At 64.1% G+C, this 56533-nt stretch carries 55 protein-coding genes (2 of these 55 running past the window's edge); 26 read left to right on the top strand and 29 right to left on the bottom strand.

The window, feature by feature from the left end; translation table 11 throughout:
- From boxB to E1N52_RS03720, 3 genes are all read right to left on the bottom strand, one after another.
- Positions 1-1059 carry the 5' portion of a benzoyl-CoA 2,3-epoxidase subunit BoxB gene (gene boxB, locus E1N52_RS03710; protein WP_133180281.1) on the bottom strand. The gene continues 369 nt to the left of window position 1, outside the view, so the window shows 1059 of its 1428 coding nt (coding positions 1-1059); the start codon lies at positions 1057-1059; its stop codon lies beyond the left edge, outside the window.
- A gap of 39 nt (positions 1060-1098) precedes the next feature.
- Positions 1099-2775, bottom strand: a complete 1677-nt coding sequence (gene boxC / locus E1N52_RS03715; RefSeq protein ID WP_133180283.1) for a 2,3-epoxybenzoyl-CoA dihydrolase — start codon at positions 2773-2775, stop codon at positions 1099-1101.
- 126 nt (positions 2776-2901) lie between these two features.
- Positions 2902-3858, bottom strand: a complete 957-nt coding sequence (locus tag E1N52_RS03720) for a helix-turn-helix transcriptional regulator (protein ID WP_133180285.1) — start codon at positions 3856-3858, stop codon at positions 2902-2904.
- A gap of 129 nt (positions 3859-3987) precedes the next feature.
- On the opposite strand from E1N52_RS03720, the gene E1N52_RS03725 reads away from it, so the two are divergent.
- From E1N52_RS03725 to E1N52_RS03740, 4 genes are all read left to right on the top strand, one after another.
- Complete coding sequence (locus E1N52_RS03725) at positions 3988-5589, top strand: benzoate-CoA ligase family protein (RefSeq protein ID WP_133180287.1); 1602 nt, start codon at positions 3988-3990, stop codon at positions 5587-5589.
- A 14-nt stretch (positions 5590-5603) separates the two neighbouring features.
- Entirely contained in the window at positions 5604-6425 is an 822-nt protein-coding gene (locus E1N52_RS03730) for an alpha/beta fold hydrolase (protein ID WP_133180289.1), read from the top strand.
- A gap of 283 nt (positions 6426-6708) precedes the next feature.
- Positions 6709-8070, top strand: a complete 1362-nt coding sequence (locus tag E1N52_RS03735) for a sensor histidine kinase (RefSeq protein ID WP_246088940.1) — start codon at positions 6709-6711, stop codon at positions 8068-8070.
- Positions 8067-9089: a response regulator gene (locus E1N52_RS03740; RefSeq protein ID WP_133180291.1), complete on the top strand. Its 1023-nt coding sequence runs from the start codon at positions 8067-8069 to the stop codon at positions 9087-9089. The genes E1N52_RS03735 and E1N52_RS03740 overlap by 4 nt, the downstream gene beginning before the upstream one ends.
- 99 nt (positions 9090-9188) lie before the next feature.
- On the opposite strand, the gene cqsA is transcribed toward E1N52_RS03740, so the two are convergent.
- Both cqsA and E1N52_RS03750 read right to left on the bottom strand, forming a co-directional pair.
- Positions 9189-10490, bottom strand: coding sequence for an alpha-hydroxyketone-type quorum-sensing autoinducer synthase (gene cqsA / locus E1N52_RS03745; RefSeq protein ID WP_133180293.1), 1302 nt, complete (start codon positions 10488-10490; stop codon positions 9189-9191).
- Between the two features lie 589 nt (positions 10491-11079).
- Entirely contained in the window at positions 11080-12249 is a 1170-nt protein-coding gene (locus E1N52_RS03750; RefSeq protein ID WP_133180295.1) for a GGDEF domain-containing protein, read from the bottom strand.
- 291 nt (positions 12250-12540) lie between these two features.
- On the opposite strand from E1N52_RS03750, the gene E1N52_RS03755 reads away from it, so the two are divergent.
- The 6 genes from E1N52_RS03755 to E1N52_RS03780 all read left to right on the top strand — a co-directional run bounded on the left by E1N52_RS03755 (position 12541) and on the right by E1N52_RS03780 (position 17833).
- Complete coding sequence (locus tag E1N52_RS03755) at positions 12541-12843, top strand: putative quinol monooxygenase (RefSeq protein ID WP_133180297.1); 303 nt, start codon at positions 12541-12543, stop codon at positions 12841-12843.
- 353 nt (positions 12844-13196) lie between these two features.
- Positions 13197-13547 carry a response regulator gene (locus E1N52_RS03760; RefSeq protein ID WP_133180299.1) on the top strand — a complete coding sequence of 117 codons (351 nt, stop codon included), beginning with the start codon at positions 13197-13199 and terminating at the stop codon, positions 13545-13547.
- A 264-nt stretch (positions 13548-13811) separates the two neighbouring features.
- On the top strand, positions 13812-14018 hold the full coding sequence (locus E1N52_RS03765; protein ID WP_133180301.1) for a hypothetical protein: 207 nt from the start codon (positions 13812-13814) through the stop codon (positions 14016-14018).
- 133 nt (positions 14019-14151) lie between these two features.
- A complete protein-coding gene (locus E1N52_RS03770; RefSeq protein WP_133180303.1) occupies positions 14152-14658 on the top strand; it encodes a PRC-barrel domain-containing protein in 507 nt (168 codons plus the stop codon).
- Positions 14659-14760: 102 nt separating this feature from the next.
- Positions 14761-16893: a phosphocholine-specific phospholipase C gene (locus tag E1N52_RS03775; protein WP_133180305.1), complete on the top strand. Its 2133-nt coding sequence runs from the start codon at positions 14761-14763 to the stop codon at positions 16891-16893.
- Positions 16894-17038: 145 nt separating this feature from the next.
- Positions 17039-17833, top strand: coding sequence for an SDR family NAD(P)-dependent oxidoreductase (locus E1N52_RS03780; RefSeq protein ID WP_133180307.1), 795 nt, complete (start codon positions 17039-17041; stop codon positions 17831-17833).
- A gap of 124 nt (positions 17834-17957) precedes the next feature.
- Here the strand turns inward: E1N52_RS03780 and E1N52_RS03785 are convergent, their stop codons facing one another.
- The 3 genes from E1N52_RS03785 to E1N52_RS03795 all read right to left on the bottom strand — a co-directional run bounded on the left by E1N52_RS03785 (position 17958) and on the right by E1N52_RS03795 (position 19737).
- Positions 17958-18122, bottom strand: a complete 165-nt coding sequence (locus E1N52_RS03785; protein ID WP_028203076.1) for a DUF1328 family protein — start codon at positions 18120-18122, stop codon at positions 17958-17960.
- A gap of 247 nt (positions 18123-18369) precedes the next feature.
- Positions 18370-19215: an alpha/beta hydrolase gene (locus tag E1N52_RS03790; RefSeq protein ID WP_133180309.1), complete on the bottom strand. Its 846-nt coding sequence runs from the start codon at positions 19213-19215 to the stop codon at positions 18370-18372.
- 195 nt (positions 19216-19410) lie between these two features.
- Positions 19411-19737, bottom strand: coding sequence for a hypothetical protein (locus E1N52_RS03795; protein WP_133180311.1), 327 nt, complete (start codon positions 19735-19737; stop codon positions 19411-19413).
- Between the two features lie 79 nt (positions 19738-19816).
- Here E1N52_RS03795 and E1N52_RS03800 point away from each other — a divergent pair, with 79 nt between their 5' ends.
- Positions 19817-20494, top strand: coding sequence for an SOS response-associated peptidase (locus E1N52_RS03800; RefSeq protein ID WP_133180312.1), 678 nt, complete (start codon positions 19817-19819; stop codon positions 20492-20494).
- A gap of 61 nt (positions 20495-20555) precedes the next feature.
- Here the strand turns inward: E1N52_RS03800 and rhaS are convergent, their stop codons facing one another.
- The 6 genes from rhaS to rhaM all read right to left on the bottom strand — a co-directional run bounded on the left by rhaS (position 20556) and on the right by rhaM (position 26518).
- Complete coding sequence (gene rhaS / locus E1N52_RS03805; RefSeq protein ID WP_133180314.1) at positions 20556-21563, bottom strand: rhamnose ABC transporter substrate-binding protein; 1008 nt, start codon at positions 21561-21563, stop codon at positions 20556-20558.
- A gap of 81 nt (positions 21564-21644) precedes the next feature.
- A complete protein-coding gene (locus tag E1N52_RS03810; protein WP_133180316.1) occupies positions 21645-22664 on the bottom strand; it encodes an ABC transporter permease in 1020 nt (339 codons plus the stop codon).
- Positions 22657-23712 (bottom strand): ABC transporter permease, encoded by a 1056-nt coding sequence (locus E1N52_RS03815; RefSeq protein WP_133180318.1) that lies wholly within the window; start codon positions 23710-23712, stop codon positions 22657-22659. Before E1N52_RS03815 ends, E1N52_RS03810 begins: the two co-directional genes overlap by 8 nt.
- Complete coding sequence (locus E1N52_RS03820; protein ID WP_425467997.1) at positions 23709-25250, bottom strand: sugar ABC transporter ATP-binding protein; 1542 nt, start codon at positions 25248-25250, stop codon at positions 23709-23711. The genes E1N52_RS03815 and E1N52_RS03820 overlap by 4 nt, the downstream gene beginning before the upstream one ends.
- A gap of 27 nt (positions 25251-25277) precedes the next feature.
- Complete coding sequence (locus E1N52_RS03825; RefSeq protein ID WP_133180322.1) at positions 25278-26183, bottom strand: amidohydrolase family protein; 906 nt, start codon at positions 26181-26183, stop codon at positions 25278-25280.
- Between the two features lie 20 nt (positions 26184-26203).
- Positions 26204-26518, bottom strand: coding sequence for an L-rhamnose mutarotase (gene rhaM / locus E1N52_RS03830; RefSeq protein ID WP_133180324.1), 315 nt, complete (start codon positions 26516-26518; stop codon positions 26204-26206).
- Between the two features lie 221 nt (positions 26519-26739).
- On the opposite strand from rhaM, the gene E1N52_RS03835 reads away from it, so the two are divergent.
- Positions 26740-27732 carry a LysR family transcriptional regulator gene (locus tag E1N52_RS03835; RefSeq protein ID WP_133180326.1) on the top strand — a complete coding sequence of 331 codons (993 nt, stop codon included), beginning with the start codon at positions 26740-26742 and terminating at the stop codon, positions 27730-27732.
- Between the two features lie 18 nt (positions 27733-27750).
- On the opposite strand, the gene lra1 is transcribed toward E1N52_RS03835, so the two are convergent.
- From lra1 to E1N52_RS03880, 9 genes are all read right to left on the bottom strand, one after another.
- Positions 27751-28533 carry an L-rhamnose 1-dehydrogenase Lra1 gene (gene lra1, locus E1N52_RS03840; RefSeq protein WP_133180328.1) on the bottom strand — a complete coding sequence of 261 codons (783 nt, stop codon included), beginning with the start codon at positions 28531-28533 and terminating at the stop codon, positions 27751-27753.
- 53 nt (positions 28534-28586) lie between these two features.
- Entirely contained in the window at positions 28587-29765 is a 1179-nt protein-coding gene (gene rhmD, locus E1N52_RS03845) for an L-rhamnonate dehydratase (RefSeq protein WP_133180329.1), read from the bottom strand.
- A 24-nt stretch (positions 29766-29789) separates the two neighbouring features.
- Positions 29790-31160 (bottom strand): MFS transporter, encoded by a 1371-nt coding sequence (locus E1N52_RS03850; protein ID WP_425467998.1) that lies wholly within the window; start codon positions 31158-31160, stop codon positions 29790-29792.
- A 94-nt stretch (positions 31161-31254) separates the two neighbouring features.
- On the bottom strand, positions 31255-32007 hold the full coding sequence (locus tag E1N52_RS03855; RefSeq protein ID WP_133180331.1) for an SDR family NAD(P)-dependent oxidoreductase: 753 nt from the start codon (positions 32005-32007) through the stop codon (positions 31255-31257).
- Complete coding sequence (locus E1N52_RS03860) at positions 32004-32867, bottom strand: fumarylacetoacetate hydrolase family protein (protein ID WP_133180333.1); 864 nt, start codon at positions 32865-32867, stop codon at positions 32004-32006. The genes E1N52_RS03855 and E1N52_RS03860 overlap by 4 nt, the downstream gene beginning before the upstream one ends.
- Positions 32868-33104: 237 nt before the next feature.
- Positions 33105-33821, bottom strand: coding sequence for an MIP/aquaporin family protein (locus E1N52_RS03865; RefSeq protein ID WP_028203061.1), 717 nt, complete (start codon positions 33819-33821; stop codon positions 33105-33107).
- A gap of 113 nt (positions 33822-33934) precedes the next feature.
- Complete coding sequence (gene glpK / locus E1N52_RS03870; RefSeq protein WP_165979328.1) at positions 33935-35437, bottom strand: glycerol kinase GlpK; 1503 nt, start codon at positions 35435-35437, stop codon at positions 33935-33937.
- 92 nt (positions 35438-35529) lie between these two features.
- Complete coding sequence (gene glpD / locus E1N52_RS03875) at positions 35530-37080, bottom strand: glycerol-3-phosphate dehydrogenase (protein ID WP_133180336.1); 1551 nt, start codon at positions 37078-37080, stop codon at positions 35530-35532.
- Positions 37081-37374: 294 nt separating this feature from the next.
- Positions 37375-38154 carry a DeoR/GlpR family DNA-binding transcription regulator gene (locus E1N52_RS03880; protein ID WP_133180338.1) on the bottom strand — a complete coding sequence of 260 codons (780 nt, stop codon included), beginning with the start codon at positions 38152-38154 and terminating at the stop codon, positions 37375-37377.
- A gap of 71 nt (positions 38155-38225) precedes the next feature.
- Between E1N52_RS03880 and E1N52_RS03885 the strand changes: the two genes are divergently transcribed.
- The 4 genes from E1N52_RS03885 (at position 38226) to E1N52_RS03900 (ending at position 41485) form a co-directional block, all read left to right on the top strand.
- Positions 38226-38687 carry a hypothetical protein gene (locus E1N52_RS03885; protein WP_133180339.1) on the top strand — a complete coding sequence of 154 codons (462 nt, stop codon included), beginning with the start codon at positions 38226-38228 and terminating at the stop codon, positions 38685-38687.
- A 107-nt stretch (positions 38688-38794) separates the two neighbouring features.
- Positions 38795-40186, top strand: coding sequence for a uracil-xanthine permease family protein (locus E1N52_RS03890; RefSeq protein WP_133180341.1), 1392 nt, complete (start codon positions 38795-38797; stop codon positions 40184-40186).
- A gap of 106 nt (positions 40187-40292) precedes the next feature.
- Positions 40293-40883 carry a helix-turn-helix domain-containing protein gene (locus E1N52_RS03895; RefSeq protein ID WP_133180343.1) on the top strand — a complete coding sequence of 197 codons (591 nt, stop codon included), beginning with the start codon at positions 40293-40295 and terminating at the stop codon, positions 40881-40883.
- Positions 40884-40936: 53 nt separating this feature from the next.
- Positions 40937-41485, top strand: a complete 549-nt coding sequence (locus E1N52_RS03900; protein WP_133180345.1) for a GNAT family N-acetyltransferase — start codon at positions 40937-40939, stop codon at positions 41483-41485.
- A gap of 21 nt (positions 41486-41506) precedes the next feature.
- Here the strand turns inward: E1N52_RS03900 and E1N52_RS03905 are convergent, their stop codons facing one another.
- Entirely contained in the window at positions 41507-41860 is a 354-nt protein-coding gene (locus E1N52_RS03905; RefSeq protein ID WP_133180347.1) for a hypothetical protein, read from the bottom strand.
- 353 nt (positions 41861-42213) lie between these two features.
- Between E1N52_RS03905 and E1N52_RS03910 the strand changes: the two genes are divergently transcribed.
- Complete coding sequence (locus E1N52_RS03910; RefSeq protein WP_133180349.1) at positions 42214-42483, top strand: hypothetical protein; 270 nt, start codon at positions 42214-42216, stop codon at positions 42481-42483.
- 84 nt (positions 42484-42567) lie between these two features.
- Here E1N52_RS03910 and E1N52_RS03915 read toward each other — a convergent pair whose 3' ends face one another.
- Positions 42568-44853, bottom strand: coding sequence for an NADP-dependent malic enzyme (locus E1N52_RS03915; RefSeq protein WP_133180350.1), 2286 nt, complete (start codon positions 44851-44853; stop codon positions 42568-42570).
- A 162-nt stretch (positions 44854-45015) separates the two neighbouring features.
- On the opposite strand from E1N52_RS03915, the gene E1N52_RS03920 reads away from it, so the two are divergent.
- Positions 45016-45981: a LysR family transcriptional regulator gene (locus tag E1N52_RS03920; protein ID WP_110385878.1), complete on the top strand. Its 966-nt coding sequence runs from the start codon at positions 45016-45018 to the stop codon at positions 45979-45981.
- Positions 45982-46061: 80 nt separating this feature from the next.
- On the opposite strand, the gene E1N52_RS03925 is transcribed toward E1N52_RS03920, so the two are convergent.
- Positions 46062-47384 carry an MFS transporter gene (locus tag E1N52_RS03925; protein ID WP_205965560.1) on the bottom strand — a complete coding sequence of 441 codons (1323 nt, stop codon included), beginning with the start codon at positions 47382-47384 and terminating at the stop codon, positions 46062-46064.
- A 289-nt stretch (positions 47385-47673) separates the two neighbouring features.
- On the opposite strand from E1N52_RS03925, the gene E1N52_RS03930 reads away from it, so the two are divergent.
- From E1N52_RS03930 to E1N52_RS03965, 8 genes are all read left to right on the top strand, one after another.
- Complete coding sequence (locus tag E1N52_RS03930; RefSeq protein WP_069266121.1) at positions 47674-48417, top strand: IclR family transcriptional regulator; 744 nt, start codon at positions 47674-47676, stop codon at positions 48415-48417.
- Positions 48418-48490: 73 nt separating this feature from the next.
- On the top strand, positions 48491-49543 hold the full coding sequence (locus E1N52_RS03935) for a cyclase family protein (protein WP_133180354.1): 1053 nt from the start codon (positions 48491-48493) through the stop codon (positions 49541-49543).
- A 45-nt stretch (positions 49544-49588) separates the two neighbouring features.
- Complete coding sequence (locus E1N52_RS03940) at positions 49589-50290, top strand: SDR family oxidoreductase (protein ID WP_133180356.1); 702 nt, start codon at positions 49589-49591, stop codon at positions 50288-50290.
- Positions 50291-50292: 2 nt separating this feature from the next.
- Positions 50293-51273 carry a 3-hydroxyacyl-CoA dehydrogenase gene (locus tag E1N52_RS03945; protein ID WP_133180358.1) on the top strand — a complete coding sequence of 327 codons (981 nt, stop codon included), beginning with the start codon at positions 50293-50295 and terminating at the stop codon, positions 51271-51273.
- 68 nt (positions 51274-51341) lie between these two features.
- A complete protein-coding gene (locus tag E1N52_RS03950) occupies positions 51342-52673 on the top strand; it encodes a short-chain fatty acid transporter (protein WP_133180359.1) in 1332 nt (443 codons plus the stop codon).
- Between the two features lie 56 nt (positions 52674-52729).
- Positions 52730-53014, top strand: a complete 285-nt coding sequence (catC, locus tag E1N52_RS03955) for a muconolactone Delta-isomerase (protein ID WP_069266126.1) — start codon at positions 52730-52732, stop codon at positions 53012-53014.
- Between the two features lie 12 nt (positions 53015-53026).
- Positions 53027-53323: a YciI family protein gene (locus tag E1N52_RS03960; protein WP_133180361.1), complete on the top strand. Its 297-nt coding sequence runs from the start codon at positions 53027-53029 to the stop codon at positions 53321-53323.
- 238 nt (positions 53324-53561) lie between these two features.
- The gene (locus E1N52_RS03965; RefSeq protein WP_028203043.1) at positions 53562-53738 is read left to right on the top strand and encodes a DUF1328 family protein; all 177 of its coding nucleotides are present in this window, start codon (positions 53562-53564) and stop codon (positions 53736-53738) included.
- Positions 53739-53785: 47 nt separating this feature from the next.
- On the opposite strand, the gene E1N52_RS03970 is transcribed toward E1N52_RS03965, so the two are convergent.
- The 3 genes in view from E1N52_RS03970 to E1N52_RS03980 are tightly spaced (at most 13 nt apart) and all read right to left on the bottom strand, a layout consistent with a single transcriptional unit that may run on beyond the window.
- The gene (locus E1N52_RS03970) at positions 53786-54736 is read right to left on the bottom strand and encodes a dimethyl sulfoxide reductase anchor subunit family protein (RefSeq protein WP_133180363.1); all 951 of its coding nucleotides are present in this window, start codon (positions 54734-54736) and stop codon (positions 53786-53788) included.
- Positions 54737-55603, bottom strand: a complete 867-nt coding sequence (locus E1N52_RS03975; protein WP_133180365.1) for a 4Fe-4S dicluster domain-containing protein — start codon at positions 55601-55603, stop codon at positions 54737-54739. It abuts the gene before it with no gap.
- A gap of 13 nt (positions 55604-55616) precedes the next feature.
- Positions 55617-56533 carry the end of a molybdopterin oxidoreductase family protein gene (locus E1N52_RS03980; protein WP_133180562.1) on the bottom strand. Its footprint extends 1936 nt past the window's final position, so only the last 917 of its 2853 coding nucleotides appear in the window; its start codon lies off the right edge, out of view; its stop codon occupies positions 55617-55619.

Raw genomic sequence — 56533 nt, forward strand, 5'->3', positions numbered from 1 at the left:
CGGCACTTCGCGCTCCACGAGCTTGCCGTCCTGCACGTCGAGCAAACGGTATTGCTGGCCTTCGAGCTGGTGGTCGTCGTCGCGTTTGGTCTCTTCGTAGCGGCCCTTCAGGCCCGAGCTGTAGAAGGTCGCGGCATTCGACGAGTGATCGGCGCCGAACAGGTCGATCGTCACCGAGTAGTGGAAGTTCAGGTAACGCTGGATCGTTTCGAGGTCGATCACGCCCGCGGCGCGCAAGCGGTTCACGTCGTCGGTCTTCAGCTCGTTCATGACCTGCGCGGTGCGTTGCACGACGCGCGAGATGCCCGACTCGCCGACGAACATGTGATGCGCCTCTTCGGTCAGCATGAATTTCGTCGTACGCGCGAGCGGGTCGAAGCCAGATTCGGACAGCGCCGAAAGCTGGAACTTGCCGTCGCGGTCGGTGAAGTACGTGAACATGAAAAACGCGAGCCAGTCGGGTGTCTTCTCGTTGAACGCGCCGAGAATGCGCGGGTTGTCGTCGTCGCCCGAGCGGCGCCCCAGCAATGCTTCGGCTTCCTCACGGCCATCGCGACCGAAGTAGCGATGCAGCAGATACACCATCGCCCATAGGTGCCGACCTTCCTCCACATTCACCTGGAACAGGTTGCGCAGGTCGTACATGGAGGGCGCGGTGAGGCCGAGATGGCGCTGCTGCTCGACCGAGGCGGGCTCCGTGTCGCCCTGCGTGACGATGATGCGGCGCAGGTTCGCGCGGTGTTCGCCCGGCACGTCCTGCCACGCGGCCTCGCCCTTGTGCGCGCCGAAATGGATCTTGCGATCCGCGTCGCCCGGCGTGAGGAAGATGCCCCAGCGATAGTCAGGCATCTTCACGTGATCGAAGTGCGCCCAGCCGCCCGCGTCGACGCTCACCGCCGTGCGCAGATAGACGTCGTAGCCGTGCGAACCGTCGGGGCCCATGTCGCCCCACCACGAGAGGAAGTTCGGCTGCCACTGTTCGAGCGCGCGCTGCAGCGCGCGGTCGTCGGCGAGGTTGACGTTGTTCGGGATCTTTTCGCTGTAGTTGATCGTGGACATTGCGGTTCCTTGTGGCAAACGCCTTGGCGGATACAGCTATCAAACGCGGGCAACGTCGAACTGCGCCTTGCTGCCTTTGCCGTAGACCTTGAGCGCGCCTTTCTCGCCCACGGCGTTGGGCCGGTTGAAGATCCAGTTCTGCCACGCGGAGAGCCGCCCGAAGATGCGCGTTTCCATGGTCTCCGGCCCGTTGAAGCGCAGATTCGCCTCCAGGCCCGTGAGCGCGTCGGGCGACATGACCGCGCGCTCTTCCAGCGCGAGGCGGATTTCGTCGGACCAGTCGATGTCGTCGGGCGAGGCCGTCACGAGGCCCAGGCGCTCCGCCTCGACCGGCTTGACCGCTTCGCCGATCTTCGCGCGCACGGCATCGAGTGGTTCGGTTTCCTCATAGAAGCGCCGCGCGAGACGCGATTGATGCGTGACCATCGGGTAGAGGCCGAAATTCGCTTCCGAGAGCGTGATGGCCGGTTCTTCGTCTTCGTTCGCGGGCAGCGCGGCCATGTACGTTCGGTCCGCAGCGAACGCGAGTTCGGCGAAGGTGCCGGCGAAGCATGAGCCCGGCTCGATTAGCGCAAACAGCGAACGCGAAGAGACATCGATGCGCGCCAGCGTGCGGCGCAGCATGCCGATGGTCTCGCGCACGAACCAGTGGTCGCGGTGCGCGAGCAGCGCGGCGTCGGCAGCGAGTACGGTGCGTGCGTCGCCTGCGGTCTTCAGAATCCACGTGCCTATGTCGAGCTCGTTGGTGCGCATGGAGAGGATGGCGTCATCCAGCTCGCGCGCGAACTGCAGCGGCCACCACGACGCACCGGCGGCGACGATTGATTCGATATCCGAAACAGGTGCCGCGGCGGGTGCTTTCGCCGTGAACGTCGCGGTGCGCTTCGTGCGGTCGATCGTGACATCGACAGTGGCGTAGCTCAGACCACCGTCGTGCTCCACGCGTTCGATGCGCGGGAGCGCAATGCCCTGCGCGTCTGCGGGACGATCGCTCGCGGCGGCCAGTTCGAGCGCGCGCGCCTGCACGGCCTGGCCGAACTGGTTCGGCTTCACGACTTCATCCACGAGGCGCCAGGCTTTCGCGCGCTCGCCGCGAATGCCTTCCACCACGGTGCAGAAGATATCGGCGCGGTCGTGGCGCACCTTGCGCTTGTCGGTGAGACGCGTGAGGCCACCCGTGCCGGGCAGCACGCCGAGCAGCGGCACTTCCGGCAGCGCCACCGACGACGACCGGTCGTCCACGAGCATGATTTCGTCACAGGCGAGCGCGAGTTCGTAACCGCCTCCGGCACACGCGCCGTTCACGGCCGCAATGAATTTCAGGCCCGAATGGCGCGACGAATCTTCCATACCGTTGCGCGTTTCGTTGGTGAACTTGCAGAAGTTGACCTTCCAGGCATGAGTGGAGAGGCCGAGCATGAAGATGTTGGCGCCCGAGCAGAACACGCGGTCCTTCAGGCTGGTCAGGACGACCGTGCGGACTTCCGGATGCTCGAAGCGGATGCGCTGGAGGGCATCGTGCAGTTCGATATCGACGCCGAGGTCGTACGAGTTCAGCTTCAGCTTGTAGCCGTCGCGAATGCCGCCGTCTTCGGCGATATCGATGCCGAGTGTCGCCACCGCGCCGTTGAACGTGAGCTTCCAGTGCCGGTACTGCGAGGGATCGGTGCGGTAATCGACCCGCTGCGGGGCGACGGCGGTTTCGGCTGCGGCCATGAGCGTCTCCTGTCTACACATCGTTTCAATGAACGATAGTGCAATGGAATGCTCATGTAAAGCACATTAGTGCATTTTAATGCATGAAAGGGGTAAACCCGCGATGCCGCAGCCCTCGCCCGCCACTTACTCGATGCGGGGCGCCTCCGCGGCCAGCCGGGCGGCAAGCCGATCGCGCAGTTGCAGGTACGCGTCGGCGAGCGTCTTTTCGCTGGTGTCGAAGGTCATGTCGGCGCGGCCATACAGTTCGCTGCGGCCGGCCAGGATGCGTTTGAGGTCGTCCATCGCCTCGCTGTTGCCCGAGTTGCCCGACATGGGCCGCAGGTCGCCCTGCGCCACGACGCGGCGCATGTGCTCTTCAGGCGCGGCCTGCAGCCAGACCGTGAAGCAATGCGCGAGCAGCACGTTGAACGTGGCGGGCTCGGAAACGAGGCCGCCCGGGGAGGCGATCACGGCGCGAGGATGCTCCGCGATCACGGCCTCCAGCGCCCGGTGCTCGTAGCGGCGATAAGCGCTCGCGCCATACAGCGAATGGATCTCCGAAGGGGGACAGCCCGCCAGCTGTTCGATCACCCGCGTCAGCTCGACGAACGGCACCTTCAGCTCCTGCGCGAGCATGCGCCCGAGCGTGGACTTGCCCGCGCCGCGCAGGCCGATGAGCGCGATGCGCTCGTTGCGGTGCGGGTCGGCGCTAGTGTGCGAGAACATCTCGGCGAGCGCCACGCGCGCGCGCTGCAAGGCAGCCGGATCGCGCCCCTGCAGCAACTCGCGGATCAGGAGCCATTCCGCCGACGAGGTCGTGACGTCGCCGATCACCTCGGCGAGCGGGCAGTTCAGCGTGGTCGCGATCTGCCGCAACACCAGCACGGAGGCATTCCCCACCCCGGACTCCAGATTCGCCAGATGCCGCTCCGAGAGCCCGGTTTCCGCCGCCAGCGTCTTGCGCGTCATGCCGCGCCGCGCGCGCAACATGCGAACGCGCTCGCCCATGGCGGTCAGGAACGGATCGCGTTCGGTGCGCTCGCCGCGCGAGGCGTCGTCGGCGGCTTCCGCTGGCGGCTCGGCAATGTAAGTTTGCTTCATCTTAGGGAATCCCTGAACCCGTGTTTGTGTACTATAGTGCTTGACATGCATTTTGCTAACGGCTAATTTTCCGCGAAAAGGTTGATCGACGACAAATCCGATCGAATCAGACTGAGCGGAGACAACACCGTGCCAATCCCAGCAGCGTCGCCGGAATACACCGCGGCCGTGCCGCCGCCCGCGCAATTCAACTTCGCCGCGCACCTGTTCTCGCTCAACGCCGCGCGCGCCGCGAAGACCGCTTATATCGACGACACGCTCGCGCTGAACTACGGCGAACTCGAAACGCAGGCCCGCCGCTTCGCGGCCGCCATGCGCGCGGTGGGCGTCCACACGGAAGAACGCGTTCTGCTCGTGATGCTCGACACCGTCGAGCTGCCGATTGCGTTTCTCGGCGCGCTCTATGCCGGTATCGTGCCGGTGGTCGTCAACACGCTGCTCACACCGGCCGACTATGTGTATATGCTCACGCACAGCCGCGCGCGCGTGGTGATCGCGTCGGGCGCGGTGCTGCCCGCCGTGAGCGCCGCGCTGGCCGAAGCGCAATGTGAGGACTGCCAGTTAATCGTTTCGCAGCCTGCTTCCCGGTCGGTTCCGCATGAACCACAAAGCGTCCTCGCCGATCTGATCGCGCGCGCCGAACCCGCCCCGCGCGCGGCGCAAACGGGCGGCGACGACATCGCGTTCTGGCTCTACTCATCGGGATCGACGGGCAAGCCCAAAGGCACGGTGCATACGCACGCCAATCTCTACTGGACCGTCGAGACCTACGCGAAGCCCATTCTCGGCATACGCGAAAACGACATCGTCTTTTCGGCGGCCAAGCTGTTCTTCGCCTATGGCCTCGGCAACGGCCTTTCGTTTCCGCTCTCGGTAGGCGCCACCACGATCCTGATGGCCGAACGCCCCACTGCCAACGCCGTATTCGCGCGCCTCGTGCAGCACCGGCCTACGGTGTTCTACGGTGTGCCCACGCTCTACGCGAGCATGATGGCTTCGCCCAGCCTGCCCGCACGCGCCGACGTCGCGCTGCGAGTGTGCACGTCCGCGGGCGAAGCGCTGCCGCGTGAAGTGGGCGAGCGCTTTAGGGAGCATTTCGGCAGCGACATTCTCGACGGCCTCGGCTCCACGGAAATGCTGCACATCTTTCTCTCGAACCGGCCAGGCGCGGTCGAATACGGCACCACGGGCCGCCCCGTGCCCGGCTACGAAATCGAACTGCGCGACGAGACCGGCGCGCTCGTGCCCGACGGCGAGATCGGCGACCTCTTCATCCGCGGACCGAGCGCGGCCGTGATGTACTGGTGCAATCGCGAGAAGTCGCGCGCGACCTTCCTCGGCGACTGGGTGAAAAGCGGCGACAAGTACCGGCGCCTGCCGGGCGGCGCCTATGTCTATGCGGGCCGCAGCGACGACATGCTCAAGGTGAGCGGCCAGTATGTCTCGCCCATCGAAGTGGAAATGGTCCTCATGCAGCACGACGCGGTGCTCGAAGCGGCCGTGATCGGCGTCGATCAGGGCGGCCTCGTGAAGACCTGTGCGTTCGTCGTCCTCAAGCAAACGGCAGTGGAAACTTCGCACAACGCGTTGGCCGAGCAGTTGAAGGCGTTCGTGAAAACACGGCTCGCGCCGCACAAGTATCCGCGCGACATTCTGTTCGTCGACGATCTGCCGAAAACGGCGACCGGTAAAATCCAGCGTTTCCGTCTGCGTCAGCAGTTTCAGTCGTGACAGCGACAAGCGCCATGAACGAAAGCGAATTCGCCGATCTGCCCGCCACGTCTGGGCGCGATGCGCTGCGCATCGAATATCGCTGGATCGGCGCGGCCGCCAGCGATGCGCCGCTCGCCGTGTTCCTGCACGAGGGTCTCGGCTCGATTGCGATGTGGAAGGACTGGCCCGCTGCGCTTTGCGAGCGCCTCGGCATGCGCGGGCTCGTCTATTCGCGCCCGGGTTATGGGGGTTCCACACCGCGCGCGCAAGGCGTGAAATGGCCGGTCGATTTCATGTCGGCGCAGGCGCGCGATGTTTTACCTGCGCTGCTCGACGCACTCGGCGTAAGCGCTGGCGAACGCAAACGCATGTGGCTGATCGGTCATAGCGACGGCGCATCGATCGCCCTGCTCTACGCCGCCGCTTTCCCCGAAGCGCTCGCGGGCGCGGTGGCGATTGCGCCGCACGTGTTCGTCGAAGACATTTCGGTCGAAAGCATCGGCGAGGCGAAGGTTGCGTACGAAACGACCCGCCTGCGCGAAAAACTCGCGCGCTATCACGACGATGTCGATTCCGCGTTCTACGGCTGGAACGATATCTGGCTCGATCCCGCCTTCCGGTCCTGGAACATCGTCGGCGAACTGGCGTCGATTCGCGCGCCGTTGCTCGCCGTACAGGCGCTCGACGACCACTACGGCACCATGGCGCAAATCGAGGCGATTGGCGCGGCCGTGCCGCACGCGCGCGTCCACGCGCTCGCGCAGGGCGGCCATTCCCCGCATCGCGACGCGCCGCAGACGCTGGACGACGTCATCGAGCAATTCATCTGGGCACAGTGGAAGCCCGCGGCCTGAACACACCTCATCGTCCCCGCAACACCCTCCAGCGCGCGTCGAATGCCTCCAATCAGGGGCAAATCGATGCACCACGCATAACACACCCCTCCAGCACGGTACCGAAGCCCATCCAAGGCCAAACTAAGGGCCAAACCCGCCTCATCGTTGCAATCCTTTGGTGATATTGTCTTTCTTTGCGGGGTGGAGACGGGGTCCGACCACGCGAACCCAACGGCAAAACGGGGCACCAAAAAAGCGAGACGCAAGAAGACCGGCCGGAACACGCGCGCCGGCCAGAACGATGAGCGATTCCATCCTGATGAACGTTTCAAGAACCTCGGTGCGACTGAGGCGAGCCTGGGCGTCGATGCGTCCGCGCTTCGTGCGCGCCTTCGCGCCCGCGCTGCGCAACCTGCAATACGTGAAGCGCCGCATGCGCCCGCTTGCCGTCGTGGCGAGCGTCGGCTTCCCGCTTTACTACTACGTCTGGAAAGACCTCTTTCCTCAGCCGTATGAAAATCTCACGCTGCGCCTGATCGGCTCGCTTCTGTTCGTGCCGATTCTGGCGTTCGAGCGCTGGCCCGCCGCGCTGAAAAAGCTGCTGCCGTGGTACTGGTACTTCTGCACGCTCTACGCACTGCCGTTCTTTTTCACGTTCATGCTGCTCAAGAACAACGGCAATGAAGTGTGGGTGGAGAGCGCGCTGATCGCGGCGTTCGTGATGGTCCTGCTGCTCGACTGGCTCATGCTCGTGCTGCAGTTTCTCGTGGGCATCAGCCTCGCGGTGATCGCGTATTGCCTCACCACGTACCCCATCGTGCTCGGGCCGAACTACCTCACGCATCTGGCGATCTTTTCGTTTGCGGTGGCGATCGGCGCGGTGGCCAATTACGATCAGGACCGCATTCAGATCGAACAGGAGCGCGCGATGCTGGCCACGGCGGGCAGCGTGGCGCACGAACTGCGCACACCGCTCGTGGCGATACGCGTGGGCGCTGCAGGCCTCATGCGCTATTTGCCCGCGCTGCTCGACACCTATCAACTCGCCCAGCGCAGCCGCTTGCCCGTGCCTAAAATACGCGTGGCGCATCTGCATTCCCTGCAAGGCGTGGTAGGCCGCATTGAGCAAGAAGCACTGCATTCGAATGCGATCATCGACATGCTGCTCGCCACGGCGCGCTTCACGGGCGGCAACATGCAAAACGCAACGACGTGTTCGATCGTGCATTGCGTGGAAACCGCGCTCGCGCGTTTTCCGTTTCGCGAAGGCGACCGGCGTCGGGTAATCTGCAATCTGCGCCCCGATTTCGAATTCCACGGATCCGAGATGCTTACCGTTCACGTGCTCTTCAATCTGCTCAAAAATGCCTTCCGGCATATGGGCAGCATCGAAGGCGCGCAGATTTCGATTCGTCTTGAATCAGGGCAACGGTCCAATCGTTTGATTTTCAGCGATACGGGCACCGGTATTTCCCCTGAGGTATTGCCGCACATCTTCACGCGCTTTTATACTTCGACAACCGCCACCGATGACGTGTCGCTCGGAGCAGGAATCGGGCTGGCATTCTGCCGCGATGTCATGCAAGCGATGGGTGGAGCAATTAGCTGCTCTTCCGTAAAAGGCGAATATACCGAGTTCGTTTTGACATTCCCTGCGCCATGACGAAAGCCATTCAGCCGTTCTCCTATCCGACCACCGTCGCCTTCGTCGACGACAGCGCCGCGTTCCTTTCGAACCTGAGCCTGCAACTCGACCCCGACCTGGCCTTCCGCCTGTTCAGTTCGCCCTCTGAGGCGCTGAAGTTCCTCAACGGCCGTACGCACGACCGTGCGGCGGAGCCTATCTTCAGCCCTTATCTCGACCGTACTGAAGAAAACGATGCGCACCAGGTCATCGCCATGCGCGTCGATGCGATACGTAGCCTCGTACATAACGCTTCGCGCTTCGAGTCGGTTTCGGTCGTGGTGGTCGATTACGACATGCCCGAACTCAACGGCATGGAGTTTTGCCGCCGCATTACCGATCCGTCGATCAGGAAAATCGTGCTGACCGGGAAAGCCGACGAGCACGTGGCCGTGAAGAGCTTCAACGAAGGGCTGATCGATCGCTTCATCCGCAAGCATGAAGTCGATGCCGTGGAAACGCTGAATCAGGCGATCGACGATATGCAGCGCGCTTATTTCGACCGCTGTTGCAGCACGGTGCTCGACGCGCTCGCCGTTTCCGAATATGCCTTCCTCAAGGATCATGCGCTCGCTGCGCACGTGAAGGGCATCGCCGATTCATTGGGCATCGTCGAGCACTATCTCTCGTACCAACCGCACGGACTCCTGATGTTCGACGGTGTCGGCACCGCCTACCTGCTCGTCATTCACACCGACGAATCGCTGCGCGGCGTGCGCGAAATCGCCGTCGAACAAGGTGCGCCCATCAGCTTCCTCGCCGAACTGGACAGCCGTCGCAGCCTGCCTTATTTCTGGCGCACGGAAGGCTATTACCCGTCACAGTGCATGGAATGGCAGCCGTATATGCACCCCGCATCGGAGTTTCACGGCGACCGCCGTTATCTCTACGCGGTGGTAAAGAAGCCGGCGGGGCTCGCGCTCGACAACGTGCTGCCCTACGACCGGCATCTCGACCAACTGGACCGCGAGATCCAGGCGGCGTGGGACTCGCCCTGATTTACGGCACTGATTGATGGTACGTATTCCTCAAGCTGTCAATCAGGCGCACCCCACGCTACCGCTGTCTCGCTCCACGCCGGCTCAATCGCGCACGGCTCAAGCCGCCACGGCCACCATCGGCATGTTCACCACAGCCTGCGGCATACGCACCCGCGCACGGCCCGCGTTGCGTTCGTTGCGGCGCGTGGACGGCCAGTTCCACATCTGCACCTCGTCACGAATCTCCGCGCACACTTCCACGAGCCGCTCCAGTTCCTCTTCGCACAGCGCCGCGTTGAGCGAGAGCCGCACGAGCGAGCGGTTCTGCGCCGTGGCAGGGGCACAGAACACCGAACCAAAAATGCCGCGCGCTTCGAGCGCGTCGCGCAGGATGATCGTCTGCGGCTCCGGCCCGGCTTCGAGCGCGATGATCTGCGTTTCGCTGCCGTTCAGGTTGTAGCCAAGCTCGGCAAGCCGTGAACGCACATAGCGCGCGTTGGCAGCGACGCGCGCGCGCCGCCAGTCTTCGCGTTCGATCACGTCGAGCGTCGCCGCGAGACCCGCCGTTTCATGCGGCAGCAGCGTCGAGCTGAAAATGGCAGGCAGCGCCTCGCACTTGAAATACTCCTGGAAGCGGCGCGAACAGCTGATGATGCCCGCGCGCCCGGCAAACGCCTTCGCGAGACTCGCGGTGCGGAAATGCACGCGGTCGATGAGCCCGAGTTCGGCCACCATCCCCGCGCCGTGCGGGCCATGCGTGCCGAGCGAATGCGACTCGTCGACGACCAGCACGCAGTCGTGCTCGGCGCACACCTCGGCGATGGCCGCGAGCGGCGCCACGCTGCCGTTGGTGCTGTACACCGAATCGACGATCACGATCCCGGCCCCGTAGCGCTGGATGCGCTGCTCGAGGTGATCGACATCGTTGTGGAAGAAACTAATCGCGCGTGCGCCGGCGCTGCGGATGCCTTCCCACAGCGACATATGCGCCATCATGTCGACGTACACCGGTGTCTGAGCATTGGCGATCGATTGAATCAGCCCCGTATTCGCGGCAAACCCCGACTGGCACAACACACTCGCTTCGGCCCCCATGTACGACGCGAAGCGGTCTTCGAGCACGAGTTGCGGGCAGTCGTCGCCGTGCAGGAACACCCCCGACATCAAGAGCCCGTTACCCTCCGAGCGGATGCTCATGCACATTGCATCGAGAATCTCAGGATGACGTGCAATCGAAAGGTAATCATTACTTGAAAGATGCAAGGCATCAGCATTGGCAACGCGGCCCTTCATGATGTGGCCCCCGGCCCAGCTTTCCTGCACGCGCTCGGTGTAGTACCGATCGACACGTGCTGCGAGGAATGCGGGCAATGCCGCGTCGTTGTTGTGTGCGCTACGCCAATTGCTACCAACTTTCATCTCAGGCTCCTTGTGGTTAAAGGCCGCCCCCGGAGGCGACTTGTCTGGTCAGGATGGATACCGGGAGGCTGGCCCGTAATGTGCCCGCAGCGAATCGACACGCGTGTTGAGGCACGACGTGCGCGTTCCGGCAGCGGACTTTTGAATGTGGGTGATGCAATGACTGGCGAGCGCGTGAGTCGCGGCGCGCGGCGGGGAGTGGTCACGGCCGGCGGCGCCAGAGCGCGCTTGAGAGAAAACCAATGCGGGCGCTGGGCGCCGGGAGCAGGCGCCTTCATATCCGCACGAATCCCGCTTCGCGTGATCGTCACTGGTTACAAGGGAAGAAACGCCCGCCCGAAAATATTTGAGGCGCGCCACGCAGGCCATCTGGACCATGCACGTCATGCAGCGAAAGCACCTTCACGCTGCATGCAATATCAGTCGCGCCATTGATAATTATCGTTTAAAAACAGCGCTGTTAAGAACTTCGCAGTGCGCAACTATGCGTAGCGCATGGAGTTTCGACAAGGTTTTCCCATCGCGCCGCGAAAGGGCGCGAGCGTTGATTCACAATGCATAGATTGCGCGAAGGAGACCGACAGGACCGTCAGATGGAGACGACGCGGTCGCGCCCGCGTGACTTGGCGACATAGAGCGCGGCGTCGGCGCGCGCCATCAACGTGGTGAGCGAGTCTTGCGGCTGGAATTCATCCACGCCCGCACTGAATGTCAGGCCGTCATGGACATCCTGTGCGGACTCGCGAGCTTGAACGTCGGCGCTGCGGCGCACCGAGAGCGTCAACACGCGCAATTCATCGAGACGCCTCACGGCGTCGTCGCGTGTCATGTCCACGAAGAGCAACGCGAATTCCTCGCCGCCCAGGCGGCCGAATACATCCTCTACCCGCACACCGCTCTTCACGACGCGGCAGAACTGCGCGAGCACGCGGTCACCTGTGGCGTGTCCGTAGCGGTCGTTGATCGACTTGAAGTGATCGATGTCGAGAATCGCGAGCGTGATCCGCTGGCCCTTGTCGCGTGCGGCTTCGAGCAACGTGTTCGCCTGCGCGAGAAAGGCGCGGCGCGTGAGCGCGCCGGTCAACTCGTCCTGGTTCGCGAGACGTTCGAGCCGCTCGGCCATGCGGTCGTGCGCGAGCAGAACCATGCCGACCGAAAGCGCGGGCAGCACGAGGATGCCGAGCGCGAGCCATGCCACATTGAGCGGCGTGAAGTCGAGCAGCCCATACTGCTTCACGAAACCGCTGCCGTACATCGCGCCGCGCAGCGCGTGCGCGAACGCGCCCAGCCAGGCCGCGAGGGTCACGAACCGGTAGCTGTATACCGGGCGCTCAGGCGGGCGGCAACGCAGCGCGAGCCAGCCGAGCGACGCGTAAATGGCCGCATGAAATGCGGAGACGACCGCCACGCGCGCGCCGAGACTGGGCGTCACCCAATACCACCAGACAATGCCCGTTGCCAGCGCAACGGTTCCCGCGTAGGCGAGCGGCACGCGCGGCTTGAGCCCGAAGAACTGGCGGCAGCCCTCGAGCATGCGCACCACGGCGAGCGCCAGCAACGTATTCGAAACGAACACGGTGAGGATAGGCATGCCAAGCCGTTGCAGGCCCGCAAGCAGGAGCGCCACGCTCGCCATCGCATAGGCGCCGATCCACCGCCCGACGCCGGGAATACCCGCAGGCCGCAGCGAGCCGAGAATGGCCAGGCTCATGATGCTCGAAAGCACCGTGACGAGAAGGATATTGACCGGATCTAACATGTACGGCGTGGTCTGAAGATATGCCTGAGTTTACGGCATCATTTTGAAAAACATTCGCCCTGGCCCCGTATAGAGGGTTTATTCGAAACCGGGTGGCTGGCCGGGTGACGCGCGGCTGTGACCCGGCGTAGTGTGAACAAACCATGAATCTTCGCGATTCTATTTGGACTACGAATCGTAATCTTCACGCGGGCAAGCCGGAGAAACCCGCTCCACTCTCCCGGCGCTTGACGAACGCCCCGAATGACCGCGACCATGCCTGAGACGCCACGACGTAACAGGAGCCATGTCATGACCCAACATGCGTTGTACGTCGAGCTGCACGCGCAGCCCGGCAAGGAAGAGGAACTGGCGGCATTTCTCGCGAGCGCGAAGCCGCTGGTCGATGCGGAGCCCGCCACGCTGGCCTGGTTCGGCGTGCGCTTCGACGCAACGACGTTTGCGATCTTCGACGCATTCGACGATGAAGCCGGCCGCGACGCGCATCTGAACGGCCAGGTGGCCGCGGCATTGATGGCGCACGCGGGCGAACTGCTGGCCGCGCCGCCACAGATCCGCCGCGCCGACGTGCTCGCCGACAAGCTTCCCGCCTGAACCATCGCCAGATTGCCCGAGAGGACGTGCGCGCGCCCACGTCCCTTCCCGCCCCCCGTAAATAGGGCGCACAAGCAATGACGGCAGGAATGACATCTGCGGGAGATGTCGCGATCTTCGAAGGAGAAGCCGATGAAGCCTGCTTCCGACGCCACCGTCCAACGAGGCGCAGCGACGCAAGGATGACGACCGAAACCGGGACGATGCCGACCGCGGATCTTGATTGCGCGGTACGGGAACAGAAATTGCGCGCTGCGGGACGGCCGTCGGACACCCTCGACCCGCCGCGACGCGATCGCGAAGAACAAAGGCACGTCCGCCTTGATCGGCCGGGCCGCTTACGCAAGAAACGCATGGCTACCGTATTACTCGTTGACGACGACATGAACGCACTCGATGCGCTCAAGGAACTGGTCGGGCAGGAAGGTTATCGGGTCAGAACCGCCGCTGACGGTTCGGATGCGCTGCAAAGCGCGCTCGACGATCCTCCCGATGTCGTGATCTCCGACTGCATGATGCCGCGCATGGACGGTCTCTCGCTCATGCGAGAAATGAGGCGCAGCAGCAAGCTCGCGAACGTGCCGCTCGTGCTCGTCTCCGCGCTCGTCACCCTGCCCCCCGACGCCGACGTCGTGGGCTTCCTGCGCAAGCCCTTCGCGGTGTCGCAACTGCTCGACATCCTCCACCGGGTCGCCACGCCCTGACTAGCGCCCTCCTGCACCGCATGAACGATTTACATCATCGTTGTAGCGACTGATGCGACACAGGGGCGCGCAACGCGCCCCCCTCGCGGGCGTTTCCTTGATTCGGGTTCCTGACCGGTTATCGATCGATAGTCGCGTCTGGCACGCCACGGCATGACCGATGCTGTGGAATCGGCGTGGCCGGTCCATGTCGGTCCGGCGCGGGATCGAACCCTCAACCCGTATCGCGTCGCAATGCGATGCGCATATCCAAGGGAGGTCGAAATGAGCGAATACGCAGGCCGCTCGCACGACGAGCGCGTGGCACAACGCAAGCGTGAGAAAAAGGGCGCCACGGAGCCGCCTGGCGGCGATATGGCGGTGCACGGCACCGAGCCCGACGCCACCCACAGCAGCGGCGAACTCTCAGAGCAAGGCAAGGAAGTGTGGCGCAAAGGCGCGGGCCTGGACGGCGGCGGCAAGAGCGACTGAATCCCTGCAAGCCGTCACGACCGCTCGGGCGCATCGTTGCGCCCTCAACTTCCGCAACCTCTTCGATAACCGGCGCGCGCCGCGCGCGGGAAACCCCCGGCGTGCGCGTGTCATCATGAACAAGGAGAACATCATGGCCTACTCTCAAACCCCAATCGGTTCAGCGCCGCGCAGCGACGGTGCCCGTATTGTCGGCCGCGACCGCTCGGCAACGCCTGGGCCGGGCCCGGAAGTGATGGCGGCCAGCACGCTGGACGGCGACCGCGTGCTGAGTTCGGACGGCGACGAAGTCGGCAAGGTCAAGGAAATCATGCTCGACGTGGAAAGCGGCCGCATTGCCTACATGGTGATATCGAGCGGCGGCTTTCTCGGCATTGGCGACAAGCTGCTCGCAGTGCCGTGGAATGCCCTCACGCTCGACGCGGCACGCAAATGCTTCGTGATCGCACTCAACTCCGAGCGCGTGAAGAACGCGCCGGGCTTCGACAAGGGCGAGTGGCCCTCGATGGCCGATCGCACCTGGGCCAGTTCCGTGCACCAGTACTATGGCCGGGAGCCGTACTGGGGCAACGACGCCGCGAGCCTGCCGCTGGACGAACCAGGGCGCGAGCCGCCGGAGGCCGGTGGCGTGAAGCTCTGACGAGCGCGCACACTTACACACAACGGTTCATCGAGCGCCCGCGGCGGCGCCAACGTGTCATGCTAATGGTCGCGAGCACAACGACAACAACGCGAACACACCATGACTTCGATGGACCGCCGTGATTTTCTTCGCGCCGCCGCCGCGGGCGCGACGCTCAGCGTGGCTTCGCCCGCCATCCAGCGGGCGCTGGCCATTCCTGCAAACAACGCAACCGGAACGATTGAAGACGTGCGGCACATCGTCGTCTTCATGCAGGAAAACCGCGCGTTCGATCACTACTTCGGCACGCTGCCGGGTGTGCGCGGCTTCTCGGACCGCATCACGATTCCCTTGCCCGACGGCGCCAACGTATGGCAACAGAGCGACGGCACACGCACGCTGCTGCCGTTCTACCTGGACAGCCGCAAAGGCAACGCGTTGCTCGCAGGCGGCGCGCATAACTGGGCGGACGCCCACGAGGCCTGGGACCACGGCCGCATGACGCATTGGCCGAAATTCAAGGGCGACGCCTCGATGGGCTATTTTCAGGCCTCGGACCTGCCGTTTCATTTCGCGCTCGCCAATGCCTTCACGATCTGCGACGCCTACTATTGCTCGTTGCACGGCGGCACCAATTCGAACCGGCTTTTTCTGTTCACCGGCACGAATGGCCCCACGGCCTCGCCTTATGCCGTGGTCGACAACAATGGCTGGGACAACATCGGCGCGCCGTCCACGGGCCTGAAATGGACCACCTATCCAGAACGGTTGCAGGCCGCAGGGGTGACGTGGAAGGTGTACGAAAACCAGCCCGATAACTACACGGATAATCCGCTCGTCGGGTTCGCGAGCTATCGCAAGGTGCTCGAGGCAATCGAAGGCTCGCCCAATGTGCCATGGACCCCGGCGCTCGACGCCCGCGAGCCGCTCTACAAGGGCGTCGGCAATACGATGCCCGACGGCGGCTTCCTGCAGGCGCTCAATGACGACATTGCGGCGAACCAGTTGCCCCAGGTGAGCTGGATCATCGCGCCGCAGGCCTATTCCGAACACCCCGCCGTTTCGACGCCGGGCCAGGGCGCGTACTATCTGCAGAAGCTACTCGAGGCGCTGACGCGCAACCCGGACATCTGGAGCAAGACCGTGCTCTTCGTGAACTTCGACGAGAACGATTGCTTCTTCGATCACATGCCGCCGCCTTGCCCGCCCTCGCCCATCAAGGACGGCGAGTACGCAGGCAAATCCACGGCCAGTACGCGCCACGAATACTTCACCATGCCGAACCCTCCCGGCGACGGCAAACCGGTCAAGCCAGACGGCCTGCCGTTCGGGCCCGGACCACGCGTGACGATGATCGTCGTCTCGCCGTGGAGCACGGGCGGCTACGTGAACTCAGAAGTCTTCGATCACACGTCGGTGCTGCGTTTCATCGAAATGCGCTTCGGCGTACGCGAGCCGAATATCAGCCCGTGGCGGCGCGCGGTATTCGGCGATCTGACCTCGGCATTCAATTTCAGCACACCGAACGAAACGCCCGTGCAGGCGTTTTCCGCCCCCACGAAGGCCGACGCCGATGCGCTGAACAAACAACAGAACGCGCTCAAGCCCGTGCCCGTGCCACAGCCCGACATGCAGACCATGCCTCAGCAGGCGCGCAAGGCGCGGCCTTCGCGCGCCCTGCCGTATCGCCTCAATGTGGATGCGAGCGTCGACGGGCGTCGTCACAAGATTCAACTGGAATTTGGCAACGAAGGAAAAGCAGGCGCCGTCTTTCACGTGTACGACACGCTTCACCTCGACAAGTCACCGCGCCGCTACACCGTCGAAGCAGGCAAGGCACTGCGCGATACGTGGACGCCCACCGCCGCTGACGACGGCGCATACCGCCTGTGGGTGCTTGGCCCGAACGGCTTTCATCGCGCATTCGAGGGCAATGTGCGCGCGGCGGTGCATGGACCCAATCCCGAAGTGCGCGTGCGCTATGACGTCGCGAACAATGCGCTCGAACTGAGCATCGTGAATCGCGCGAGCGCGGCTTCGAACGTGAGCGTGGCGGCCAATGCCTACCGCAGCGACGGGCCCTGGACTTACGCCTTGCGCGCCGGCGAGCAGGTCCGGTCGAACTGGGCGCTCGCGGATTCGGGTGGCTGGTACGACTTCACGCTGAGCGCGGAGAACGGTGTGCTACGGCGCTTCGCGGGCCGTGTGGAAACCGGCAAGGACAGCGTGAGCGATCCGGCGATGGGTGCTTGAGGCGCCTGGGAAACATACAAAGCGCCTGCGCAGTACACTGCCCGTTCCCTTCACGATGGCCGCGCGCAACGTTGCGTCCAGAACGTACACCAGGCGTTCAACGCGCGTTCGCAACCGTGGCCTGCCTCCCCCTCAAGGAGCCCGCATGAAAATCGATCTGACTGGAAAACTCGCGCTCGTCACAGGCTCGGCTGCGGGCATCGGTCTTGCCGCGGCCAAGGGCCTCGCGCTCGCGGGCGCCGACGTGATCGTCAGCAGCCGTCACACCGAAAACGTGCGCGAAGCCGAGGCTGCGCTGCGTACCGCTGCGCCCGGCGCGCGGGTGCAGGGTTTCGTCGGCGATCTTTCCAGCGCCCAGGGATGTGACGCGCTCGTGAAGGCGCATCCGCAGGTGGACATCCTCGTGAACAATCTCGGCGTGTTTCAGCAGCAGGACTTCTTCGAGATTCCCGATGCCGAGTGGCTGCGCTTCTTCGAAACGAACGTGATGTCGGGCGTGCGTCTCTCGCGCGCCTATGCGAATTCAATGGTCAAGCGCGGCTGGGGGCGCATCGTGTTCATCTCTTCGGAATCGGGATTGAACATTCCCGCCGACATGATCCACTACGGCATGACGAAAACCGCGCAGCTTTCGCTCGCACGTGGCCTGGCCAAGCGCCTTGCGGGTACGGGCGTCACGGTCAATTCGGTGCTGCCGGGCCCGACACTTTCGGATGGCGTAACGCACATGCTCAAGGACGAAGTGGCCGCTTCGGGCAAAACCGTCGAGGAAGTCGCCGCGCAGTTCGTGCAGACGCATCGCGCCTCTTCCATCATCCAGCGCGCGGCGAGCGTGGAGGAAGTGGCGAACATGATCGTCTACGCGTGCTCGAAAGAGGCTTCCGCCACCACGGGCGCGGCCTTGCGCGTGGACGGCGGCGTGGTGGATACCATCGCGTGATGCACCGGCTGCAAGCGTACTTGTTTACTTCGCAATACGAATGACGTGAACGCAGCCGTCGAATGCAAAATCGCAGCCCGCGCGGGCGGGCTGCGATTCGACTACAACAAGCACGGCTCGCTAATTAACCCCTTCTTACGACGCCAAGCAGCAACGTGACGAGGAAAATCACGAGGAAGATGAAGAACAGGATCTTGGCGATCGATGCCGCACCCGCCGCGATGCCGCCAAAACCGAACACGGCCGCGATGATCGCGATGATAAAGAAAATGACAGCGTATTGAAGCATGACGTCCTCCTGCATCCGGTGCGAACCGGCTCAAGGGTGGTCGCCGCGCCCCGGCGCCGCGTGCGGTCGCCCGATGCCCGGCATCTGGTTGAGCAGGACGGATCTACGCGCCCGCCCCTGCAGCGTCATGTGAGCAAGCGCGGTGCCCGAGACCGGGCACGTGTTCCCGGTAATCGTGTGACGGAATCGCGTTGGACGGATGTTGGCAAACACGCGCTCGCCGGAAAAGCGCGTGAGTCGCGATGCGTTACACCACTTGCGGATGCCAGCCGGCGCGCTGGAACGCCGTGGCGAAGAAGAGCACCTGGTAGCGGATCGAGTTCGACCAATAGGACCACGTATGGCCGCCCGGGCGTTCCGCGTAATCGTGAGGCACGCCTAGTTCGACGAGCTTTTCGTGCAGCGTTCGGTTCGACTGCACGAAGAAGTCGCTCACGCCGCAGTCGATGGTGAGCGCGATATGAGCGTGTTCGAAGTCTTGCGCGCTATCGACGATCGCATTGCTGTTCCAGAACGACGCGTGCCGCGCGGGATCGCCGAATACGTGATCGATGCCGGGCTCGTCTTCGCAGTTGCGCGGGTCGACCGCGCCGCTAATGCTGCCGGCCGCGCCGAACGTCTCCTGCCGGTCCAGCGCGATGCGCAGCGCGCCGAAACCGCCCATGCTCAAACCCGTGATCGCGCGCGCCTCGCGCGTGGCGATCGTGCGGAAATGCGTGTCGATATACGACACGACCTCGCTGCCCACATACGTCTCATAACGACTGCTCCGGTCGAACGGGCTGTCGATATACCAGCTCTCGTGACCGCCGTCCGGCATCACGAGCACCACGTGATAACGGTCGGCAAGCTTGCCGATGCGGGTGTTCGAAGTCCAGTCGGCATAACTGCCGCCCGAGCCGTGCAGCACGTAGATCACCGGAAAGCGCGCGGCGTGGTTGCCGCGTGCGTAATCGTCGGGCAAGACGACGGTCGCATCGAACGAGCGCTGCATCGCAGCGCTGGGGATCGACACGACACGCGTCTGGTAGGCCCAGACGGGAGCACTGAGAAGCAGCGCCAGAACGAACCAGCATGCGCGGACAATAGCCATGAGAAGTCGCTCTTGTGTTGACTGCCACGAAAGACAACTGCTTTCGTGGACTGTAACAAGAGCCACTTACAGCCAAATTTCAGCGTGCCATACGAATTGTCGGCGAGCGTGTGGGAGCCCACATGATGGGAGACGCAACCCGCACGCAACCATTTTCGAGAGAGCCCTCTATCTCAAAGACTCCGCAGTGCAGCCTCAATCGCCGTTGCGCCGCCGGCGCTTCAGCCGCCCTTCGGGCTCGCCCTCATGCAGCAAACCCTTTTGACGCGCCGTGAGCGGATCGGTCAAACATGGCTCCGCGTCGAGTTCCTGCTCGAAACGCTCCCACATGCCCGCAGGCGTATTCGCCTTACCGACGCGCGTGCCGATCGTGAGCCGGATCTGGTTCGCCCGGCTGATGGTGGAGCGCAACCGGTGGATTTCCCATAGCAACCGCAATACGACGGGCAAGGGATTCCGGTCGTAGATTTCAGCCAGTTCCGCCGCCGTGAGCGGAGGGAAGTGACGATGATCCCGTCCCATTTTCCGCCCCAAAACACTGTATATTTATACAGCCTATCACATGTCAGAATGATTTGAAGGACGGGACGGAGAGACGACCATGTGCACGAACTACGCCGCCGCACGCCGTGACTACCTCTTCAGGCATTACGGCGTCTTGCCGCCGGACGACCCATGGCGCGACGAGATCTACAAGGACTATGCCGCGCCGGTGATCCGCCGTGCGAGCGCGGCGACCGAGGCGCGCGAAGCCTTTCTCGCGACGTTCGGCATGGTGCCTCGCAAACAGATTCCACCCGGCGTGAAGGTGTTCGACACGATGAACGCACGCGCCGAATCGGTGGGCGAGAAGCGCAGTTTCAGCGGCGCGTGGAAGAAGCTGCAGCTGTGCCTGATTCCAGTGGAAGCGTTTTTCGAGCCGAGCTACGAGACCGGCAAGGCAGTGCGCTGGCGTATTGGTCTCGCCGATGGCGCGCCGTTTGCCATTGCCGGCTTATGGCGCGAGTGGGACGAAGGCGAGGCCGGCAAGGCGTACTCGTTCACGATGCTCACCGTCAATGCAAACGAGCATCCGCTCATGAAGCGTTTTCACAAGCCCGGGGACGAGAAACGATCCGTGGTGATCGTGCCGCCTTCCGAGTATGAGAACTGGCTGGCGAGCCGTTCGATGGACGAGGCGAGATCATTTCTCAATCTCTATCCGGTGGAGGGGATGGCGGCCGAGCCTCAGCCCCTGCCCCCGCGCGTGACTGTGAAGTCCGATTCGAACATCCAATAGCAAACGACCCGGCAAAACCGGGTCGTTTGGCATTCCACATCAATCAAACCAGCAATGCGAATCAGAAATTGAAGTTATCGATATTCGAAGCATCGAACGTCGTGGGCGGCCCGAGAATCACCTCACCACTCTTGCCGATCGTGCGCTTGCCCAGCTTGCCGGCATCGAACGACTCGCCTTCCTTACCCGTGATCGTGCCCGAAGCAAGATTGGCTGCGGCATACGCGGCAAGATAGCCGAGTGCACCCGGATCCCAAAGCTGGAACGCCTTCACGGTGCCGTTCTTCACGAACGCACGCATCTGGTTAGGCGTGCCGAGGCCCGTCACCACCACCTTGCCCTTGCTCGGCGACGAAGAGATATAACGCGCCGCCGCCGCGATGCCAACCGACGTGGGCGCAACGATTGCCTTCAGGTTCGGATACGCCTGCAGCAAGCCTTGCGTCTCGACGAAGGACTTCTGGTCGTCATCGTTGCCGTAGGCGATCTTCACGAGCTTCATCTTCGAATACTCGGGCTTCTTCAACTCTTCCTGCATCCACTTGATCCAGGTATTCTGGTTCGTCGCGTTAGGCGTGGCCGAAAGAATCGCGAACTCGCCCTCGCCGCCCATCAGCTTCGAAACGAGCTGGATCTGGCCGCGGCCAATGCTCTCCGCGTTCGCCTGGTTCACGAAGATCTGTCGCCCTTCGGGCGCCGTGTCCGAGTCGAACGTCACGACCTTGATGCCTTGATCCATCGCACGCTTCAAATACGGCACGAGCGCATTCGCATCGTTGGCCGCGATGACGATCGCGTCCTGATGCTGCGTGGTGAGCGTATTGATGTACGAGACCTGCGAGGACGCGCCCGCGTCCGAAGGTCCGACCGCCTTGCCTTCGCCCTTGAACTCCTTGATCGCGTCCAAGCCGCCGTTATCGGCGATCACCTCGTAGGGGTTGTTGATCTGCTTGGGTACGAACGCGATCTTCAACCCCTCTTTGATGCCGGCCGCATGCGCCGCCACACCGCCTCCCACTAGTATCGCGCACAGCAGGGCCGTGCACACGTGACGTACTGGCTTTCTCATGAATCGTCTCCTCGATGGGTACCGGACGCGTCCGGCTGATTGACTGCCTCTTGACTTCCTTGCCCTTTTTTCACACCACGTTCACACAGCCCGCGCAAGCGCGCGCCGGTCGCGCATCGTGCGCCAGCGCGCCACGAGATTCGGGATCAGCACCGAAGCCAGCAGCAGCGCCCCGGTCACGATCGTGAGCGTTTCGCTCGACACATCGACGAGCGTGAGCGCATTCTTCAGTACACCTACGATGAGGAGCGAGAGCAGCACGCCATACATCGACCCACGCCCGCCAAAAATACTCACGCCGCCAAACAGCACCGCCGCGATCACCGAAAGCTCGAAGCCCTCGCCGTTGTCGCCACGCGCGCTCGTGAAGCGCAGCGTATAGACAATGCCCGCGAGCGCGCTCATGACGCCCGACAGCACGAAGAGGCGCAGTTTGATCTTCGGCACGTCGATGCCGGAGAACGACGCGGCCGTGCTGTTCGCACCCATCGCGAAGAGGCTGCGGCCGAAAGCCGTGGCCTGCAGCAGTATCGTGAACACGACGGCGCACGCCGCGACGATCAGGAACGGCAACGGGATAAATGTGCTGCCCAGATTGCTCATGCCAAAGAGCGTATAGCCCGGCGGAAAGTCGGCAATCGCCTGATCGCCGAGCAGCACGTACGCCAAACCGCGAAACAGCGCGAGCGTGCCGATCGTCACCGCGAGCGAAGGCAGATTGAGCTTCACGATCACGAGCCCGTTGAAGAGGCCCGCGAAGCCGCCCGCCACCAGGACGAGCACCATGGCAACCGGCATCGGCAAGCCCATATGCCAGAGCACGCCGAGCAACGCGCTCGATGCGCCGAGCACCGAGGCCACCGAAAGATCGATCTCGGCGGCGACGATGATGAGCGTCATCGGCAAGGCCATGAGCGCGACTTCGGTGAGGTCCGCGAGCACGTTGCTGATGTTCGCGCCGGTGAGGAACACCGGCGAGAGCACGCGCCCCACCACCAGCGATGCAATCAGAATGACGACGAGCAGCGCCTCCCAACTGAGCGGCAAGCCGGGCTTGCGCGTGAGCAGCGCGGCGTCGGGTTTCGGGGCGTTCTTAGCCATGGTCGCGTTTCCTCATCATGCGTTTTGCCACAGAGCGGGCGAGCAGCGTATCGGCGGCGATGGCGGCCACGATCAGCGCGCCCTGGATCGCCTGTTCCCAGAACGGCGAGACGTGCAGCACCACGAGCGCGATGCTGATCACGCCCAGCACGAGCGCACCGAGCGTCGCGCCGAGTATCGTGCCCACGCCGCCCGTGATCGCCACGCTGCCGACCACGGCAGCCGCGACCACCTGCAGCTCGATGCCCTTCGCGGTGCTCGCATCCACGGTGCCGAAGCGGGCGAGCCACAGCGCGCCGGCAAGACCCGCAATCGCGCCGCTGATCAAGAAGCCCGTCGCGACGCGGCGCTCGACGTTGATGCCGGCAAGGCGTGCCGCTTCCGGGTTCGAGCCGATCGCGTAGTACTCGCGGCCCGGCCGGAACTGCTTGAGATACACGGAGAGCGCAGCAAGCAGCACGATCGCGATGAGCGCCAGCACCGGAATGCCGAACACCGAGCCCGTAGCGAGCCGCGAAAACGCGTCGGGCAGGCTCGTTGCGTTGATCTGGCCGCCATGCACCCACGCGTAGTCGGCGCCGCGGAAGATGTAGAGCGTGGAGAGCGTCGCGACGAGCGACGGCACGCGCCCCACGGCCACGAGCAGCGCGTTGATCGAGCCGGCCACGAGTCCGATGGCGAGCCCGGCGACCAGCGCCACGAGCACCGGCATATGCGGGAACGCCACATAGAGACTGCCCACGCCATAGGCGCTGATGCCGACCGTCGAACCGATCGAGAGATCGATATGGCGCATCAGGATCACGATCGTCATGCCCGCCGTGAGCAAGCTCACGATGGAGACGTTGAGCAGCACGTCGCGCAGGTTCTGCAGGTTGAGGAATTGCGGCCGCGCGAGCGCCGTGCCGCCCACGATCAGCAGCAGCACCACGAAAAGCGTGGTCTCGCGGCTGCGTGCCAGCGCTTCGGCCAACGCACCCGCGTTGCGCCGCTGCGGGCGTGGCTCGCCGCCGTGCAGGGGATGAGGAGAAGTGGAATGGCGCATCATGCGGCGTGCCCCAGATGAATGTTGGTTTCGCCGAGCGCGGCGCTCATGATGCGCTCTTCGTTGGCGTCGGCACGTGCGATATCGGCGGTGATGCGGCCTTCGTGCATGACGAGCACACGGTCGGCCATACCGATCACCTCCGGCAGTTCGCTAGAAATCATCAGCACGGCCATGCCCTCTTTGACGAGTTCCGCGAGCGCGCCGTAGACTTCGGCCTTCGCGCCCACGTCGATGCCGCGCGTCGGTTCGTCGATGATGAGCACCTTCGGCCCGGTGGCGAGCCACTTGCCGAGCACCACCTTCTGCTGGTTGCCGCCCGAGAGCGTGCCCACCGGTGCGTTCAGATCGCTCGCTTTCAGGCGCAGACGCTTGCCCCACTGCCCGGCCAGTTCCACTTCGCGCCCCGTGGAGATGAGGCCGAAGCGCACGAGTCGCCCGAGCACCGTGAGCGAGGCGTTGCGCGCAATGCTCAGTTCGAGCGCGAGACCTTGCTGACGCCGGTCCTCGGGTACGAGCGCGAGGCCTGCCTTCACAGCGGCAGCGGGCGTGCCAGACGCGAGCGGCTTGCCCGCAATCTGAACCTGCCCCGCGTCGGTGGGATCGATGCCGAATATCGCACGCGCCACTTCGCTGCGCCCCGCGCCCACGAGTCCCGCGAGCGCGACGATCTCGCCCGCGCGCACGTCGAACGAAATGTCCTTGAAGACGCCGCGGCGCGTGAGGCCGCGCACGCGCAGCATCACTTCGCCCGGCTGCACGTCCGCCTTCGGGTAGAACGTGGCGAGGTCGCGTCCCACCATCTTCGCGACGATGTCCTGGGTCTTGAGCGTGGCCGTGGGCGCGTCGAACACCTTGGCGCCGTCGCGCATGATCGTCACGTGCTGCGTGAGCGCGAAGACTTCTTCGAGCCGGTGCGTAATGAAGAGAATCGCCACGCCGCGGTCGCGCAGCGTGCGCGCGATCGTAAAGAGCCGCTCGACTTCGGGCAACGAGAGTGCGGCCGTGGGCTCGTCCATGATGAGCACGTTCGCATTGAGCGAAAGCGCCTTCGCAATTTCGATCACCTGCTGGTCCGCAATCGAAAGTCCGCGCACGAGCCGTTCGGGCTTCAGCTCGACGCCAAGCGACTTGAGGAGCGCCGCGACCTCGCGATGCATCGTGTCGTAGTCGATACGGCCCACGCGATCCACGGGCTGACGCCCCATGTAGATGTTCTCCGCGATCGACAGATCGAAGAACAGTGTGGGTTCCTGATAAATCACCGCGATCCCGGAGTCACGCGCCTGAGCGGGCGTCGCGAACGCACGCTCCACACCGTCGATGCGCATTTCGCCGCCATCGGGCTGGTACACGCCCGCGAGGATCTTCACGAGCGTCGACTTTCCCGCGCCGTTTTCGCCGAGCAGCGCATGTACCTCGCCGGGCATGAGCCTCAAGCTGCCGTCGATGAGCGCGCGCACGCGCCCGAACGACTTGCTCGCGTTACGCAATTCGAGCCGCGGAGTGCCATCGGCCCTGATTTTTGCTTCTGCTTCCACGCCTGTCTCCATGTCGTTGCGCGCACGTCAAATGCGGTAGATACGTTCCGCGTTGCCGCGAAACAGCGCCGTGTGTTCGCTCTCGCTCGCGCCGCTCACGATCGACGCATACGCATGCCAAAGCTTCGAATAGCCGCCGAACAGGCGATCGACCGGAAAGTTCGAAGCGAACATCGCGCGATCCGCGCCGAATGCGTCGATCGTTTCCAGCACATACGGGCGCAGGCTTTCGACGCTCCACGCGTGGTCGAACATCGCCAGTCCGCTGATTTTCACGGCGACGTTCGGGCATGCTGCAAGCAGGCGCAGGCCCTCGCGCCACGCGCGGAAGCCCGCCACGCTGTTGCGGTCGACGAACATGCCCGCGTGGTTGATCACGAACTGAATGCCGGGATGCGCACGCGCGAGCGCCGCGGCCTCCTCCATCTGCGACGGATAAAGCTGCAGATCGAATGAAAGACCGTGCTTCTCCAGCAGCGCGAAGTTCTCGCGCCACGCCGCCTCGCGCATGTAGTGCCGCCCCACGTAGTCGTAGAGCTTGTTCTCGTGAACGTTGAGAATCTGGCGAATGCCGCGCGTCCGCGCAAAAGCCGCGTGCGCCTCCAGCACCACGGGCGCATTGGGCGAGCTGAGATCGCAGGCCGCGACGATCGCGTCGGGCAACGCACGTGGCTCCCCCGCGTTCGCGGCAATGTCTGCGAGCCCTTCCAGCCAGCGCGTTTCTTCCACCGGATCGTCCGGATCGTGATTCGCTTCGACGTGCACGACCTTGAGCACGTCGATGTCACCGGCCTCGCGCAACAAGTCGGCGGGTAGATAGTTGTGCTTGAGTTCGCGCGCATCACAAACGAACGACGTGCCCGGATTCGCGAGCCACGGGTAATGATGCGTATCGAGGTTCCAGAAGTGGACGTGCGGATCGACGACCTGCATGGCATGTTCCTCGCGTGAGCTCAAGGCAAATGAAAGACCTGCACGAGCGGCTGTTGCAGCGGCACGTTGTGGGCATCCGTCTGCATGATGTCGGCCATGTAATCCCACCATTTGCGCATGACGGGCAGTTCGGGCAGCGCGTCCATGGTGTGATCGTCGCGGCGTTCGAGCACGGCAAGGAGATGGTGCGTCGCTTCGTCGAGAAAGATGCGGTAATTTTTCACGCCCGCATCGCGCAGCGCGCTCGCCAGCTCGGGCCAGATTTCGCGATGACGCCGCTCGTATTCGTCCCGCTTGCCGGGATCGAGCTGCATGCGAAACGCAATTGTCTCCATGATCGTGTCTCCGTCCAGCCTTGTTACGTCGTGCGCTTATGCCGCTTTCGCTGCTTATGTGACCAGGGGTACGCGTTGACTCGGTATTTGCCCTGGCTTCGCAGCGTGCGATGGCACGCGTTTTTACGTGGTTAGCTGCGTTGTGATCCGACTATAATTCCCGCATCGATAGCCAACCAATCCGATGTTGGGATCGGGCGATGCACAAACCGGATCGCTCCATGAACCATCACACTTCCGTCGTCGCACTCGTCAACCGGCTCAGATTCAAACACCTTGCCCTGCTCGTCGCGCTCGACGACGCGCGCAACGTTCATCAGGCCGCCGACGCCATCAACGTGGCGCAGCCCAGCGCGAGCCGCATGCTGAGCGACATCGAAGAAGCGTTCGGCTTCCGGCTCTTCGAGCGCAACGCGCGCGGCATGCAGCCCACCGCGCTCGGCGTCGTCACGCTCGCCTACGCGCGCCGCGCGCTCGCCGAACTCACGCGCTTTGCCGAAGACCTCGACGTGAAGCGTCGCGGCGGTCACGGCCAGCTCACCGTCGGCGCGATCATGGGCGCCGCGCCCGACTTGCTCGCGCAAGCCGTCGCCACGCTCAAGACCGAGCGGCCGCTGCTGCACGTGCGCATCCTCGGCGAAACGAGCGACCAGGTCGTGCAGCTGCTGCATCGCCGCGAAGTCGATCTCGCCCTCGGGCGCCTCACCACGCCGCTGCAGCACAACGATTTCAGCTTCGAACCGATCGCGCGAGAAACGCTCGTGCTCGTGGTGCGTGCGCGCCATCCGCTTGCGCGGCGCGAACAGGTCACGCTCGCGGAACTGATGGACTGGCCGTGGGTGGCGCAGCCCATTACGAGTCCCGCGCGTGAGCTGTTCGAAGGCGAACTCGCGCGCGCCGGTCTCGGCACGCCCGCCAATCTCACCGAGTCGGCCTCGATCTTCGCCACGCTGCAACTGCTCGAAAGCTTCGACGCCGTGGCCATGCTGCCCGAGTCGGTCGTGCGAGACCATGTGCGTGGCAAGCTGCTCGTCGTGCTGCCGCTCGAAATCGGCAAGAGCCTGCCGGGCTACGGCGTGCTCACGCGCAAGAACGAGCCGCTCGCCGAGCCCGCCGAGCATTTCGTCGGCTTGCTGCGGCGCTTTTCGCAGCCCTTCAAGATGGACGATATCGCTCACGATGGTTCGCACGCGGCCGTGCTCGCTCCTCATTGATACGCGTGGGCCCAGGGCTCACTGCAGATTCACGAAAAGCCCGCCGTCGACGAGCAGCGCTGCGCCCGTCACGTAGCGCGCACGATCCGAGGCGAGAAACACCACGCATTCAGCCACGTCCTCGGGCGCGCCCAGCCGCCCGAGCGGAATGCGCTTTTCGAAGTACGCGCGCTTCTCTTCATCGCTCAGGTCTTCGGCGTTCAGGTCGGTGGCGATGGTGCCCGGCATCACCGAATTGCAGCGTATGCCGTAGGGCCCAAGCGCAATCGCACACGACTGCATGAGCGAATGCACGCCGGCCTTGGTGGGCGTGTAGTGCGTCTGCATGCCGCCGCCCACTAGCGCGCTGATCGAACTCGTCGCCACGATCGCGCCGCCCGTGCCCTGCTCCTTCATTTGCCGCGCAACGGCCTGCGTCACGTAGAACGCGCCGTTCAGGTTCACGCCGATCGTGCGTTCGAGCACGGCGGGCGGCATGTCGAGAAACGAATGGAACGGGCAGATACCCGCATTGCTGGCGAGCACATCGACCTTGCCGAAGCGCTCCACCGTCTGGCGCACGAGATCCACGCCCGTTTGCGGCGCGGCCACGTTGCCTTCCAGCGCGATCGCGCGGCGCCCTAGCCGCTCGATCTCGCCCAGCACCTCGTCGATCGCCGAGCGGCGGCCGTATGAGGCGTCGTTGTCGCCCCAGTAGTTGATCGCGACATCGGCGCCCTCGCGGGCACTCGCAATCGCAATGGCGCGGCCAATGCCGCGCGAACCGCCGGTGACGATCACCACCTTGTCCTTGAGCAGCACGTGTTTCTCCTCGTAGCTTGTGATGAGCCTCGATTAGTGCGCGTTCAGTGCGCCTAGTGCGTATAGGGCCGCGAAAGTTTGCAGTCCGGATTGAGTCGCACGCCGAAGCCCGGCGCGTCCGGCACCTTGAGCCGTCCTTTCACCGGCACCGGTTCGTCGAGCAGCAGCGGCGTGAACATCGGCACCACCTTGTCGGCCTTCGGCGCCATCATGAGGAATTCCGCGAACGGCGAGTTATGGCGCGTCACGACGAAGTGGTAGCTGTACACCGAGGAGCCGTGCGGCACGACCAGCACATTGTGAGCGTCGGCGAGCGCCGAAATCTTGATGAGTTCGGTCATGCCCCCGCACCAGTTCACGTCGGGCTGGATCAGGTCGCAGCAGCCCATTTCCAGCAGCATGCGAAAGCCCCAGCGCGTGGCCTCGTGCTCGCCGGTCGAAACCATCATGCCGCGCGGCACATTGCGGCGCAGTTCGGCATAGCCCCAGTAGTCGTCGGGCGGCAGGCATTCCTCGATCCACTTGAGGTCGTACTCTTTCGCGGCCTGGGCGAGGCGCGTCGCATAGCGCACGTCGAGGCTCATCCAGCAGTCGTACATGAGCCAGAAGTCGTCGCCCACGCGCTCGCGCATCGTGGCGAGCAGTTCGAGGTTCTTTCTGAGGCCCTCCTCGCCTTCGGCCGGACCATGCAGCAGCGGCAGCTTGCCGCCGATGAAGCCCATTTCCTTCGCGAGATCGGGCCGCGCGCCGGTGGCGTAGAACATCAGCTCGTCGCGCACGGGGCCGCCGAGCAGCTGATACACGGGTTCCTTGCGGATCTGCCCGAGCAGGTCCCATAGCGCGAGATCGACGCCCGAGATGGTGTTGAGCACGACACCCTTGCGGCCGTAGTAGAGCGTGGCGTAGTACATCTGATCCCACATCTTCTCGATGTCGGTCACACGCTGCCCTTCGAGAAAGCGCGCGAGATGCTTCTCGACGATGAATGCGCCGATCTCGCCGCCCGTGGTCACGGCAAAACCCACGGTGCCGTCGCTCGCCTCGATTTCCACGACGAGTGTGCCGAGCACGTCGATGCCGAACGAGCGGCGGCTCTGACGATACTCGGGATAGCGCGCCATCGGCGTGGAAATATGGTCGTCGATCCAGTGGCCGTCGGGTTGATCGTGATAGTCGGCGCCGCCGCCGCGCACGGTGAAGGCTCGCACGTGTTTGATGGTTGGCATGGCCATGTTACGTAGCTCCTGGGTAGAGGATTAGCGCGCGCGCCGCACGGGCGGCTCGAACGAGCGAGCCGCCGGCGCAACGGCGCGCGGCGCGACGACAAGAATGAGCAGCGCGGCGGCAATGCTCGCAAGACCGAGCAATTCGAGGCCCGCCGCGTGGGAAGCAAAGTTTCGGTCGGCGGCGGCGCGCAGCATCGGCGCGATGAAGCCGCCCAGACCGCCGAGCGAATTGATGAGTGCGATGCCGCTGGCCGAGGCGGCGCCCGCGAGATCGCGCGCCGGGAAGGTCCAGAAGAGCGGCTGCGCCGCGATGAAGCCGCTCGCCGCGCAGCACAGGCCGAGCATCGCGATGATTGCGCCCGCGGTGCCGCCAAGGCCTCCCGCGAGGCCCGAGACAGCGATGCCGACACCCGACATCACGAGCAGGCGCGCAGCCCATGCGCGATGCCCTCCGAGGCGGTCCGCGCGGCGCGGCACGATCCACGTGAGCGCCACGGCGCACAGCCAGGGCACGGCCGCGAGCAGGCCCACCTTCAAGCCCACGGATGCGCCCACGAGCGAGGCCACCTGTTGCGGCAAAAAGAAGATCACGCCGTACACGCTCATCTGGATCAGCGCATAGATGCCGGCATAGGCGAGCACGCGGCGGTCGAACAATGCGGCGAGCGCATCGCGCGGGCCGTGCGCGGCGGCTTCACGCGCGTCGAGCTGGATCGCGCCTGTGAGCGCGCGGCGCTCGTCGGGGGAGAGCCAGCGCGCGTCCTCGGGCTTGTCGACGAGATACCAGAAGGCCCACACGCCCACTGCCGAAGCCAGGCCGCCTTCCACGAGAAAGAGCCACTTCCAGCCCGCCAGCCCGAAGGTGCCGTGCATGTCGAGCAGAAGCCCCGACAATGGTCCGCCGAAGATGAACGCCAACGGCGCGCCAAAATAAAACACGCCGATGGCGCGCGCCCGCGAGGATTGCGGAAACCACTGCGTGAGGTAATAGATGATGCCGGGGAAGAAACCCGCTTCGGCCACGCCCAGCAGGAATCGCAGCACATAGAATGAAGTGGGCGATTGCACCCACGCCATCGCCGCGGAAATCAAACCCCACGTGACCATGATGCGGCACATCCAGATGCGCGCGCCCACGCGATGCAGCGCGAGATTGCTCGGCACTTCGAAAAGCGCGTAGCCGACAAAGAACACGCCCGCGCCGAAAGCGAATGCCGCGTCCGAAAGGCCCGCATCGTGCAACAGCGCCTTTTGCGCGAAGCCGATGTTCGCGCGGTCGAGAAACGCGAGCACGTACATCAAGAGCAGGAAAGGCAAAAGGCGGCGCATGGCCTTGCGGCCCGCGGCTTCTGCCAGCGTAGGTGCCAGCCTGGGTGCCTGGGTAGGTGCCTCGATCGACATCGATGTCTCCTGTCGGCGCTCTTCTCTTACCACCGCGCCGTTATCGTGATCCCGCGCGTTGTCCGGCCGATGCGCGCGGGTCGTGCTTCCCGCCTCAGTATGTCGCGCGTCCGCCCGAAAGATCGAATACCGAGCCGGTGCTGAACGCGCAGTCTTCCGTCGTGAGCCAGACGATCATCGCGGCCGCCTCGTCCGGCATGAGGAAGCGGTTCATCGGGATCTTCGCGAGCATGTAGTCGATATGCTGCTGCGACATCGAATCGAAAATCTCGGTCTTGGCCGCCGCCGGCGTCACGGCATTGACGAGCACGCCCTTCGTGGCAAGCTCCTTGCCGAGCGACTTGGTCAGCCCGATGAGCCCGGCCTTCGATGCACTGTAGTGCGAAGCATTCGGATTGCCTTCCTTGCCGGCCACCGAGGCGATATTGACGATGCGCCCGTAGCCCTGCTCGATCATGCGCGGCACCACGGCGCGGCAGGTGAGGTAGCTGCCGATCAGATTTACTTCGATTACGCGGCGCCACACGTCTACGGGCAGTTCCCACGTGAGGCCATTGCCGCCCGTGATGCCCGCGCTGTTCACGAGCGCGTGAATCGCGCCGTGCGTTTTCACGGTTTGCTGTGCGGCCGCCTCGACCGAGGCTTCGTCGGTCAACTCGACCGTCACCACCGAAACGTTGCCCAGCTCCGACAACTCGGCGCGCGCGCGTTCGAGCCGTTCGGCGTCGATGTCCCAGAGCGCGACCGACGCGCCCGAACGCAATGCCCGCTGCGCCACGGCATAACCCAGACCGCGCGCGCCGCCCGTCACGACCATCACGCGATTGTTCAGATCCAGTTGATTCATTGCGCCTGCCCTCCTTGTTCCGCCACGAGGCGTTGCTGTTGTTCGCCCAGGCCGCTCACGCCCAGCCGCATGGTCTGTCCCGCGCGCAAATAGATGGGCTCCGGCTTCTGCCCCATGCCGACGCCCGGCGGCGTGCCGGTCGAGATCACGTCGCCAGGCTGCAGGCTCATGAACTGGCTGATATACGAAACGAGCGTGGCCACGTCGAAGATCATCGTGCGCGTATTGCCGTTCTGGTAGCGTTTGCCGTCGACTTCGAGCCACATGTCGAGCGCCTGCGGGTCGGCGATCTCGTCGCGCGTGACGAGCCAGGGGCCGAGCGGCGCGAAGGTGTCGTAGCCCTTGCCCTTGTCCCACTGGCCGCCGCGCTCGATCTGCCATGCGCGCTCGGAGACATCGTTGACCACGCAATAACCGGCCACATAGTCGAGCGCGCGCTCGCGCGGCACGTTGCGCGCTTCTTCGCCGATCACGACGCCCAGCTCGACTTCCCAGTCGACCTTCTTCGCGCCCGGCGGAATCAGCACGTCGTCATTCGGGCCGGTGATGGAACTCGTTGCCTTGAGGAAGAGCACGGGCTCCGTGGGCACAGGCATGTTCGATTCGGCGGCGTGGTCGGAATAATTGAGGCCCACGCAGACGATCTTGCCGACGCTGCCCACGCACGGACCCAGGCGGGTGTCGGCGGGAACGAGCGGCAAGGCGGCGAGATCGCAGCTGGCGAGTTGGCGCAGCGCGGCCGAACCTAGACCTTTGCCCGCCACGTCCGGCGTGACACTGGAGAGATCGCGCACGCGCCCCTCGTTATCGATCACACCCGGCTTTTCAGCCCCCTTACTGCCCCAACGGACCAGCTTCATGCGGCGTCTCCTGATATTGGAATGGATCGTTGACAGCCAATATAGGTGTGCCGCGATAGCCGAACAATCCGAAAGCCGCATGAGGCGATAGCGAAACCGGATCGCGCCCTTTGTCGCGTTATGCGTCGTGGGTACGCGGAAAAACAAAAGCCCGCGAACGCCGTGGCGTACGCGGGCTTTGTGCACTGCAACGCGCCTGGCTCGCAGGCGCGCTACGGGGCAACTCGGTGAGCGCGGTTAGTGCATCGCGTGCAGGTAATGATAGAGACCGGCCGCAGCGGCACCGCCGGCAAGCGGCCCGAACACCGGAATCCACGCATAGCGCCAGTCGCTGTCGCGCTTGCCCGGGATCGGCAGCAGCGCGTGCATGATGCGCGGCGACAGATCGCGCGCCGGGCTCATCGCGTAGCCGGTCGGGCCGCCGAGCGAAATGCCGATGCCGAGCACGAGCAAGCCCACAGGCAACGCGTCGAGCGCGCCGAGTCCCACCTGCGGCGAGGCCAGATAGAGCACGCCGAGGATCAGCACGAAGGTGCAGATCGCTTCCGTCAACACGTTGTGCCGCTTGCTGCGAATAGCGGGGGCCGTGCAAAACACCGCGAGCTTGATATCCGGGTCGGCTTCGTTCGCAAAGTGCTGTCGATAGGCAAGCCACACGAGCAGGGCGCCCGCCATACCGCCGAGCATCTGCGCCGCGATATAACCTCCGACCTTCGACCACGCGAACTTGCCCGCGAGCGCGAGGCTGATCGTGACGATCGGGTTGAGGTGCGCGCCGCTGAACGAGGCAGTCACGTAGACCGCCACGAACACGGCCATGGCCCAGCCCATCACGATGACGATGAGGTCGGCGCCCTTGCCCTTCGTTTTTGCCAGCAGCACGTTTGCAACGGCGCCGTTACCGAGCAGCACGAGAATGGCCGTGCCAATGAATTCCGCAATATAGGGTGACATGATTGTCGTAGTCTCTCTCTGCCCGCGCGGTGCATGCGCACGAAGCGCATGCGATCCCGCTGCGGGTTATGTTAATTAGTTATGCTTGTATGTTGTAAAACTGACTGCGCTGCTCAGTGCGAGTCGTCCGCCCAGGCCTTGGCCGCGCGCACCGCACGCTGCCAGCCTGCGCGACAGGCGTCCACCTGCGCGCCCTGCATCGACGGCGCGAAACGACGGTCGAGCTTCCACTGGCTCTGCAGTTCGCCCACGTTCTGCCAGTAGCCGGTTGCGAGGCCTGCGAGGTAGGCCGCGCCGAGCGCCGTGGTTTCGGTGATCTTCGGACGCACCGCATCCACGCCGAGCAGATCCGCCTGGAACTGCATGAGCAGGTTGTTCGCGCTCGCGCCGCCGTCCACGCGCAGCTCGCCCACGCTGATGCCCGAATCCGCTTCCATCGCCGCCAGCACGTCGAGCGACTGGTACGCGATCGAATCGAGCGCCGCGCGCGCGAGATGCGCCGAAGTCGTGCCGCGCGTCACGCCGAACAGCGTGCCGCGTGCGTGCGCATTCCAGTGCGGCGCGCCGAGGCCCGCGAACGCCGGCACGAGGTACACACCATCCGTATGCGGCACGCTTGCGGCGAGCGCTTCGATTTCCGGCGCACTCTTGATGATGCCCATGCCGTCGCGCAGCCACTGCACCACGGCGCCCGCGATGAAGATGCTGCCTTCGAGCGCATAGTTGACCTCGTCGCCGATCTGCCAGGCGATGGTCGTGACGAGGTTGTTCTTCGACTCGATGGGCTTCGTGCCCGTGTTCATCATCAGGAAGCAGCCCGTGCCGTAGGTGTTCTTCACCATGCCCGTGCTCGTGCACATCTGGCCGAACATCGCGGCCTGCTGGTCGCCCGCGATGCCGGCCAGCGGGATCTTCGAGGCGAACACCGTGGTCTTGGTCGGACCATAAATTTCGGATGACGAACGGACTTCGGGCAGCATGCTGCGCGGAATTTCGAGCGCGTCGAGCAGCTCGTCGTCCCATTGGCGCGTGTGAATATTGAAGAGCATGGTGCGCGACGCATTCGTCACGTCGGTCACGTGCAGTTCGTGCTTCGTGAAGTTCCACACGAGCCAGCTGTCCACGGTGCCGAACGCGAGCTTGCCTTGACGCGCTTTTTCGCGTGCACCGGGCACGTTGTCGAGAATCCAGCGAATCTTGGTTGCCGAGAAGTACGAATCGATCGGCAGACCCGTTTTCGCACGCACTTTCTCTTCGAGGCCGCGCGCCTTGAGCGAGTCGCAGAAGTCGGCCGTGCGGCGGTCCTGCCACACGATGGCGTTATAGATGGGATGGCCCGTCTCCCGGTCCCAGACAATCGTCGTCTCGCGCTGGTTAGTAATGCCGATCGCGGCGATGTTGGTGCCGTTCATGCCGGCGCGCGTCACGGCCTCGGCGGCAACGCCCGCCTGCGTCGACCAGATTTCCTGCGGATCGTGCTCGACCCAGCCCGGCTGCGGATAAATCTGTTCGAACTCTTTCTGGGCGACCGAAACGATGTTGCCCTGGCGGTCGAAAAGCATGGCGCGCGAACTCGTGGTGCCCTGGTCGAGCGCAAGAATGTACTGTTCCTGCATGTCTCTCATCTCCGTCTGTACTAGTTGTGATCACGCGCCGCGGGACGGCGCGTGGGGGGTACGTGCTTCACCTTGCGTGATGCCGGCGAACTTCAGTGCTGCGCGGTCGCCGTCGCGCTTGTTGCGGCAAACCAGTGATCGATTGCGGCGGCCACGCCATTGAGCGTGCCCGGCGCGACATGGAGGCCCAGCTTCGAGCGGCGCCACAACACGTCTTCGGCGCGCGTGGCCCATTCGGCGTTGCGCAGGTAGCGCAATTCGGCCTCAAAGATGCCCGGTGCGACTTCGCAGCCGAGGTCCGCGAGCGATTGCGCGTTGTCGAGGAGCCGCTCTGCGCGCGTGCCGTAGGCGCGTGCGTAGCGGCGCGCCAGCGCGGCAGGCAGCCACGCATGGCGTTTCGCGAAGTCCTGCGCAAAGGGCTCGAAACGCGCGTTCGCGATATCGCCGCCGGGCAGCGGCGCGCCCGCCGTCCACGAAGGCGCAGTGTGGCCGAGCACGCGGCACAGCATGTCCGAAGCCTCTTCCGCGAGCTTGCGGAAGGTCGTGATCTTGCCGCCGAACACCGAAAGCAGCGGCGCGCCAGCGGTTTCGTCGAGTTCGAGCTTGTAGTCGCGGGTGACGGCGGACGCATTCTCCGCGCCCTCTTCCTCGAGCAGCGGACGCACGCCCGAGTAAGTCCATTGCACGTCGGCCGGAGAGATCTTGCGTTTGAAATAACGATTGATCGACTCGCACAGATAGCGCGTTTCGTCGCCGTCGATCGAAACCTTCGCGGGGTCGTTGTGATACTCCACGTCGGTCGTGCCAATAAGCGTGAAGTCGTGCTCGTACGGAATCGCGAAGATGATGCGCTTGTCCGGGTTCTGGAAGATGTACGCGTGGTCGTGCTCGAACAGGCGCTTCGTGACGATATGGCTGCCCTTCACGAGCCGCACGCTGTGCTGCGCGCCGCGCCCGAGCGCACCATGCAGCACCTCGCCCACCCACGGGCCGGCAGCGTTGGCGATGGCGCGGGCGCGCACGTCGAAGGTGCTGCCGTCCGGGCGGCGCAGGAGCGCCTGCCATTCGCTATCCGCGCCGTTCGCGGGATTCGTGCGCACGGCGGAAACGAGCTTCGTGCGCGTGAGGATTTGCGCGCCGCGCTCCTGCGCGTCGAGCGCGTTGAGCACGACGAGGCGCGCGTCGTCGACCCAGCCGTCCGAATACACGAAGCCGCGCCGGATCGAGTCGATGAGCGGCTCACCTGCCGCATGGCGGCGCATGTCGATGCCGCGCGAGCCTGGCAGCAGTTCGCGCTTCGCGAGATGGTCGTAGAGAAACAGGCCCATGCGAATGAGCCAGGCGGGACGCAGATTCGGCATGTGCGGCATGACGAAACGCAGCGGCCACATGATGTGAGGCGCTGCGCGCAGCAGCGTTTCACGCTCCTGCAGCGCCTTGCGCACGAGCCCGAATTCCTTGTACTCGAGATAGCGCAGGCCGCCGTGAATCAGCTTGGTGCTGGACGACGAGGTATGCGAGGCGAGATCGTCCTGCTCGCAAAGGAGCACCGACAACCCGCGGCCGGCCGCGTCGCGCGCGATACCCGCGCCGTTGATCCCGCCGCCCACGACGAGCAGATCGTACCGGTTCTGTTGAGTCACCCTGCTGTGTCCCTGAAAGAAAAACGAACCTCGAAATGTTCGAATTCGAAATTTATCGAACATGAACGAAAAAGTAAAGGTTCGGTTTACGGGATTTTTGATCGAAAGCAGTGCGTAAACGAACATACATCGGACATTATCGAACGTTCGTCAGGCGCGAATGAAAACGGGGCGCCAACGCGTTGTCGTCGGGCAATACCGAGCCCACTCGCGAAACGCGCTGGATTTCAGATCGGAGATGGAGAAAACGCGCGGACGACGCGCCGGGAAAAAGCGCGTACGAAAACCCGCGGCTTACGCGGCGACGTGAACCTGCGTGCCCGCGGCGAGCACCGCCTCGTTCATTTCCTCGGGCAGCGGCTGGTCGGTGAAGAGAGCGTGGATCTGGCTCAGGTGCCCCTGGCGTACGAGCGCCGGGCGGCCGACTTTCGAATGATCGGCCACGAGATAGACCGTGCGCGCATGCTCGATGATGGCCTGCGCCACGCGGACTTCGCGCGTGTCGAAGTCGCGCAGCGTGCCGTCGGTCTCGATGGCCGAGGTGCCGATGATCGCGTAATCCACCTTGAACTGGCGGATGAAGTCGATGGTGTGCTCGCCGACGATCCCTTTGTCCCAGGGCCGCACGACGCCGCCCGTGATCATCACTTCGCAGTCGGGGTAGCCGCTCATCACGCTCGCCACGTTGAGGTTGTTCGTGACGACGCGCAGGCCCTGATGATGATTGAGCGCGCGCGCGACTTCCTCGGTCGTCGTGCCCAGGTTGATGAAGAGCGATGCCTGATCGGGAATGTGCTGGGCCGCAAGGGCGGCGATGCGGCGCTTCTCCTCATGGAACATATGCTGCCGCGCGCTGTACGAGACGTTCTCCGAACTCGTGGGCAGGCTCGCGCCGCCGTGATAGCGGCGCAGCAGATTCATGTCGGCGAGCCAGTTCACGTCGCGGCGAATGGTTTGCGGCGTGACGTCGAAATGCGAGGCGAGATCGTCGACCGTGACGAAGCCGTCGCGTTGCACCCATTCGAGCATTTCCTGCTGGCGCGCGTTCAGGGTGAGGCGAGGATCTCGTGTCATTGGCTCGTTTGGCATGCAAGTGAGGACCGACCTATTGTAAGGGCTTGCCCACCCGATTCAGGAGAAAGCCGATGCATCCCGTACGCAAATGGATAGCACGTGCCGCCGTGACTGCCATGCTGGCCCCGCTGTGGGCCCCGCTGTTGGCACCGCTTCCCGCCGCCGCACAAACGAACCCCGCCGATACGCCCCCCGCCGCGCCCGCCGCCTCCGCCACACCCGCTGGCGACGGCACCTTCCTCCTGACGATCTTCCTGAAGCACGACGAGTCGAAGCCTCTGCCGAAGATCAATCAGCAACTCGCGGAACAGGGTTTCTACAAGGCCTTCCCGCCGCCCGGCATCGAAGTCGTCTCGTGGTACGTGATGATGGGGATCGGCCAGGTCGTCACGCTGCGCGTGCCCGCCGACCGCCTGCGCGAGGTGAACCGCGCGATCGAGCAAACCGCATGGGGCGGCTATCACACGGAGTTTTATCCGACCTACGACTACAAGGCGCTCGCCGAGCAGGCACGGGCGCGCAACGGTAAATAGAGGCGGCGGATGGCGGGTGCAATGGATTAGCAAGTCACAGGCGCCCCAGGGTTCGCACGGAGCTTCCGTTAAAATGCTGCGCTTTCCCTTTTCACCCGCCGCGCCCGATGCAATCCGCTCCATCGACCACGCCCGCCGCTACCCGCGGCGCGAACGACACCGAAACCACCCACGACCTCGTCTACGGCCCCAACGACCGCCCCGCGCCCACCATCGCCTTCGTGGCCGCGCTCCAGCATCTGCTCGCGATCCTCGTGCCCATCGTCACGCCGGGGCTCCTGATCTGCCAGGCGCTGGGTGTCTCCAGCCGCGACACGACGCTGATCGTCTCGATGTCGCTGGTGATTTCCGGCATCGCCACGTTCCTGCAATGCAAGCGCGTCGGGCCGCTCGGCGCGGGCCTGCTCATCGTGCAGGGCACGAGCTTCAACTTCGTGGGCCCGCTCATCGCGGGCGGCAGCCTGATGGTCAAGCAAGGCGCGGCCGTCGAAACCGTGATGGCCGCCATCTTCGGCGTCGTCATTGCGGGCTCGTTCGTCGAAATGGCGGTGTCGCGCATCCTGCCCTTCATCAAGCGCCTCATCACCCCGCTCGTCACCGGCATCGTCGTGCTGCTGATCGGGCTCACGCTCATCAAGGTCGGCCTCATCAGCATGGGCGGGGGCTACGGCGCCATCGCCAAGGGCAACTTCGCGAGCGTCCAGAACCTCACGCTCTCGGGCCTCGTGCTCGGCACCATCATCGTGCTCAACCGCGTGCCTGTCGTCTGGGTGCGCAGCACGGCGCTCGTCATTGCACTCGCCATCGGCTATATCGTTGCGGGCGCAATGGGTCGGCTCGACTTCACCGGCGCGCGCGAAGCCGCGCTGTTCCAGATTCCGACCCCGCTGCATTTCGGCCTGGGCTTCTCGTGGTCGCTCTTCGTGCCCATGCTGATCATCTACCTCGTGACCTCGCTCGAAGCGATCGGCGACGTCACCGCCACCAGCAAGGTGTCGAAAGAGCCGGTGGAAGGTCCCGTGTGGATGCGGCGCATCAAGGGCGGCGTGCTCGTGAACGGCTTCAATTCGCTGCTCGCCGGCTTTTTCAACACGTTTCCCAGCTCCGTGTTCGCGCAGAACAACGGCGTCATCCAGCTCACCGGCATTGCCAGCCGCCACGTCGGCCTCTGGATCGCGGGCATGCTCGTCGTGCTGGGCCTCTTCCCGCCCGTGGCCGGCGTGCTGCAGGCCGTGCCCGAACCCGTGCTGGGCGGCGCGGCCATGGTGATGTTCGGCGCGGTGGCCGCTTCCGGCATCAACATCCTCGCGGGCACCCGCCTCGACCGCCGCGCCCTGCTCATCATCGCGGTGTCGCTGGCGCTGGGCCTGGGCGTCTCGCAGGTGCCGGAGATTCTGACCAGCCTCCCGCATGCGCTCAAGAACGTGCTGGAGTCGGGCGTCGCAACGGGCGGCATCTGCGCGCTCGTCATGAACTGGTTCCTGCCGGAAAAACAGTAACCCTGCTGGGCGAGCGTGTGGCCCTGATACTGGGCCGCACGCTTTTTTATTGACCGTAATTTCCAATTTACTAGATAATAGCTCCATCATCTTGGAAACAGACGCAATGGACAACCCGACCGACGCCGGCATCAACGAGCGCATTGCCCGCTGTGTGCGCGACTTGCGCGCCACGCGCGGTCTGACGCTCGACGCGCTGGCCACGCGCAGCGGCGTGAGCCGTTCGATGATCTCGATGATCGAGCGCGGCGCCGCCAGCCCCACGGCCGTGGTGCTGGAAAAGCTCGCGGCGGGGCTTTCGGTCTCGATGGCGAGCCTCTTCGGCGCAAGCAGCGAGAGTGCGCCCGCCGAGCCGCTGGTGCGCCGCGTGCAGCAGGCACAGTGGCGCGACCCGCAATCGGGCTATACGCGCCGGAGCGTGTCGCCGCCCAACTGGCCTTCGCCGATCCAACTGGTCGAAGTGGATTTCCCGGCCGGCGCGCGCGTAGCCTACGAAACCGGCAGCCGCGAGAACGTGATTCACCAGCAGGTCTGGGTGATGAAAGGGCGGATCGACGTGGAGCTGGGCAATGAACGGCATTCGCTTCATGCGGGCGACTGCCTCGCCATGCGGCTCGATCAGCCGCTGATCTTCAGCAATCCAGGCTCGGAGGCCGCGCACTACGTCGTCGCCATTTGCGACGCGAGCGGACTCTAAACCCGCGTCATTCGCCTCGATCTTCCACCCTATACATTTAAAGAGGATTCCCTATGAATTCGAACTCACAGAGCGATGGCGTGCGCTTCATCGATTGCAACGAAACGGACCATGCGTCGGCGATTCTCGAGATCCTCAACGACGCGATCGTCAATTCGACCGCGCTCTACGACTACAAGCCACGTCCGCCCGAGGCCATGGTCACGTGGTTCGGCACCAAGCGCGCGAACGGTTTTCCGGTAGTCGGCGCCGTAGACGAGGCCGGCACGCTGCTCGGCTTCGCGAGCTGGGGCACGTTTCGCGCGTTTCCCGCCAACAAGTACACGGTCGAGCACAGCGTCTACGTGCACCGCGACCAGCGCGGCCGCGGCCTCGGCGAGCGCCTGCTGCTGGAGTTGATCCGCCGCGCCCGCGAGGAACAGATTCACGTGCTCGTGGGCTGCATCGACGCCGCGAATGCCGGCAGCATAGCGCTGCACGTCAAGCTGGGCTTCACGCACTCGGGCACGATCAAGGAAGCGGGATTCAAGTTCGGACGCTGGCTCGACGCCGCGTTTTACCAGCTCAATCTGGAGATGCCCGCCCCGCCGGTGGACGGCTGAGGCGAGCGCGCGCCTCGCGACTCAACGTGCGCTCGAGCGGGCCGCAGCCGCCGTCATGGCATTGCGGATATGGCGTGCCCGCAGCGGCGCGCGGGCCGCGCGCTTCGAGGCGCATGCCGCGCGCGTGGCACGCAGCTTCGCCTGACTGCGATTGCGGGACTCGGCCTCGCGCGTGGCGCGCCGCGTCTGCCTGCGCACGACGAGCAGCACGCAGCCTATCGCCGCGACCACGGCCACGCGAAACGGCGACGACTCGAAGGCGCGCTCCGGCACGTGCAGCAGCAGGATCGAAATGAACACGGCGACCTGAATGAGGATCGCCGAAAGCGAAGCGACGAAGAGGTATGCGTGGAGGCGATCGGTCGGCGGCTTCATGGGGCTGCACTCCAGAAAGTTGCGCGGACAACGATATCGAGTCTGGCTGGTTACACCCTACGCCTCGCGAATGTCAGGCGCATGGCAACGCGCGAAGCTGGGCAGCGTCATGGGATCGTGCCTGCTCCAAGCTGATGAGAACCTTAAGGGAAGCCGCCTGCGAATCCGCTTTTTTCGTCGGACGATAATCCTTTGCCCGCCTTACCAACCAACGCCTTTCAACGCCTTTCGTCTTGCCTCGATTCACTCGCGACGTGATAAGGTCCCTTCCAGCTCATACGGTGCTTGCGTAAGGTTGACTTAAGCTCGCGCGCCGTACCCTTGCAAGTTGTAATCCGTACGGCAATGCAGTCATGAATCGCACCTATGAATATCGCGGCTACACAATCCGCGTTGGCGTCGAAGCGAATGGCACGATCCCGCTCGAGCGCCCGGAAATCGAACGGCCTCGCTACACGGCCGTCGTGAGCATCGAGTCGAACAACGCGCTCTCCTTCCCCTCTCCGCTGAAAATCGACAACGCCGCCGGGCTGCCCTTCAACTCCGATATCGACGCCTTGATGGGCGGCTACAGCGAAGCCCGCCGCCTGGTCGACGAACAGCTCGCCGCAACGCGCGGCTGACCCGCCAAAGAAAAAAACGCGCGACAGCCAGAGGCCATCGCGCGTTTTTCATCGGGACGCACTGCGTGCGTCCTGCGGCTGCGTTTAGTCGCGGTTCGCCTGCAACACGGTCAAAGCGGCCATGTTGATGATGCGTCGCACCGTCGAGCTCGACGTCAGCACGTTCACCGGCGCATTCACACCCAGCAGGAACGGACCGACCGCCACGTTGCTGCCCGCACCCGTCTTGAGCAGGTTGTAGGCGATGTTGCCCGAGTCCACGTTCGGGCACACGAGCAGGTTCGCCGCGCCCTTGAGCTTCGAATGCGGGAGGATGCGCAGGCGCAGGGCTTCGTCCAGCGCGCAGTCGCCGTGCATTTCGCCGTCGATTTCCAGATCGGGATTCTTCTCCGTCACGAGCTTGAGCACTTCACGCATCTTCGTGCCCGAAGCCGAACTGCCGGAGCCGAAGTTCGAACGCGAGAGCAGCGCAACCTTCGGCTGCAGATTCAGCCATTCCATCTGGCGTGCCGCGGCCAGCGTGAATTCGGCGATCTGCTCGGCGTTCGGGTTGTCGTTCACGTGCGTGTCGACGATCGCGACCGTGCGCTTGTCGAGCAGCAGGATGTTCATCGCCGCGTACGTGTTCGCGTTGCGCTGCTTGCCGATCACCTCGTCGACGAAGCGCAGGTGGTCGTGATACGCGCCCACCGTGCCGCACACCATGCCGTCCGCGTCGCCCAGGCGCACCATCATCGCGCCGATCAGCGTCAGGCGGCGGCGCATTTCCACGCGCGCCATTTCCTTCGAAATGCCGTCGCGGCAGCGCATTTCCCAATAGGTCGTCCAGTACTGGTGGAAGCGCTCGTCGTACTCGGGGTTCGTGACTTCCACGTCTTCGCCGAGCTTCAGGCGCAGACCGAACTTCTCGATGCGGGCGAGCAGCACTTCGGGGCGGCCGATCAGGATCGGACGCGCGAGCTTCTCGTCGACGATCACCTGCACCGCGCGCAGGACGCGCTCTTCCTCGCCCTCGGCGAACACGATGCGCGACTTGCTGCCGTCACGCACGAACTGCTTCGCGGCCGCGAAAATCGGCTTCATGAACGCGCCCGAGTGATACACGAACTGCTGAAGCTCGTTCGTGTAGGCGCCGAAGTCGTCGATCGGACGCGTGGCCACGCCGTCTTCCATCGCTGCCTTCGCAACGGCCGGCGCGATACGCACGATCAGGCGCGAGTCGAACGGCTTCGGAATCAGGTACTTCGGGCCGAAACGCAGGTCATAGGCACCGTATGCGGCCGCCACGGAATCGTTCAACTCTTCTTCCGCGAGCTTGGCGATCGCATGCACCGCCGCGATTTCCATGTCGCGCGTGATGGTCGTCGCGCCCACGTCGAGTGCGCCGCGGAAGATGTACGGGAAGCACAGCACGTTGTTGACCTGGTTCGGGAAGTCCGAACGGCCCGTGGCGATCACCGCGTCCGGGCGCGCTTCGAGCGCGACCTCGGGGAAAATTTCCGGCGTGGGGTTGGCGAGCGCGAGAATCAGCGGCTTGTCCGCCATCTTCTTGACCATTTCGGCCTTGAGCACGCCGCCCGCCGACAGGCCGAGGAACACGTCCGCGCCTTCGATCACTTCGGAAAGCGAGCGCGCGGAGGTGTCCTGCGCGAAGCGTTCCTTGTCCGGGTCCATGAGCGTCGTGCGGCCCTGGTAGACCACGCCGTCGATGTCGGTCACCCAGATGTTCTTGAGCGGCAGGCCCATATCCACCATGAGGTCCAGACAGGCCAGCGCCGCTGCGCCCGCGCCCGAAGTCACGACCTTGACCTTCGAAATGTCCTTGCCGATCACTTTCAGGCCGTTCATGAACGCGGCCGAAACGGTGATGGCGGTGCCGTGCTGATCGTCGTGGAAGACCGGAATCTTCATGCGTTCGCGCAGCTTGCGCTCGACCGTGAAGCAGTCGGGGGCCTTGATGTCTTCCAGATTGATGCCGCCGAACGTGGCTTCGAGGCTCGCGATGATGTCCACGAGCTTGTCCGGATCGCTTTCGGTGATTTCGATGTCGAACACGTCGATGCCGGCGAACTTCTTGAAGAGCACCGCCTTGCCTTCCATGACCGGCTTGGAGGCCAGCGCGCCGATGTTGCCGAGACCGAGCACGGCCGTGCCGTTCGTGATCACGCCCACCAGATTGCCGCGCGCCGTGTAGCGGAACGAGTTCTGCGGATTGTCGACGATCTCCTCGCAGGCCACGGCCACGCCCGGCGTATAGGCGAGCGCGAGGTCGCGCTGGGTGACGAGCGGCTTGCTGGCCGTCACCGAAATCTTGCCCGGGGTGGGAAATTCGTGATATTCCAGAGCGGCCTGGCGATCGGTCTTGTTCATGTTCCTCACTCGATATGGAAGGGCCCGGCTCGCGTCAACCTGCGTGGATCAAGGCTGGCGCGGCCCGGCGTGTTCGAATGAAGCGATTCTAGAGAGCCCTCATAACGTGGCCATTTTGATTTAGTATGGGGCCATCATTTTTTTGTAATACCCTGGGGAATCGTGTCTTTCAGCATTGACGACGTGACGAGGCGGTTGAATACGCGCCTGAAAATGCGCCATCTGGTCCTGCTCCTGCAGATCCGCCAGCACGGCTCGCTCACGCGCGTGGCGGAACACATGGCGACGAGCCAGCCCGCCGTCACCAACGCGCTGGCTGAAATGGAGAGCATGTTCGGCGCGCCGCTCTTCGACCGTACGCCGCGCGGCATGACGCCCACGGCGCTCGGCAACGTGGTGCTCGCGCGTGCCCAGGCCATGCTGCACGACCTCGACCACCTCGCGCGCGACATCGAAGCCGTGGTGGCCGGCCACGCCACGCGCGTGCACGTGGGCGTGATTCCGTTCATCTCGGGGCGCACGCTCGCCGCTGCCATTCGCCTCACGCAGTCGCGGCTGCCGCAACGCGTCACCATGACGATTCACGAAGGCACGAGCGACGCGCTCCTGCCGCAGCTTCGCGACCATACGCTCGATATCGTGATCGGGCGCGCGTCTTCAGCTGTCGATGTCTCGCAGTTGCGCTTCGAGGTGCTGCATCAGCAAAAGCCGCGGCTCATCGCCAGCCGCCGGCTCGCGGCGCGGCTCGCGCGCGGCAAGCTCGACTGGGAAAAGCTGGTTGAACTGGACTGGATCCTGGGCGCGCCGCACACGCCCATCCGCGAGCAGATTTCCGACCTCTTCCTGCACGCGGGCGTGGCGCCGCCCGTGCCTATCGTGGAGAGCTACACGTCGCGGCTGATCGGCGAGATGATCAGCACGAACGAGAACGCCGTGTCGATCGTGCCCGCCGATATTGCCGAGGAACTCGTGCACTTCGCGGGCGTGGCGGTCGTGCCGTACACGCTCGACTGGACGCTGCCGCCGGTTGCGATGTTCACGCGCGCGGGCGTGCTGCGCGATGTCGACGCCACCTTCGGGCAGTCGCTGCGCGAGCTGTACCAGGAGGCGGAGAAGGCGCGGGGTTAAGCGGTCGGGGCTAAACGCAAACGGGCCACGGACTCAATCGCCCGCGCCCCGTCGGCCATGCATCATCGGTATTTAGCGAATCAAACCCGCGCCGTCACCGCGCGCTGCGTCTCCAGCGTGCCCTCGCTCTGCATGCGCGCGACCAGCATCAGCGCGCAAACCAGCGTGATGAGCACATGCACCACGCCCAGCGCGACCACGGAAAGAATGCTGCCGGTGGCGCTCAAGAGGTACTGGCCGAGAATCGGCGTCGTCCCTGCGAACACCATGCCGCAAATCTGATAAGCGAGCGAAATGCCGGTGTAGCGCACCTGCGCGGGGAAAGCCTTCGCCAGCATGCCCGCCATGGCCGCGTAGTAGAGCGAATGCGGAATCGAGGCGAGCGCCATGCCGATCATCGCGAGTTTGGTCGAGCCGGTGGCGATCATCGAGAACATCAGCGGCAACGCAACGATCTCGGGCACGAGCATATAGATGATCGCTTTCTTGAGATCCAGCTTCGTGGCGAGCACTGCGCCGAACGGTTGCACGATCAACTGCACGACAATCGCGAACGTGATGACGCTCAGGAACTGCGTGCGGTCGAAGCCGATCGAAGTCACGGCCCACGAAAGCGCAAACGTGGTCTTGAAGTAAGTGGCCGAGAGCGCGATCACGCAAGCGCCCACGCCCATCGCCACCAGGCCCTTGTGATGGCGCAGCACTTCGGCGATCGGCAGCTTCGCCACCTTGTTCTTCGCCTGCAACTCCTTCATGGCCGGGGACTCGTCCACGCTCATGCGAATGAAGAGCCCCACGCCCACCAGCACCGCCGACAACAGGAACGGCACACGCCAGCCCCAGGTCATGAACTGGTGATCGGGCAGCATGGAAATCACGAGAAACGCGACGGTAGCGAGCAGATTGCCCGCGGGCGAGCCCTGCTGCGCGAACGCCGAATAGAAAATCTCCTTGCCCTTGGGCGCATGTTCCGAGGAAAGCACGACCGCGCCGCCCCACTCGCCGCCCATGGCGATGCCCTGGGTGAGACGCAGCAGGATCAGCAGCACCGGCGCGAGCACGCCCACCTGGTTATACGTGGGCAACAGGCCCATGAGCGTGGTGCAGCCGCCCATCAGCATGAGCGTGACGATCAGCGTTTTCTTGCGTCCCACCTTGTCGCCGAGATGGCCGAACACGATGCCGCCAATCGGGCGCGCGAGAAAGCCGACCCAGAACGAGGCGAAGGCGGCCAGCGTGCCGATCAGCGCATTCGTCGATGGGAAAAAGAGCTTGCCGAGCACGAGCGCGGCCGCCGTGCTGTACGCGTAGAAGTCGTACCACTCGATCGTCGTGCCGACGAACGAAGCGATGCCCGCCTTGCGAGCCTGGCGGTGCTGGGTGTCGAGGGAGGTTGCGGCCAAGAGACGTCTCCAGATTTCGATTTCGAGCGGCGGTTTCCAAAACGGAACGCGCCATTTCCCGGGCATTTCCGATGCGAAAGTGGCTTGCGATAACGTTCGCCTTACGAACTACCTTTCATTTATCGAACAAATGCCGGAAGGTGCGGACTATGAAACGGTCGTTCATTAGCGTCAACCAAGGGATAACCCTCAGTTCGCTCGCCGCCCGCGTGGGCCGTGATTGCGTCGATTTAGGTGTTTACCCGTAATCGTATTGTCAGCTGGTTATCGGTATGCCGATAATGCTCTCATGGATGTGAAAACTGCAGTGCGCGTCTTCGACGTGATCAACCTCTTTGCCGAAGTCCGGCAACCGATGATCTACAGCGAGATTGCGCGTCGAACCGAGATCCCGCTGTCGAGCTGCCACGCGCTGTTGCAGACGATGGTGGCCAAAGGCTATCTGTACGCGCCGGGCGTCAAGGCGGGCTACTACCCCACGCAGCGTCTCTTGCACGTGGCGCGCGACATCTGCAGCGAGGACCCGCTCACGCTGATGTTCCAGCCGCTGCTTTCCGCGTTGCGCGACGCGACGGGCGAAACCGCTGCGCTCGCCACGCTTGCGGGCAACCGCGTGGTCTATCTCGACGTGATGGAGTCGCGCCAGAAGATCCGCTACAGCGACGAGCCGGGCGGCTTCATGACCATTGCGAGCGCCGCGGGCAAGGCGCTGCTCGGCGCGCTCGCCCCGGCCGCGCGCCGCAAACTGCTCGACAGTTGCGAGCCGCAGTTGCACTCGGCCAATGGCGCGGTGATCGAACGCGGCGCGTTCGAGCGCGACGTCGAGCAGGGCGTGACGGACGGCTGGCATCGCTCGACGGGCGAGAGCGTGGAGGACGTAGCCGGCCTCGCACGCGGTTTCCTGATTCATGGCGAGGCGTTTGCGCTCGTCATCGGCGCGCCCAAGGCGCGTCTTCTCAAGAACGAGCAGAACGCCGTGAAGGCGCTGCTCGAGGTGTACGCGCAAATCCCGCCGACACTCCTCGCCGCCTGAGGCACGTCAAACGCCTCGGGCACTGACTGCAGCGATGCGTGAAGCGCGGAATTCCTGAAGTGGAGGGTTAAGCATGCGTTGGAAGAGCCGGCCGGAAGGCTCAAACTGGGGCGACTTCGGTCCCGACGATCAATTGGGGCGCCCCAATCTCATCGGCGCGGAGCAGGTGCTCAAGGGCGCGCAGGAAATTCGCGCGGGTCTCACGTTCACGCTCTCGCTGCCGCTCGACTTTCCCGGCGACAGCAAGCTCAACGTGCGCCGCCATCCGCCGGTGCTACGCCCTACCTTCCGCGACGGCCTGCCCTATGTGAACTTCCCGTTCGCGCGGAACGAAGCGGGCGCGACCGACGTGGTGAGCGACGACCAGGTGCTGCTCTCGCTTCAATACTCCACGCAGTGGGATTCGCTCGCGCACGTTGGCGCGCGCTTCGACGCCAACGGCGACGGCATGGCCGAGAGCGTGTACTACAACGGCTATCGCGCAAACGTGGACGTGGTCGGCCCGATGGAATATCGCGCGGAAGACAACTTCGCGCCTCACGCGTGCGGCGGCGAGCATAGCCATGCCGATGTGCTCGGTATCGAGCATCTCGCGGTGAAGGGCATGCAAGGCCGCGGCGTGCTGATCGATTTCGCCGCGCATTTTGGCCGTGAGTTTCGCACCGTGGGCTACGACGACCTGATGCGCGTGATCGAGGCCGACGGCGTGGAAGTCGAGCGCGGCGACATGCTCGTGCTGCGCACCGGTTTCGCGGAGATGGTGCTCGAAATGAACCGCCAGCCCGACGAAGCCGCTTTGTCGAGCCACTGCAGCGCACTCGACGGGCGCGATGAGCGCCTGCTGCAATGGATCACCGATTCGGGCATCGCAGCGCTCGCCGCCGACAACTACGCTGTTGAGCGTTACCCCGCGCGCGAGCCCGCGGCACCTGGCGATCACCCGCTCATGCCGCTGCATCACCACTGCCTCTTCAAGCTCGGCCTGCCGCTGGGCGAGCTTTGGTATTTGCGCGATCTCGCCCAGTGGCTGCGCGAGCACCAGCGCTCGCGCTTCATGCTCACCGCCCCGCCGCTACGACTGCCTGGGGCCATGGGCTCGCCCGTCACGCCGGTCGCCACGGTTTGACGAACTGCTTCGCTATCCTTTGTTTTATCCGCATTCCTGAAAAACATGGCTAAAGAAAGAGTCCTGATTACCGGCGGCGCCGCCGGCATCGGCGCCGCGTGCGCCGCGCGCTGCGAGGCCGACGGTTACGAGGCCGTCGTCATCGACCGCGTGGGCGACGGGATCATCGCCGATCTCTCTGACACAAAGGCAACGGCAGCCGCGCTCTCCCGCGCGCTGGAAGGCGGCCCGATCACGCGCCTCATCAACAACGTGGGCGTGGTCGTGCCAAACGATGCCGAACACCAGTCGCTCGAAGAACTCGAACGCGCATGGGCCCTCAACGTGCGCTGCGCGCAGCAGTGCATGCAGGCGCTCTTGCCCGGCATGAAGGCAGCGGGCTTCGGACGCATCGTCAACATGTCGTCACGCGCCGCGCTTGGTAAAGAGCTGCGCACGGCCTATTCGGCCACCAAGGCCGCCTTGATCGGCATGACGCGCGTTTGGGCGCTCGAACTCGGCGCATTCGGCGTGACCGCGAATGCAATCGGCCCGGGCCCGATCCGTACCGAACTGTTCGACCGCGCCAACCCGCCGGGCGCGCCGCGCACCGAAGCGATCATCAACGCTGTGCCCGTCAAGCGCGTAGGCACGCCCGAAGACGTCGCGCACGCGGCCTCGTATCTGCTCGACGCGCGCAGCGGCTTCGTGACCGGCCAGGTGCTCTACGTGTGCGGCGGCATGACCGTTGGCGTCGCGGGAGTCTGACGATGGCGGCCCTCGAAACGCCTGCGCAAGCATGCGAACCGCGCCGCGCCGGCATCGTCGGCGCGGGCAGCATCGGCGTGGCGTTCGCGATCTGCTTTGCGCGGGCCGGCTGGCGCGTGCGCCTCTACGATCCCGACGCTGCACGCCGCGCTGCCGCGCCCGAAGAGATTGCGCTGCGCCTGAACGATCTCGCGCAATACGCGCTGCTCGACGAAAGCGCGAAGGACATCGCCGCACGCGTCGCGATCGTCGACACGCTCGAAGCCGCTGTGGCGCAAGCCGATCTGGTGCAGGAATGCGCACCGGAGCGCGCCGAACTCAAGCGCGAGATCTTCGCGCAGCTCGACCGCGCCGCGCCGCCCGAAGCGATTCTCGCGAGCGCTTCGTCGTTTCTCGCGGCTTCGAAATTCGTCGACGATACGCTGCCCGGTCGCGCGCGGTGCCTCGTCGCCCATCCCGGCAACCCGCCCTACCTCGTGCCCGTGATCGAGGTCGTGCCCGCACCCTTCACGTCCGAAGCGGCGGCCACGCGCGCGATTGCGCTCTACACCGAAGCGGGCATGAAGCCCGTGCGCGTGAAGCACGAAGTGGAAGGCTTCATCTTCAACCGCCTGCAAGGCGCCGTGCTGCGCGAGGCGTATTGCCTCGTGCGTGACGGCGTGGCGTCGGTGGAAGACATCGACACCGTGATGCGCGAAGGCCTCGGCCCGCGCTGGTCGGTGATCGGCCCGTTCGAGACCGTCGATCTGAACACGCGCGGCGGCATCGCCTCGCATGCGCAGAAGATGGGTCCTTCGTACGCACGCATGGGCGCCGAGCGTGGCCAGCACGACCCGTGGACGCCCGAACTCGTCGCCCAGGTCGAGGCGGCGAGACGCGCGGCGCTGCCGCTCGATCAATGGGACGAGCGCGTGGGCTGGCGCGACCGCCAGCTCATGCATCTCGCCCGCCATCGCAAGACCCAAAGCCACGACGACTCATAAGCGCGTCGAACGCGCGCCGAGAGCCGAAGAGACCCGACAACTATTACGATTCAGATAGAGACACTTCCATGCAGAAAGTCACCGCTTTCTTTACCGAGCTGATGCGCCGGTATTTGCCCGACCCGTTCGTGTTCGCGATCGGCCTCACCCTGCTGACGATGGCCCTTGCCGTGATCGTGCAAGGGCAAGCCGTCACAGCGCTCACCACGAGTTGGGGCAAGGGCTTCTGGGCGCTGCTCGCGTTCACCACGCAAATGGCGGTGATTCTCGCGATGGGCTACGTGCTGGCAACCGCGCCGCTCACCGACCGCTTTCTGAACCGCGTGGTGGCGCGCGTGAACGATCCGCGCATGGCGATCATCGTCGCGACGCTGGTGGGCGGCATCGGCAGCTATCTGAACTGGGGATTCGGCCTCGTGGTGGGCGGTATCGTTGCACGCAAGCTCGCGCTGCGTGTGAAAGGCGTGCACTACCCGCTCATCATCGCTTCGGCGTATAGCGGCTTTACGCTCTACGGCCTCGGGCTTTCGGCCAGCATTCCCGTGCTGATCTCTACGAAGGGGCATCCGCTCGAAGCGCAGATGGGCGTCATTCCGCTCTCCGAAACGATTTTCTCGCCCACCATGCTCATCACGAGCCTCGTGACCATCATCACGCTGCCGCTCCTGAACGCCTGGCTGCATCCGAAGCCCGGTCAGCCGATCAAGGAAATCGACCGCGCCCAGGAAGAAAAGCAGCAGAAGGCCGCCGCGCTCGGCGTGGATCTCGACGAAAGCAACACGCTCGCCAACCGTCTGAACAACAGCCGTCTTCTGAGCTACGTGATCGGCCTGATCGGCATGGGCTATGTCGCGCTGCACTTCGTACAGGGCGGCTCGATCGACCTGAACCTCATCAACTTCTTCATTCTGTTCCTCGGCATCCTGCTGCTCGGCACGCCAATCCGCTATGTGGAGAAGCTCAACGAAGGCATTCGCACGATCAGCGGCATCATTCTGCAGTACCCGTTCTACGCGGGCATCATGGCGATCATGGCGTCTTCGGGTCTCGTCAATACGTTTTCCGAAGCGTTCGTGAAGATCGCGACGCCGGGCACGCTGCCGTTCTGGGGCTTGATCAGTTCGTTCGTCATCAACTTCTTCGCGCCTTCGGGCGGCGGCCACTGGGTCATCCAGGGACCGTTCATGATCGAAGCGGCGAAGACCATCGGTGCCTCCGTGGGCCATACCTCGACGGCCGTGATGCTCGGCAACGCATGGAACGACCTCGTGCAGCCGTTCTGGATCTTGCCCGCCCTCGCGCTTTCGAAGCTCAAGCTCAAGGACATCATGGGCTACACGGTCATCATGATGTTCTGGATCGGCATCGTCTATTCGATTGCGATTCTTGCCTGGGGCTGATTGGCTCCCTCTTATAGGCGCCCCTTTCTGAACACCATCCTCACCGGAGACTATTCATGCTGTTTCTCGTGCACATGCAGGTGCAGATTCCGCACGGCACCGACGCCGCCTTCGCCGACGCGCTGAAGGCCGAGGAAAAAGCGTTTTCGCAGAAGCTGCAACGAGAAGGCAAGTGGCGCCACCTGTGGCGCGTGGCCGGCGAATACGCGAATTACAGCGTATTCGATGTCGAATCGAACGACGAACTCCATACGCTGCTGACCGCACTGCCGCTCTTCCCGTTCCTGAAGATCAGCGTGACGCCGCTCGCCCAGCATCCGTCGGCCATCGTGCCCAACTAAGAGGAACGCGACATGCCTTTTCTCATCGAAACGTTCGACAAGCCCGGCCACGCCGAGGTACGGGCACGCGAGCGCGACGTACATCTGGAATTTCTCGCGCGCAACAAGGCGCTGTTGCTTGCCTGCGGCGCGAAGCTCAACGACGACGGCAGCAGCGCAGGCGGCGGTATCTATATCGTCGACCTCGAGACCCGTGAGGAAGCCGAACACTTTATCGCGCAGGATCCGTTCACGCATGTGGGGCTGTTCGAGAGCGTGAAGATCGTTCGCTGGCGCAAGGCCTACATCGACGGAACGTCCTACCTGTAAGCGCCAGGCGCAGACATTCTCACGAACGTTCCGTTCGTTTTCGACCCTCGACAGCGCCGCGCTCCCCGGTGCGGCGCCGTTTTTGGCCCGGCGTGTGCCTCCGCACACCGGGCCACTTTTCATTTCTCGCCCGGTGGGAGCCCCTGCTGGGCACATCGATTGCTGAGCAGGTGCGCCGTCAGTCCATCAAGCAGCGCGGCCCTTGTGGCGGCGCCTTCACGCGAGGAGGAAACCGATCATGCTAAAAATGGCGCTGTTCTTTGCGGTGATCGCCGTGATCGCGGCCCTGTTTGGCTTCACGGGTATTGCGGCCGGCGCGGCCGCAATTGCGAAGATCCTGTTCTTTATCTTTGTGGTGCTGTGCGTGGTGTTCCTCGTGATCGCACTCGTGGTCACGAAGAAGATCGTCGATTGACCGCGGCGCGAAGCAAGCCTGGGGCACCGGCCGTGCCCCAGGCCCCATCATGCCGCGCGCTGGTAGTACAGGTTCTGCGGATGACGCGCCTGCGCGAAAAAGAACCAGCGCTCCCCGACGAGACCCGCATACTGAACGACGCACGCCGCGACGAGCAGCGTTGCGGAGAGCGTAGGCAGCGCCATGGCGAGCAGCGCCAGCGGCACGACGAATGCGCCCGCGAGAAAGCCCCACTTGACCCATTGCATCACGGCGTCGGACTGGCCATGAAAGAACTCGTGCAAATTAAAGGCGCTAGCCGTAAAGCCGCGTGAAATCTGCCTGATTTTCCCGGACTGAATACCTGTGGCACTTTGCAACGTCGAGCGCGGATGCAGACGTTGATTGCGCGCGAGTGCGGCGACGCGGCTCACGCAGGCGGCCACAATCAGCACACCTGCCGCGAACCCGAGGCCCCGCGCGATGCCGGGCGCAAGCCACGCAGCGCTTGCCGTTGCGATCGTGAAGCCCGAAGCGCAGCCGAGCAGCACGAAGTTCACCAGCGTGAGTGGCGTAGCCCACTCCTGAAGGAAGCGCAGGCACGCATAGATCATGGCCGTGCAGACAAACAGACCGGCGCTCGCAAGCACCGCGACCGCACCGATGGCGAGCGACCACGACGCATGCATCCAGTGCGCGACACCGTAGAGGAACGTCGTGGCGAGAAACACGGGCAGTGCGAGACATTCGCGCGAGAGCCATGAGGTGCGCCACATGGCGATGGCACGCCAGGCGCGCTCCGGATGCCCGAGATGAAAGAACGAAGCGACGAGGCCCAGAACGCCGAGCGCGAGTGCGAGCGCGGCACCGCAAACGTAGAACTGCGGCGTCACCTGTTGCCACGCGGTCCATTCGGGATGCAGCCTCGCAAGCCACTCGACGCCAAACAGCGCGATCAACAGACCTTGCCCCGCACCTGAAAGCGTGGTCAGGAAAACAACAGAAAATGCGGGTCTCATTCAAATCTCCTTGGTCGCGACCGTGTGCGCGCGCGTGAATAGCGACTTCACTCGCGTGGCGAAGGCGGCCAGATTGAGCTTGCCCGAATCCAGTCGATCATCGAGCCGCTTGTCGCGCGACACAGCCGGTGTGCCGCGCCGGATCGCGAGGCTCGCGAGGTTGATGGGCTCGCCGGCCTCGAGCATGCTCGCTGGCGACGCCGCCGATGCGCCGCCGCTGCAGCCACACGAACCGCTGCCACAACTGCCTTCGGTCTTCACGCGCGGCAGATAGTGGTTCGACGGCTTCGTGCCCCACTCCGGCATCAACTGATAGCCGCCACGCGCCTGAATGGCCTTCGACGCGTCCGACTCGGGGTCGTGAATGTCGCCGAAAATGCGCGCCGATGTCGGGCATGCGAGCACGCAAGCGGGTTTGCGGTCACGCTCGGGCAGCGCCTCGTTGTAGATGCGATCCGCGCACAGCGTGCACTTGGTCATCTCCTTGCGCTCTTCGTCGAGTTCGCGCGCGCCATAGGGGCAGGCCCACGAGCAATACTTGCAGCCAATGCACTTGTCGTAGTCGACGAGAACGAGCCCGTCTTCCTTGCGCTTGAAGCTCGCGCCGGTGGGGCACACGGGCACGCACGGCGGGTCTTCGCAGTGCAGACACGACTTCGGAAAGTGAATGGTGTCCGAATTCGGAAACTCGCCGGCCTCGTAGGTCTGCACGCGGTTGAAGAACGTGCCGGACGGATCGGCGTCGTACGGGCGCACGTCCGAAAGGCTCCCCGCTTGCCCCGAGGTATTCCATTCCTTGCAACTCGTCACGCACGCGTGGCACCCCACACAGACGTTCAGGTCGATCACCAACGCCATTTGCGTCATTTCGGGGTCCTCCTTACTTGCGTGTCACAACATTGCGCAGACGCGCAGCGAACTTGCCGCCGCCCGCGAAATACGCCTGAATCCGCCCAACCGTGCCGGTCGAACCCGGCAACGGGTGCATCGGCGCGAACTGCGGCAGCGTGTGGTCGGCGTCGGCCTCGGCCGGATACACGCGCACGCGCACGTCGTACCACGCGGCCTGCCCCGTCACGGGATCAGAGTTCGACACGCGCCTGCCGTCGCCGAAAGGCAACTCTTCGGTAATCAGGTGATTGAGCAGGAAACCGCGTTGCGATTCGTTGGCGTCCGGTCCGAGATTCCATGCGCCAGCGGCCTTGCCGATAGCGTTCCAGGTCCAGACGGTGCCCGGTTCGACGGCCTCGCTATAACGCGCCATACAGCGCACCTTGCCCCACTGCGACTCGACGTAGATCCAGCCGCCGTCTTCGATGCCGTTTTCCTGCGCCATACGCGGATTCACATACAGGTAGTTTTCGCCGTGAATCTGGCGCAGCCACGCGTTTTGCGAATCCCACGAGTGATACATTGCCATCGGGCGCTGCGTCACTGCCGCCAAGGGGAAGCGTTCGAGATCGGTTGCCGCGAGTTCCAGCGGCGCATACCAGAAAGGCAGCGGGTCGAAATAGCGTTCGACGCGTGCGCGCAAATGCTCGGGCGGCTGGCGCGCATCCGTCTTGCCCTGCGCGGCGAGGCGAAACTTCTGCATGACATCCGAATACAGCTGGATCAGGATCGGCTCACCAAATTTACGGAACCCTTTCTCCACGGCGAACTGCAGGTATGGCCCATTTACGCCGCGCATGTACTGAAGCTCTTCGGGCAGCGTGTAATGAAACACGCAGTTGTGCTTCGCGTATTGCTCCCACTGGTTCGGATTGGGCTCGCCCACGAGCGCCTTGTCGCCGTCCT

Source organism: Paraburkholderia guartelaensis (assembly GCF_004353905.1).
GTDB lineage: Bacteria > Pseudomonadota > Gammaproteobacteria > Burkholderiales > Burkholderiaceae > Paraburkholderia > Paraburkholderia guartelaensis.

What these genes read in the sequence shown, in the direction of transcription:
- boxC (WP_133180283.1), bottom strand. Translation starts at nt 2,775, where the DNA reads ATGGCCGCAGCCGAAACCGCCGTCGCCCCGCAGCGGGTCGATTACCGC.
- E1N52_RS03720 (WP_133180285.1), bottom strand. Translation starts at nt 3,858, where the DNA reads ATGAAGCAAACTTACATTGCCGAGCCGCCAGCGGAAGCCGCCGACGAC.
- E1N52_RS03730 (WP_133180289.1), top strand. Translation starts at nt 5,604, where the DNA reads ATGAACGAAAGCGAATTCGCCGATCTGCCCGCCACGTCTGGGCGCGAT.
- E1N52_RS03735 (WP_246088940.1), top strand. Translation starts at nt 6,709, where the DNA reads ATGAGCGATTCCATCCTGATGAACGTTTCAAGAACCTCGGTGCGACTG.
- E1N52_RS03740 (WP_133180291.1), top strand. Translation starts at nt 8,067, where the DNA reads ATGACGAAAGCCATTCAGCCGTTCTCCTATCCGACCACCGTCGCCTTC.
- cqsA (WP_133180293.1), bottom strand. Translation starts at nt 10,490, where the DNA reads ATGAAAGTTGGTAGCAATTGGCGTAGCGCACACAACAACGACGCGGCA.
- E1N52_RS03750 (WP_133180295.1), bottom strand. Translation starts at nt 12,249, where the DNA reads ATGTTAGATCCGGTCAATATCCTTCTCGTCACGGTGCTTTCGAGCATC.
- E1N52_RS03755 (WP_133180297.1), top strand. Translation starts at nt 12,541, where the DNA reads ATGACCCAACATGCGTTGTACGTCGAGCTGCACGCGCAGCCCGGCAAG.
- E1N52_RS03760 (WP_133180299.1), top strand. Translation starts at nt 13,197, where the DNA reads ATGGCTACCGTATTACTCGTTGACGACGACATGAACGCACTCGATGCG.
- E1N52_RS03765 (WP_133180301.1), top strand. Translation starts at nt 13,812, where the DNA reads ATGAGCGAATACGCAGGCCGCTCGCACGACGAGCGCGTGGCACAACGC.
- E1N52_RS03770 (WP_133180303.1), top strand. Translation starts at nt 14,152, where the DNA reads ATGGCCTACTCTCAAACCCCAATCGGTTCAGCGCCGCGCAGCGACGGT.
- E1N52_RS03775 (WP_133180305.1), top strand. Translation starts at nt 14,761, where the DNA reads ATGACTTCGATGGACCGCCGTGATTTTCTTCGCGCCGCCGCCGCGGGC.
- E1N52_RS03780 (WP_133180307.1), top strand. Translation starts at nt 17,039, where the DNA reads ATGAAAATCGATCTGACTGGAAAACTCGCGCTCGTCACAGGCTCGGCT.
- E1N52_RS03785 (WP_028203076.1), bottom strand. Translation starts at nt 18,122, where the DNA reads ATGCTTCAATACGCTGTCATTTTCTTTATCATCGCGATCATCGCGGCC.
- E1N52_RS03790 (WP_133180309.1), bottom strand. Translation starts at nt 19,215, where the DNA reads ATGGCTATTGTCCGCGCATGCTGGTTCGTTCTGGCGCTGCTTCTCAGT.
- E1N52_RS03795 (WP_133180311.1), bottom strand. Translation starts at nt 19,737, where the DNA reads ATGGGACGGGATCATCGTCACTTCCCTCCGCTCACGGCGGCGGAACTG.
- E1N52_RS03800 (WP_133180312.1), top strand. Translation starts at nt 19,817, where the DNA reads ATGTGCACGAACTACGCCGCCGCACGCCGTGACTACCTCTTCAGGCAT.
- rhaS (WP_133180314.1), bottom strand. Translation starts at nt 21,563, where the DNA reads ATGAGAAAGCCAGTACGTCACGTGTGCACGGCCCTGCTGTGCGCGATA.
- E1N52_RS03810 (WP_133180316.1), bottom strand. Translation starts at nt 22,664, where the DNA reads ATGGCTAAGAACGCCCCGAAACCCGACGCCGCGCTGCTCACGCGCAAG.
- E1N52_RS03815 (WP_133180318.1), bottom strand. Translation starts at nt 23,712, where the DNA reads ATGATGCGCCATTCCACTTCTCCTCATCCCCTGCACGGCGGCGAGCCA.
- E1N52_RS03825 (WP_133180322.1), bottom strand. Translation starts at nt 26,183, where the DNA reads ATGCAGGTCGTCGATCCGCACGTCCACTTCTGGAACCTCGATACGCAT.
- rhaM (WP_133180324.1), bottom strand. Translation starts at nt 26,518, where the DNA reads ATGGAGACAATTGCGTTTCGCATGCAGCTCGATCCCGGCAAGCGGGAC.
- E1N52_RS03835 (WP_133180326.1), top strand. Translation starts at nt 26,740, where the DNA reads ATGAACCATCACACTTCCGTCGTCGCACTCGTCAACCGGCTCAGATTC.
- rhmD (WP_133180329.1), bottom strand. Translation starts at nt 29,765, where the DNA reads ATGGCCATGCCAACCATCAAACACGTGCGAGCCTTCACCGTGCGCGGC.
- E1N52_RS03850 (WP_425467998.1), bottom strand. Translation starts at nt 31,160, where the DNA reads ATGTCGATCGAGGCACCTACCCAGGCACCCAGGCTGGCACCTACGCTG.
- E1N52_RS03855 (WP_133180331.1), bottom strand. Translation starts at nt 32,007, where the DNA reads ATGAATCAACTGGATCTGAACAATCGCGTGATGGTCGTGACGGGCGGC.
- E1N52_RS03860 (WP_133180333.1), bottom strand. Translation starts at nt 32,867, where the DNA reads ATGAAGCTGGTCCGTTGGGGCAGTAAGGGGGCTGAAAAGCCGGGTGTG.
- E1N52_RS03865 (WP_028203061.1), bottom strand. Translation starts at nt 33,821, where the DNA reads ATGTCACCCTATATTGCGGAATTCATTGGCACGGCCATTCTCGTGCTG.
- glpK (WP_165979328.1), bottom strand. Translation starts at nt 35,437, where the DNA reads ATGCAGGAACAGTACATTCTTGCGCTCGACCAGGGCACCACGAGTTCG.
- E1N52_RS03880 (WP_133180338.1), bottom strand. Translation starts at nt 38,154, where the DNA reads ATGACACGAGATCCTCGCCTCACCCTGAACGCGCGCCAGCAGGAAATG.
- E1N52_RS03885 (WP_133180339.1), top strand. Translation starts at nt 38,226, where the DNA reads ATGCATCCCGTACGCAAATGGATAGCACGTGCCGCCGTGACTGCCATG.
- E1N52_RS03890 (WP_133180341.1), top strand. Translation starts at nt 38,795, where the DNA reads ATGCAATCCGCTCCATCGACCACGCCCGCCGCTACCCGCGGCGCGAAC.
- E1N52_RS03895 (WP_133180343.1), top strand. Translation starts at nt 40,293, where the DNA reads ATGGACAACCCGACCGACGCCGGCATCAACGAGCGCATTGCCCGCTGT.
- E1N52_RS03900 (WP_133180345.1), top strand. Translation starts at nt 40,937, where the DNA reads ATGAATTCGAACTCACAGAGCGATGGCGTGCGCTTCATCGATTGCAAC.
- E1N52_RS03905 (WP_133180347.1), bottom strand. Translation starts at nt 41,860, where the DNA reads ATGAAGCCGCCGACCGATCGCCTCCACGCATACCTCTTCGTCGCTTCG.
- E1N52_RS03910 (WP_133180349.1), top strand. Translation starts at nt 42,214, where the DNA reads ATGAATCGCACCTATGAATATCGCGGCTACACAATCCGCGTTGGCGTC.
- E1N52_RS03915 (WP_133180350.1), bottom strand. Translation starts at nt 44,853, where the DNA reads ATGAACAAGACCGATCGCCAGGCCGCTCTGGAATATCACGAATTTCCC.
- E1N52_RS03930 (WP_069266121.1), top strand. Translation starts at nt 47,674, where the DNA reads ATGGATGTGAAAACTGCAGTGCGCGTCTTCGACGTGATCAACCTCTTT.
- E1N52_RS03935 (WP_133180354.1), top strand. Translation starts at nt 48,491, where the DNA reads ATGCGTTGGAAGAGCCGGCCGGAAGGCTCAAACTGGGGCGACTTCGGT.
- E1N52_RS03940 (WP_133180356.1), top strand. Translation starts at nt 49,589, where the DNA reads ATGGCTAAAGAAAGAGTCCTGATTACCGGCGGCGCCGCCGGCATCGGC.
- E1N52_RS03945 (WP_133180358.1), top strand. Translation starts at nt 50,293, where the DNA reads ATGGCGGCCCTCGAAACGCCTGCGCAAGCATGCGAACCGCGCCGCGCC.
- E1N52_RS03950 (WP_133180359.1), top strand. Translation starts at nt 51,342, where the DNA reads ATGCAGAAAGTCACCGCTTTCTTTACCGAGCTGATGCGCCGGTATTTG.
- catC (WP_069266126.1), top strand. Translation starts at nt 52,730, where the DNA reads ATGCTGTTTCTCGTGCACATGCAGGTGCAGATTCCGCACGGCACCGAC.
- E1N52_RS03960 (WP_133180361.1), top strand. Translation starts at nt 53,027, where the DNA reads ATGCCTTTTCTCATCGAAACGTTCGACAAGCCCGGCCACGCCGAGGTA.
- E1N52_RS03965 (WP_028203043.1), top strand. Translation starts at nt 53,562, where the DNA reads ATGCTAAAAATGGCGCTGTTCTTTGCGGTGATCGCCGTGATCGCGGCC.
- E1N52_RS03970 (WP_133180363.1), bottom strand. Translation starts at nt 54,736, where the DNA reads ATGAGACCCGCATTTTCTGTTGTTTTCCTGACCACGCTTTCAGGTGCG.
- E1N52_RS03975 (WP_133180365.1), bottom strand. Translation starts at nt 55,603, where the DNA reads ATGACGCAAATGGCGTTGGTGATCGACCTGAACGTCTGTGTGGGGTGC.